Genomic DNA, 56,789 nt, shown 5'->3' on the forward strand with positions numbered 1-56,789 from the left:
GCGGGGCATCGGCGCTGGTCTGCGCCAGTACGGCCGAGAGGATCAGGGCAAAGGGTTCCATCGGCGCATCTCCGGTCGGTGGGGACGATCCCCGTCTGAAGCCTGATCCTTATGCCTGGCCCCTGTCGCCGGCCTGTGTCGGCGGGCGGCGAAACTGTCGCAAAGCGTAACAATCCGCCGCCGGCCGACAGGGCTCAGCGCGCGGTCTGCCCGAATAGCGTCTTGCGCGCTTCCTCGTCGGTGGCGAGGTTGCGGGTCTTCAGCCCCTCGCCCTTGGCATAGGCCGCCACCGTCGCCGGCCGCGCCGCGATCCGGTCGAACCAGCGGTGCAGATGGGGGAAGTCCTCCAACTTCTGGCCCTGCGCCGCGTGCGGCACGATCCAGGGATAGCAGGCCATGTCGGCGATCGAATAGTCGCCCGCGACATAATCGCGGGTCGCGAGCTGGCCGTTCAGCACGCCGTACAGCCGCGCCGTCTCGCGCAGGTAGCGATCCTGCGCATAGGGAATTTTCTCGGGCGCATAGATGTTGAAGTGATGGTTCTGGCCGAGCATCGGGCCTAGGCCGCCCATCTGCCACATCAGCCACTGCGACACCTCGGTCCGGCCGCGCGTGTCGGCGGGCAGGAAGCGGCCGGTCTTCTCGGCGAGATAGAGGAGGATCGCCCCGGATTCGAACAGGCTGACCGGCGCGCTACCGTCGGCCGGCGCATGGTCGACGATCGCCGGCATCCGGTTGTTGGGGGCGATCTTCAGGAAGTCGGGCGCGAACTGGTCGCCCTTGCCGATATCGACCGGCACGATGCGGTAGTCGAGCCCGGCTTCCTCCAGGAACAGCGTGATCTTATGGCCATTGGGCGTGGGCCAGTAATAGAGGTCGATCATCGAACTTGGTCCTTGTCAGCGTCCGCCCGCATGTAGGCGCGGGGACGGCCGCCGCAATGCCGGCCGGCCCGCGTCCCACCCGCGCCGAGCCTCGCCTCACCCCGGCGGGGAGGACGCCATCCGGTCGTCGAACATGCCATAGAGCAAGGTGGAGGCGTACATGGCGATCGCGGTGGCGCGGGGCATGGTGGTGGCCCATTTGCGCATGTCGAACGCCGCATTCTGGAGCGAGGTGAGCGCCTGCGCCGCGACCAGCGCGTCGACCGGGCGGCACGACCCCTCCGCCACGCCGTCCATCATCATGCCGGCATAGCGGCGCGCGATCCGGTTGGAGCGATCGACCATCGCCTCGCGCTCGCCCAGCGGCAGTCCGCTGAGCGCCGTGGTGCGGAGCAGCGGCGCGGCCTCTGCGAACTGCACGTCGAGCAACGTGGCGACGCCGCTCGCCAGCCGCTGCCAATGGCTGCCGCCCAGCGCGTCGGCGCGCGCCTGGGCCTGGGTGATGGTGTCGAAGCTGCGGCGATAGCAGGCGAGCACCAGCTCGTCCTTGGCGTCCAGATGGTGGTAGAAGCTGCCCTTGGTCACGTTCAGCTCCGACGCGATCCGCTGGACCGAGGCGCCGCGATAGCCGAGCTCGTTGATCAGCCGCGTGGCGGCGAGCAGGAAGGCGGCCCGGCCCGGCTCCGCCTCGTCATGCGCCAGGTCGAGCATCACCGGGCTCCACGGCGCGCCGGGGGCGGCGATGCCGTGCGCGAACACGTCCATCAGCCGCGCCTCGACCCGGTCATATTGGTCGAGATCGTAGCGCTGGATCCAGATCGGCAGCCAGAAGGTATTCTCCAGCAGCACATGCGCGCGCGCGCCGGTCAGATCCTTGTGCGCCCGGCTGGCGGGTGGGCCCCATAGCGCGCGGGTGTCGCGGAACACGCGCTGCCAGCCGGTCATCAGCCGGGTGCGGATCGGATCCTCGGTCGCGCGCAGGTCGGACAGGACGGCGAACGCCTTCTCCTCGCCCGTGGCGATCCGGGCCAGCCGCACCATGTTGAGCCGCAGGTAGCGGGCGACACGCGCCTGCGGCGTCGGCTCGCGCATCGCCTCGGCCAGCATCTCGCCCAGCCGGTCGAGCGTATTCTCGAACGCGGCGGCGGCCAGATCCTCCTTTCGCTTGAAATAATAGGTGACGCTGGTCGTGTTCAGCCCGACGCGGCGCGCCACGTCGGCGAAGGTCATGCCCTTGGCCGACTGTTCGTTGATCGCCTCCGCCGCCGCCGCCAGGATCGCGTCGCGCTTGGCGCGGAAACGGCGGGTGCCGCTCTCCTCGGCGGCCGGGGTCCGGGGGGTGTCCTGCTCCATCCCGATCTGGGTAGCAGCTTGGTTTCGAAAAACCAGTCGCTTTGTTCAGTCAGGCGATCATGGCTTTACCGAAGATACGGTACGGTTTACCTCTTCCGGGAATCATGGGATGGGAGAGATGCCGTGGACTTCACGCTGACCGAACGGCAGGCCTATTATCGCGACCGCGTGCGCGCCTTCATCGATGCGGAGATCCGGCCGCGTCATGGCGACTATCTGGCGCAAAGCCACACGGGTGAGCGGTGGAAGGTGCTGCCGGTGATCGAGGAGGTCAAGGCGATCGCCAAGGCCCAGGGGCTGTGGAACTTCTTCATGCCGCCGCGCGCCGGCCGCGCCCATGTCGACGATAGCTTCCGGTTCGAGGGCGAGCAGCTTTCCAATCTGGAGTATGCTCTCTGCGCCGAGGAGATGGGGCGGATCGGCTGGGCGTCGGAATGCTTCAACTGCTCCGCGCCCGATACCGGCAACATGGAGGTGTTCGAGCGCTACGGCACGGCCGCGCAGAAGGAACGCTGGCTGCGGCCGCTGATGAACGGCGCGATCCGCTCCGCCTTCCTGATGACCGAGCCGCAGGTCGCCTCGTCCGACGCGACCAACATCCAGACCGCGATGGTCCGGGACGGCGACCATTATGTCGTCAATGGCCGGAAATGGTGGTCGTCGGGGGTCGGCGACCCGCGCTGCAAGGTCGCGATCCTGATGGGCAAGACCGATTTCGGCGCGGAACGGCACCGGCAGCAGTCGATGATGATCCTCGACATGGACACGCCGGGCGTGAAGATCGAGCGGATGCTGTCCGTCTATGGCTATGACCATGCGCCGCACGGGCATGGCGAGGTGACGCTGACCGACGTCCGCGTGCCGGTGGAGAATATGCTGCTGGGTGAGGGGCGCGGGTTCGAGATCGCGCAGGGACGGCTCGGACCGGGCCGCATCCACCATTGCATGCGCACGATCGGCGTCGCCGAGGCGGGGATCGAGGCGATGGCCAAGCGGCTGCTGTCGCGCGTCGCCTTCGGCAAACGGATCGCCGACCATAGCGTCTGGGAACAGCGCATCGCCAAGGCGCGGATCGATATCGAGATGACGCGCCTGCTCTGCCTGAAGGCGGCCGACATGATGGACAAGGCGGGCAACAAGGCGGCGCAGCTGGAGATCGCGATGATCAAGGTCGCGGCCCCCACCATGGCGCTCCAGGTGCTGGACGATGCGATCCAGGCGCATGGCGGCGGCGGCGTCAGCGAGGATTTCGCGCTGGCGCACGACTGGGCGGCGCTCCGCACGCTGCGCTTCGCCGACGGGCCGGACGAGGTGCACAACCGCGCCATCGCCCGCGCCGAGTTCGGCAAATATGGCGCGTGGAAGGCCGAACTGCCGACCCGCTGACCCGATCTTCGAAGGACATGATCATGAAGGCAGCCGTGCTGTTCGAGGCCGGGCAACCGCTCCGCATCGAGGACGTCACCATCGCCAAGCCCGCCGCGCACGAGGTGCTGATCCGCACTGCGGCGGTCGGCGTGTGTCGGTCCGACCTGCATTTCGTCGACGGAGCCTATCCGCACGCCATGCCGACCATCCCCGGCCATGAAGCGGCGGGCGTGGTCGAGGCGGTGGGCGAGGAGGTGCGCTGCGTGAAGGTGGGCGACCATGTCGTCACCTGCCTGTCCGCCTATTGCGGGCAGTGCGAGTATTGCGTCACCGGTCGGATGTCGCTGTGCATCGACGCCGCCGTGCGTCGGCCCAAGGGCGCGCCGCCGCGCCTGATGCTGGGCGACGTGCCGGTCGCGCAGATGCTCAACCTGTCGGCCTATGCCGAGATGATGCTGGTCCACGAACATGCCTGCGTCGCGATCGACCGGGACATGCCGCTCGACCGCGCGGCGCTGCTCGGGTGCGCGGTGACGACGGGGGCGGGGGCGGTATTCAACACCACCGACGTGACGCCCGGCGAGACGGTGTGCGTGGTCGGCTGCGGCGGCATCGGGCTGGCGGCGGTCAATGCCGCCAAGATCGCCGGCGCGGGCCGCATCATCGCGCTCGATCCGGTGGCGGAGAAGCGGGCGATGGCGGAGAAGCTGGGCGCGACCCACAGCTTCGACAGCGCGTCGGAGACGGCCGCCGACGAGGTGGTGGCGCTGACCCGGGGCGGGGTGCATCACGCGATCGAGGCGGTCGGCCGGCCGCAATCCGCCGCCACCGCGGTCAAGGTGCTGCGGCGGGGCGGCACCGCGACGATCCTAGGCATGATGCCCCTGGGCGAGAAGGTCGGCCTGTCGGCGATGGACCTGCTGGCCGGCAAGCGCTTGCAGGGCGGCCTGATGGGGTCGAACCGCTTTCCCGTCGACATCCCCCGCCTGGTCGACTTCTACCTGCGCGGGCTGCTCGACCTCGACACGATCATCGCCGGTCGCCTGCCGCTGGACCGGATCAACCAGGCGTTCGACGAACTCCGCCGGGGCGAGACGACGCGCAGCGTGGTGACCTTCGCATGACCGGCGCGTCGAAAGAGGCGACCGTCGCGGTGGCGGAGAAGGACCGGCTCGATCTCGACCGGCTGGCCGATTGGATGCGCGGGGCGGTGCCGGGCTTTGCCGGGCCGATCGCCTATGCCAAGTTCGCGGGCGGCCAGTCCAATCCGACCTATCGGCTCGACACGCCGGACCGCGCCTATGTGCTTCGGCGCAAGCCGTTCGGGCCGATCCTGCCCTCGGCCCATGCGGTGGAGCGCGAATATCGCGTGATCGCGGGGTTGCACCCGACCGGCTTTCCCGTGCCGCGCCCTTACGGCTTGTGCGAGGATGCGGGCGTCATCGGCGCCCCTTTCTACGTCATGGAGATGGTCGAGGGGCGGACGATCTGGGACGGCGCGATGCCGGACGCCACCCCGGACCAGCGGCGCGCCCATTACGATGCGATGATCGACACGCTGGCGGCGCTGCATCAGGTCGATTACGTCGCCGCCGGCCTGTCCGACTATGGCAAGCCCGGCAATTATTTCGAGCGGCAGGTCGCGCGCTGGACCAAACAATATCGCGCGTCGGAGACGGAGGTGATGCCGGCCGTCGACCGCCTGATCGCATGGCTGCCGCGCACCTTGCCCGAGCAGACGCGCACCGCGATCGTCCATGGCGATTACCGCATCGACAACATGATCTTCGCGTCGAACGAGGCGCGGGTGGTCGCGGTGCTCGACTGGGAATTGTCGACGCTGGGCGATCCGCTGGCCGACTTCTCCTATCTGCTGATGAACTGGGTGACGGAGCCGGAGGGGCGGTCGGGCGTCAAGGGGCTGACCGGCCCGGAGACCGGCATTCCGACGATCGAACAGGTGGTCGAACGTTACTGCGCCGCGACCGGGCGTGACGGGGTGCCACGGCTCGACTGGTATTTCGCCTATAATCTGTTCCGCCTGACCGGCATCGTCCAGGGCATCAAGAAACGGATCATCGACGGCAATGCGTCGAGCGCGCGCGCGGCGGAGACGGCGGCGCGCGTCCACGGCCTGGCGGACGCCGCCTGGGCCTTTGCGGAAAGGGCAGGAGCATGACCGACCTCTTCGACCTCACGGACATGGTGGCGATCGTCACCGGATCGTCGCGCGGCATCGGCCGCGCCTCGGCGATCGAACTGGCGCGCCACGGCGCGCGCGTCGTCATCTCCAGCCGCAAGCAGGAGGCGTGCGAGACGGTCGCGGCGGAGATCAACGCCCGGTTCGGCGAGGGGCGAGCCATCGCCATCGCCGCCTCCATCTCCGACAAGGCGCAGCTGGAGGCGCTGGTCGCCGGGACGCGGGACGCCTTCGGCCGGATCGACGTGCTGGTCTGCAACGCCGCGTCCAACCCCTATTACGGGCCGCTCGCCGGCATCGCCGACGATCAGTTCCGCAAGATCCTGGACAACAACGTCCTGTCCAATCACTGGCTGATCCAGCTGGTCGCGCCCGAGATGCGCGAGCGCAAGGGCGGCTCGATCATCATCGTCTCCTCGATCGGCGGCCTGCGCGGGTCGCCGACGATCGGCGCCTACAACGTGTCCAAGGCCGCCGACTTCCAGCTCGCGCGCAACTATGCGGTCGAATATGGCCCGGACGGGGTGCGGGTGAATTGCATCGCGCCCGGCCTCATCAAGACCGACTTCGCCCGCGCCCTGTGGGAGGACCCGGAGCAGATCCGCCGTTCGAACGAGATGGTGCCGCTGCGTCGCATCGGCGAGCCGGAGGAGATCGCCGGCGCGGTCGTCTATCTCGCCAGCCGCGCCTCCGCCTTCATGACCGGACAGGCGATGGTGATCGATGGCGGCGTGACGATCTGACGGGAGGGTGAGGATGGAGCAGCGGTTCCGGGGCAAGTCGGTGATCGTGACGGGCGCGGGCTCGGGCATCGGCCGCGCCGCCGCCATCGCCTTCGCGGGCGAAGGCGCGCGCGTGATCGTCGCCGATCTGAGCGGCGCGGAAGAGGAGACGGCGGCGGCGATCGGTGCGGCGGCGCGGCCGCTCCGGGTCGATGCGGGCCACGAACCCGATGTCGAGCGCATGGTCGCGCTGGCGGAGGCGGCGCATGGCGGCGTCGACGTGATGTTCGCCAATGCCGGCATTTCCGGCGGCATGGCCAATATCTTCGACACCGACCCGGCGCTGTTCGCGGAGGTGCTGCGCGTCAACCTGATCGGCCCGTTCCTGGCGATCCGCCATGCCGCGCCGCGCATCGCCGCGCGGGGTGGCGGCGCGATCGTGCTGACCGCCAGCGTCGCCGGATTGCGCTCGGGTGCGGGCTCGCCCGCCTATTCGGCGTCCAAGGCCGGCGTGATCAACCTGGCCCAGGTCGCCGCGCAGCAGCTGACCGGATCGGGCGTGCGCGTCAACGCGGTGCTGCCCGGCCTGACCGAAACCGGCATGACCCAGCCGGTGTTCGACCATGCCCGCGCGGTCGACAAGCTGGACCGGATCGGTCGCCTCAACCCGTTGCAGCGCGCCGCGCAGCCGGCGGAACTGGCGGCGGCGGTGCTGTTCCTGGCGTCGGACGCCGCCAGCTATGTCAACGGACAGGCGCTGGCGGTCGATGGCGGTCTGTCGTCCAGCCATCCGGTGACCCGGCAATCCTACGGGAACACTGCCGCATGAGGATGTGATTACTCTTGCGTTCACCGAATCTTAGCGGTCGAAGCTCACATATTCCTCATGTCCGTCAGCGTCCTGCCCAATTCGTCCAGCCATGCCGATCTCGCCGCCCTGTGGCGCGCGGTCGACATCTCGCAGGTGGTGATCCGCTTCGCGCGCGATGGCACCATCCTCTCCGCCAATGAACAGGCGTGCGCCTTGCTGCACTACCGGCCGGACGAACTGGTCGGCCGGCATTGCGGGCATTTGTCGCCCGATCTCCAGGTCGGCACGGCCAGCTTCCAACGGGTGTGGCAGTCGCTGCTCGGCGGCCGGCCGCTCGGCGGCGTGCATCGCGGCGTCGGGGGCGATGGCCGCAATGTCTGGGTCCGCGCGACCTTCCAGCCGATCCTGGGCGCGGACGGCACGGCCGAGGGGGTGCTGCTGGTCGGGTCGGACATCACCGCCGCGACCCTGGCCGCCGAGGAGGCCGACCGGCGCATGGCCGCGATCGAGCTGACGCATCTGGTGATCGAATTCGACCTGGACGGGCGGGTGCGCGATGCCAACGACCTGTTCCTCGAACGCATGGGCTATACGCGCGACGAGGCGATCGGCCTGCCGCATCATCAATTCTGCGATGCCCAGTTCGTCGCCTCCGATGCCTATACGAATCTGTGGGAGAAGCTGCGCAACGGACTGCACAGCGCCGGCCGGTTCCGCCGCATCGCGCGGGACGGCGCCCCGGTCTGGCTCCAGGCGACCTATACGCCGATCCTGGACGACCAGAAACGGCCATGGAAGGTGGTGAAGTTCGCCACCGACGTGACCGACGAGGTGCATCTGCAGGAGGAGGTGCGGCTACGCCTGGCGGAGAGCCGCGCCTTCAGCGAGGAGGCGGCGGCGCGGCGGGCGGAGGCGGACCAGCTCGTCCTGCGGCTGGGCGAGATCGTCGAGACGATCGCCGGCATCGCCTCGCAGACCAACATGCTGGCGCTGAACGCCACGATCGAGGCGGCGCGGGCGGGCGATGCCGGACGCGGCTTCGGCGTGGTCGCGGCGGAAGTGAAGAAGCTCGCCGACGGCACGCGCGCCGCGACCAACATGGCGCGCAAGATGATGGCGGCGCGGTAGGAGCCGGTGGTCCTGTAGTTCGCCGGGCGGTCGACCGGCCGTCATTCCCGCCGCCGGATCAGCCCCTCCTGCGCGGAGCTGGCGACCAGCCGCCCGTCCCGCGTGAACACCCGCCCCCGATTGAAGCCGCGCGCATGGCCGGCCCAGGGGCTGTCCATCGTGTAGAGCAGCCATTCGTCGGCACGGAACGGCTCGTGCAGCCACAGCGCATGGTCGAGGCTGGCGGTCTGCATCCCCGGCGTCATGAAGCCGACGCCGTGCGGCCGCATCGACGTGCCGAGCAGCGCCATGTCCGACGCATAGGCCAACACCGCGCGGTGCAGCGCCGGATCGTCGGCGATCGGCGCGCAGATGCGGAACCACAGATGCTGGACCGGCGCGTCCTCACCCGGCCTGATCCAGCTGCGCGGGCCGACCGGGCGGATATCGATCGGGCGCGGCCGGAGCAGCCAGGCATGGTGACGCTCGGGCACCTCCGCCGCCATCGCCTGGCGCAATTCCCGCTCGCTGGCCAGCGTGTCCGGCGCGGGTACGTCGGGCATCATGTCCTGGTGCGCCAGTCCGCCTTCCGGCGTCTGGAACGAGCAGGCCATGTTGAGGATCGGCTGACCCTGCTGCATCGCGATCACCCGGCGGGTGGCGAAGCTGCGTCCCTCGAAATCACGCACGACGCGGTAGATGATCGGATGCGCCTCGTCCCCCGGCCGCATGAAATAGGCGTGGAGCGAATGCGCGACCTTGGGCGCGTCGGTCGACCGCTGCGCCGCCTGGAGCGCCTGCGCGATCACCTGTCCGCCGAAGACGCGCCCCTCGCCGCCGGGCTGGCGCGCGCCGCGGAACAGATCGGTGTCGATCCGCTCGATATCGAGTAGGGTGACCAGGGTCTCGGCGAGCTGTTCGGGCGTCGCGTCATGGGGCGTGTTGAAATCCATGGCTGATCCTCTGCGGAAAAAGCCGTGCGCCCGCAATGCCCGCCGAGTCCGGTCAGCGCGCCGCAACCGCCGTGCCGCCCTCGCGCTCCAGTGCGGCAGCGGCGTTGGCGAGGGCGATGTACATCGCCCCCTCCGGCACGACATATTCATTCTCGCCCCAGAAGAACGGCCAGTCGTCGCGATTTTCCGGATAGTCGGGCTTCAGCAGCAGCACGCCCGGCACCACGCCGCCGGGGATGAAGGTGAAGTCCGCCCGGTTGCTGCCATAGGCGACCTCTTTCGACAGCGCGCCGACCCCCGACACGAACGACCGGTCCGAGGCCGGATGATGGCCGTGCAGATAGTCGAGCGCGCGACCCACGGTCGACCCGTCGACCAGCTCCGGAAAGGCGCGGTGCAGCGCATAGCCGGTCAGGCCGAAGTTCAGCACCGCGCCATTGCCGGCCCAGCCGCCGGTGGTGATCGGCACGCCGAACGGGTTCGCCGTCTCGGTCGCGGCCGCCTGCGCGACCCAGGCCTGCACCGCCGGGCGCAGCGCGGCGCGATATTCGGGCGGCATCGCCGGCAGCGCCTTGACCATCGTGGTGGCGCTGAACGCGAAGCCCTTCAGCATCGCCGGGGTCAGCGCCATGACGCGGTCGGCATATTGCCGGTCGCCGGTCGCGAGCAGCAGCTCGACCGCCGCGCCGAACTCCTCCGCCTCCAGCGGGCCGCCGGTGGTGTTGCCATGGTGGAACAGGTCGGGGGCGTGGCTATGCTCGTCCTTCCAGACCTTCACCGCCCGGTCGAGGCACAGGGTCGCGAATGCGTCGTCGCGCCCCTTCCACGCGCGATAGGTCGCGGCCAGCGCGGCGGCCGAGCCATATTCCAGCGCCGACGCCTTGCTGGTGAAGGCCCAGCGATCGTCGGGCGTGCCGCTGCGCCCACCATTGCGGTCATAGGCGCGCTCATAGGGCTTGAGCTTCGGGTCATAGACCAGCCCGTCGGTCTTGCTCGCCGCGTCGCCCAGATGCGTGTACTGGCCGACATCGGGCTCGACGATGCCGTGGATCGCATGGCCGACCGCGTGATATTGCGCCAGCAGTTGCACGCTGCCGTGGCGGATCTGCTGGAGGATGTCGGGCGTGCCGTCGGGCACATGGATCTCGACCCGCCGCGTCGTCCAGTCGACCGCCACCGTGTCGCGCTCCGGCTTGTACCGCTCCCAGATATCGACCAGCTCGCGGACCACCTGATATTGGGTCTGGGTGCGGATGTCGAAGTCGCCCGCATCCAGCCACCCGCCGACCGCCAGGCCGGGGATATGCTCGCCCGGCTGGAACGCCGTGTCGGTGGTCGGCCCCTGGCGATAGAGGTCGATATGCTCGTGGTTGATCGGGGCCTGGCGCGCATCGTCGCGGTGCGGGTCGCCATGCCAGGTGCGATAGCCCTCGTTGACCGCCATATGGTCCATCGCGATCGGCAGATAGACGTCGCTGCTCAGATGCCAGGACGTGGTCGTCAGCCCGGCGGCGATCGGGAAGGGGGCGGTGCGCGTATCGCCATATTGCAGCACATAGGTGCCCGGCGTCTTCACCCCGCTGAAGTCGAAGCGGACATAGCGGTAGCGCAGGTAGCGACCCCAGTCGCGCGCCGCCGGCGTGGCCACCGGCGTCATCCGGCCATCCTCCCCGACCCGGAGCAGGCGGGGCTGCCGGGCGCCGCGATCGTCGCGGTCCAGCTCGATCGTCGCGAGCTTGGGCGCATCCGGCGCATAGCCGAGCTGCGAGTGGCCGATCATCGGCGGGCGCAGCCAGCCGGGCACGCTCGCCGCCTCCAGCGTCCATTCCACCACCTTGCCCGTCCGCCCGCCGGGCAGGATCTGGCGGACGACATACCAGCCATTCTGCGCCTGGTTGCGACCGTCATAGAGCGACAGGCTGCCGCTTGCCGTGGCGATGCCGACGCGCCGCGCCGCATCCTCGGGCGACAGCACCAGCTTGCGCCCCGCGGCGAAGGGCAGCGGCTCCGCGCCCGGTCCGTCGCTGCGGCCGCTGGCGGCGTTGCGCTCGGGCGTCAGCGTCATCGCGTCCGCCGGGTGGCGCGGGAACAGGGCCGGACGGCCATCGGCGGTGAAGGAGCGATGGAAATAGGCCGAGGGCACGAACTCCAGGTTCAGCCCCGCCTTGCCGACCAGTTCCGCCGGCAGCGGCCGGTCGAGCAGCACCGACAGCACCACGGCGCTGCCCCGCCGCTCGGCACGGACGGTGTAGCGGAAGCCGGGATATTCCATCACCGCCTCGATCACCCCGGCCGCCTTGTCGACCCGGCGGCTGACGAACTGCGCGGCCGGGTCCCATTGGCCGGGCGTGGCGGACAGGCGCACATCGCCATTGGTGGCGGTGCGCACGCCCTGCTGGATCAGCTCGACCCCGCTGATCTTGGCATCGGCGAACAGCCCTTCATTGACGTTGGAGAAGATCAGCCAGTCGACGCCCGGCGCCTCGAAATAATCGGCGCGGTCGAAGCGGAGCGGGGTCTGCGCCACCGCGGCGAACGGCAGGCTGCCGAGTAGAGCGGCGAGCAGGATGCTGCGGCGAGGGGACATGAACATTCTCCTGGAGGCGCGGAATTGGGGGGTCGGTGTCAGAGCGCGGCGTTGCGCGTGATCGTCAGCCTCGTGTCGCGGCACCAGCCGCAACCGGGTCCGGCGAAGCGGGCGCGGGCCTTGCCGTCGCCCTTCAACTGCCAGTCGAGCCACTGGGTCACGACTTGCGCCGCCAGCCCGCCATGCGGCTGCATATAGGTGCCGCCATGACCCACGGGGATGTCGACCAGCGCCGCGGGCACGGCCTGCAACCGGCGAAAATCGTCGCTGCCATTGGCGTGGGCGATGTCGTCCGGCCCGCCAAGCACATAGAGGACGGGCGTGTGGAGCCGGCCGAGCAGCGCCTTGTCGGAAACGATGCCGGGGATCGGGCTCTTGCCGTCGTTGAAGAAGCCGGTGTTCATCGCCACCACCGTGCGGACACGGGGGTCGGAGCCGATGGTCAGCGCCTGCAACCCGCCGCAGCTCCAGCCGGAGACCGCGATCCGATCGGTCGCGATGCGGCCGCGCAAGGGGCTGCCGGGTCGGACATTCTCCCGCGCCACCCAGTCGATCGCGTCGGTCATCAGACGCGTCGCGGTCTGAGCCTGGAGCGGGCCACCGGTCGCGCCCGGCTTGGGCCCGGCCTTGGGGATGGTGCCCGAGGCGATCACCAGATAGCCGTGCGAGGCGATCTCCAGCAGGTGATTGCGCGAGCTGGTGCCGTCGGCGCTGCACCCGCCATTGCCGAAGATATAGACGGGCAGGGGATCGCGGCCGGGTTTGGCGGGGCGGTAGACGACATGGTCGGGAAGGCTGGCGCGTTCCTCGAACAGCGCGGGGAATGGGCCGCTGCCGCGTTCCGGCGGCGGACTGGCGGCCATCGTGATGGTAGCGCTCACCATAAGGCTTGCGTTCATCAGGATCATCATGCCGGACCGCGCCATTCGTTCCATCCCCTGGGTTATTGTCGGAGCATTTTCCTGCTTCCTGAAGCCCGATCCTGCCCGAGAAGCTGTTTGTGATCAACGGTGTACCGCGTAACGGCCATCAATCCCGCACGATTGGCGGGGCCGTCGCCGACCGCTGATCACTAATGTTGTTGGACAAGTTGACGGCCGGCCGCGACCGTGCGTAGGTTGCGCTACCACGGATCGGGACCGGCGCGGGACAGCGTCGGCGCGAGGCAGGGAGAATGAGAGGATGGCGGTGGCCAGGGTCCTGATCGGAGGTGCGATGCTGGCGGCGATCGCCGTGCCGGCGGCGGCGCAGGATGCGCGGATGACGCCCATGCCCGCGCCCGCCGCGCCCGATGCCATCCCGCTCGGCACGGGTCCCGGCAACAGTGCCTCCGCGCCGGCGGAAAGCTGGTTCCGCCAATATGGCGTGGCGATGACGCGCAACGTGTCGGTCGCGACGCTGACGCCGGTCCTGCCCGACCCCGCCAGGGCCACGGGCGCGGCGGCGATCGTCGCGCCGGGCGGCGGCTTCCTGATGCTGTCGATGGAGAATGAGGGCTGGCGCGTCGCCCGCGCGCTCGCCGATCGCGGCATCGCCGCCTTCGTCCTCAAATATCGATTGAAACCGACGCCTGCCGACCTGCCCGGCTTCGAACGCGCGGTGAATGCGATGTTCGCCAGCGTCGGACAGCCGCGCGCCCGGCTTGGCCCGGATGCGGCGGCGGCGGGTCTCGCCGACCAGATCGCCGATGCGCGCGCCGCCGTCCGACTGGTGCGTACGCGGGCGGGGGAATGGCATGTCGACCCGAATCGCATCGGCATGATCGGCTTTTCGGCGGGCGCGATGACGACGATGGTCACCGCCCTGTCGGCCCCGGATACGAAGCTGGCCTTCATCGCACCGATCTACGGATCGATGGAGGCGGTAACGGTGCCCAGGGATGCGCCGCCCCTGTTCGCGGTGCTGGCCGCCGACGATCCGCTCTTCGCGCGCAAGGGCCTTGGCCTGATCGATGCCTGGCAGCGGGCGGGACGGCCGGTCGAATTCCACCTCTACCAGGGGGGCGGCCATGGCTTCGGCCTCGGCAAGCCCGGCACCACCAGCCCCGGCTGGTTCGACGCCTTCACCCGCTGGCTGTCGGTCGGCGGCATCACCACGCCCATGTCCATCACCGGACCCTCTTCGGGAGCAGCAGGATGACTCGACACGCCTTCTTCGGGGGCCTGATCATGGCCCTGACCCCGGTCGCGGCGACCGCGCAGACGCCGGCCGCCAGCCCCCCCGCGGTGCCGCCGCTCGCCGATTATTTCCAGCCGGCCGCGGGCGGCCCGATCGCGCCGGACGCGGACGGCTTCCTCCGGCGTTGGCTGCTGCTGGAGCCGATCGCCAAGCCCAACCCGACCAATGCCGTCTTCACCGGCACCTATGTCCGGGAGACGCTGTCGCCCCAGACCTATCCCGGCCGCTTCGCCGCCCTGCCGCGCGACGGGCAGATGGTGCGGGTCGACCGGCCGCTGCGCTGGCACGCGCTCGACTCGAAACTCTGGGACGTGAAGCTGTTCAACTTCGCGCAGGCGCTGGGCCAGCCCAAATATGGCGTGATCTTCTGGGCGGTGACGGTGGTGAACAGCCCGCGCGAGATGCGCGACGTGCGTCTCGCGGTCGGGTCCAACTCGGCATCGCGCTGGTGGCTGAACGGCGATCTGGCGGTCGAGGCGTTCGACGATCGGCGGATGGTGATGGACGATCTGCTGTCCGATCGCATCACCCTGAAAAAGGGGCGCAACGTGCTGCGCGGCGCGGTCATCAACGGGCCCGGCCTGAGCGATTTCGCGATCCGTTTCGTCGACGCGGCCGGACAGCCGATCCGCGACATCACCACCGACGTGAAGTGAGGATGCCCGTCATGATCAGGACCCTTTGCCGCCTTCCGGCCGGTGTCGCCGCACTCCTTGCCGTCTCGCCCGCCCCGGCGCAGCTTGCCGGCACCGTCTTCATCCACGACCCCTCGACCGTCACCGAGTCGGACGGGAAATGGTTCACCTTCGGCACGCGCGGCGGCGGGCTGATCTCCGACGATGGCTGGACCTGGCGCGGCGGCGCGGAGCGGCCGGGCGGCGGCGTCGCGCCCGACATCATCCATATCGGCGATCGCTATTATGTCGCCTATGCGGTCGGCGGCGGCGGCATGTCGGGCGGCCATGCCAGCCAGGTCAAGATCATGTGGACCAAGTCGCTCGACCCGCAATCCCGCGACTTCGGCTATCACGATGTCGGCGTGGTCGCATCGAGCGACGGGGTGGAGAATCACGACGCGATCGATCCCGCCTTCCTCTATGTCGATGGGCGGTTGTGGCTGAGCTACGGCACCTATTTCGGCTCGATCCGCATCATCGAGCTCGATCCCAGGACAGGCCTGCGCGTCGCGGGTAACCAGCCGGTCGATATCGCCATCGACATGGAGGCGACCGCGCTGATGCACCGCGATGGCTGGTATTATCTGCTCGGTACGCACGGCACCTGCTGCGACGGGCCGAACTCGACCTACAACATCCGCGTCGGCCGGTCGCGGAACGTGCTGGGCCCCTATGTCGACAATATGGGCCAGCCGCTGCTGAAGGGCGGCGGCAAGTTGGTCGCCGCTGCGCATGACCGGGTGCAGGGACCCGGGCATTTCGGGCTGATCGACTTAGGGGGCGGGACCCAGAAATTCTCGATGCACTATGAGTCCGATCTCGACCGGGGCGGGCGCAGCGTGCTGGCGATCGAGCCCCTGTTGTGGCGCGACGGCTGGCCGGTGGCGGGCAGCAACGTGCGACCGGGCGACTATGAGATCCAGTCGGAGCGGAGCGGCAATGCCTTGCAGCTCAAGGTCGATTTCGTCCGCATCCCCTTCGACGTGCGCGCCAGCTTCATGGCCAAGCCGACCGATGCGACCAGAGCCTTGCCCGATCAGGGTCTGGCGGACGTGCAGGGCGGCTGGCCGGCGGGGCGGGTGCGGGTCGAGCTGGCCGCGCATATGAACCGGCCGAACCAGCGCTGGACGGTCACGCCGATGCCCGACAAGGGCGGCTGGTTCGGCGCACCCTATTACCGCATCGGCATCACCGGCACCGAGCGCGTGCTGGCGACGACGCCGGCGGGTGAGGTGGAGGCCGTGCCGGGCTATACGGGGGCGGATGCGCAATTGTGGCGGATCGATCAGCTGACCGACGGCAGCTACCGCATCACGCCCAAGCTGCGCGCCAAGGGGCAGGACAGCGCGCTGATGGCGATCGGCACCAGCACGGTGACGCTGGCACCGTTCGATGCGCGCAGCGATGCGGGGCGGTGGCGGTTCCGGATGCCTTGAGCGGGGTGGTGCGCAGGCCCGGAGGAGAGGCTGCGCCGTTCCTTCTTCGGTTCCCCGGCGAAGGCCGGGGCCCAGTTGGGAAGGCTTTGGTAACGGAGCGTGGCCGTCCATCACCGATGTCCCCTAACCGGGCCCCGGCCTTCGCCGGGGAACAGGCAGGTCGTTAAATGAACAGGACCGGAGCGCGTGCACCCTACACACCCGCTTCGCGTCTTCGCGCGAGTCCATCGCCCTCACACGAAAAGGCCGCGACCCCTCGCAGGATCGCGGCCTTTCGCTTGAACCCTAAGGCGTCCGGATCGGCCGGACGCCCGGGCATCGTCCTTATGCCGCCAGCTTGCGCAGCACGTAGTGAAGGATGCCGCCGTTCAGGAAATATTCCAGCTCGTTGACGGTATCGATCCGGCAGCGGGTCTGGAACGTCTCGCTGCTGCCATCGGCGCGGGTCAGCGTGACCTCGACATCCTGACGCGGACGCAGGCCGCTCACATCATGGATGGTGAAGGTCTCCGATCCGTCCAGGTTCAGCGACTTGCGATCAACGCCCGCCGCGAACTGGAGCGGCAGCACGCCCATGCCGACCAGGTTCGAGCGGTGGATGCGCTCGAAGCTCTCGGCGATCACGGCGCGGACGCCGAGCAGGTTGGTGCCCTTCGCCGCCCAGTCGCGCGACGAACCGGTGCCATATTCCTTGCCCGCGACCACGACCAGCGGCGTGCCGTCGGCCTTGTAGCGCATTGCCGCGTCGTAGATCGGCATCACCTCGCCGTCATATTTGGACATGCCGCCCTCGACGCCCGGCACCATCTCGTTCTTGATGCGGATGTTGGCGAAGGTGCCGCGCATCATCACCTCGTGGTGACCGCGACGCGCGCCATAGCTGTTGAAGTCGGCGCGGCTGACCTGATGCTCCTGGAGGTACTTGCCCGCCGGGCTGTCCGCCTTGATCGAGCCGGCCGGCGAGATGTGATCGGTGGTGATCGAGTCGCCCAGGATCGCCAGCGGCTTCGCCTCGATGATGTCCGAGACGGGAGCCGGGGTCATCTCCAGACCCTCGAAATAGGGCGGGTTGGCGACATAGGTCGAACCGGCGCGCCACTGATAGGTGTCCGACCCGGTCACGTCGATGCCCGACCACTTGGCGTCGCCCTGATAGACGTTGCCATAGCGGTTGCGGAACATCGCATCGTCGATGTTCGCGTTCATCAGCGTGGTGACTTCGTCGTTGGTCGGCCAGATGTCCTTCAGGAACACGTCCTGGCCGTCCGACCCCTGGCCGATCGGCGTGGTGTTCATGTCGGTCGTGACCGTGCCCTTCAGCGCATAGGCGACGACCAGCGGCGGGGAGGCGAGGAAGTTGGCGCGCACGTCCGGCGACACCCGGCCCTCGAAGTTGCGGTTGCCCGACAGGACCGAGGCGGCGACCAGGTCGTTCTCGTTGATCGCGGCGCTGATCGGCGCGGGCAGCGGCCCTGAATTGCCGATGCAGGTGGTGCAGCCATAGCCGACCAGGTTGAAGCCCATGGCGTTCAGGTCTTCGGTCAGGCCCGCCTTGTCGAGATAGTCGGTGACCACCTGCGATCCGGGCGCGAGCGAGGTCTTGACCCAGGGCTTGGGGCTGAGGCCCAGCGCCCGCGCCTTGCGCGCGACCAGGCCGGCGGCGACCAGCACCGACGGGTTGGACGTGTTGGTGCACGAGGTGATCGCCGCGATCACCACGTCGCCGTCGCCGATGTCATGGTCGCGGTCGGCGACCGGCGCACGGACCGGGCGCTCCTTGTGATAGACCTTGAACAGGTCGCCGTTGAACACCTCGTCCACCTTGCCCAGCGACACGCGGTCCTGCGGACGCTTCGGCCCGGCGAGCGACGCGGTGACGGTGCCCATGTCGAGCTCCAGCGTGTCGGTGAAGATAGGGTCCGGGCTGTCGGCGTGACGCCAGAAGCCGTTCTCCTTGGCATAGGCCTCGACCAGCGCGATATTCTCCTCGGACCGCGCGGTCAGGCGCATATAGTCCATGGTGCGCTCGTCGATCGGGAAGAAGCCGCAGGTCGCGCCATATTCCGGCGCCATGTTGGCGATCGTCGCACGGTCCGCCAGGGTCATGCTGGCGAGGCCGGGGCCGAAGAACTCGACGAAGCGGCCCACCACGCCCTTGGCGCGCAGCATCTGGGTGACGGTCAGCACCAGGTCGGTGGCGGTGATGCCCTCGTTCAGGGCGCCGGTCAGCTTGAAGCCGACGACCTCGGGGATCAGCATCGACACCGGCTGGCCCAGCATCGCCGCTTCCGCCTCGATGCCGCCGACGCCCCAGCCGAGCACGCCCAGGCCGTTGATCATCGTGGTGTGGCTGTCGGTGCCGACCAGCGTGTCGGGATAGGCGATCATCGCCTCGCCGCGCGCATGGTCGCCGATCTCCTTGGACGACCAGACCGCCTGGCCGATATATTCCAGGTTGACCTGGTGGCAGATGCCGGTGCCCGGCGGCACGACCTGGAAATTGTCCAGCGCCTTGCTGCCCCACTTCAGGAACTCGTAGCGCTCGCCGTTGCGCTGATATTCCAGGTCGACATTGTCCTGGAACGCCTGGGGCGTGCCGAACTCGTCGACCATGACCGAGTGGTCGATGACGAGGTGGACGGGGACCTGCGGATTGATCTTCTCGGCATCGCCGCCCAGCTTGGTCATCGCATCGCGCATCGCGGCGAGGTCGACGACGCACGGCACGCCGGTGAAATCCTGCATGAGCACGCGCGCGGGGCGATACTGGATCTCGCGGTTGGAGCGCGCATCCTTCTGCCAGTCGACGATCGCCTGGATGTCCTCGCGGGTGACGGTGACGCCGTCCTCGAAGCGCAGCAGGTTCTCCAGCAGCACCTTCATCGAGAAGGGCAGGCGCGACACGTCGCCCAATTGCTCCGCCGCCTTGGCGAGCGAATAATAATCATAGCTCTTGCCACCGACCGACAGGGTCGTGCGGGTGTTGAGCGTGTCCTGGCCGATGGCGGTCATAGGGGTCCTTCTGCCTGTCTATGCCCCAGCGCGCCGGGGACGCGGGCGCAAGGACCGCAGGGGGCGCGAAGGGCAGGGGTATGGCGCGCGATAGCAGCGCTCCGGCTGGGGGGAAAGGGGGCGGCGCGGGGTTTCTCCCGCAGCGCGCCGGCGGACGATGTCCCTCATCATAGCGCATTTTCGCCTTTGCCGGACAGGGGACGGCCGGGTCCGGCCCATCCTCAGCCACGCTGCCGGCCGTCAAAATCGGATTCGAGCATAATCAAAAGGATGCAGTGATCCGATATAATATTATCCGATTCGGTCCGTCGCCGTCCCGGCCGCCCTCTATGATGCGTTCTATTAACCTCGCATCGTGGCGGACCAGAATAGATGACGATCCGGACCAGGCTGATAATATGTCTGTCGTTGCTGGCGCTGGCCTTCGCCGGATTGACGTTGACGCTGCACCTGTCGCTCCATGCCAATCGACAGGCGCTCAGCCAGTTGCTGACCGGCCGGATCGCCCCCTTGCGCGACCTGAAGGTGGTGGCCGACAAATATGCGGTCGATATCGTCGATGCCGCGCACAAGGCGCGCAACGGCAACTTCACCATGGCCCAGTCGCTGGCCCATGTGCATGACGGGCGGACGCAGCTGGCCGAGCATTGGCGCGCCTATGCCGCGACGCGGCCGGGCGGGAAGGAGGCCCTGCTGGCGGCGATCGCCGAGCAGCGGATGGCGGCGGCGGACCGGCATGTCGCGGCATTGGAGTCGATCCTGCGCCGGGGCGACCGGGCGGCGCTCGACCGGTTCGTCGTCGGCACCCTGTACGGCACGATCGATCCCGTCTCGGCGGCAATGAGCGACCTGATCGACGAGCAGATCCGTCAGGCCGACGCACAGGTCGGCTGGATCAGCACGATCGACCAGGGCGCGGCGATCACCGCCTGGGTACTGGCGGCGGTGGCGGCGGCCGTGTGGCTGGCGTCGCAGCGGGTGACGCAACGCGGCGTCGTCAATCGGATCGGGTGTCTGGCGGGGACGATGGAGGATCTGGCCGCCGAACGGACCGTCGACATCCCCTATGTCGACGATGCGGACGAATTGGGCCGGATGGCCCGCGCCTGCGAGGTGTTCCGCGCGCGCGGCGCGGCGCGGATCGAGGCGGAGCGGGTCCAGGCGGCGACCCAGCGCCAGGTGACGCAAGGCTTGCAGCGGACGATCGCGGCGGTGTCCGAAGGCGACCTGACCTATGAGATCCCGGCCGACTTCCCGGCCGATTATGCGGCGGTCGGCCGCGACTTCAACGCGGGGTTGGCGCATCTGCGCGGGCTGATCGGATCGGTTCGGACCAGCGCCGTCTCGATCCGCACCGGATCGAGCGAGATCGCGCTCGCCTCCGAGGATTTGGCCCGTCGCACCGAACAGAGCGCCGCCAATCTGGAGTCCACGGCGGCCGAGATCGGCCGGATCGAGGCACGGGTCGCCGCCTCTGAACAGGCGGCGGGGGAGATGGTGGTGAAGGCCGGCGATGCGATCGCGACCGTGGGCGATGGTCGCGCCGTCGCCGACGAGGCGGTGGCGGCGATGCAGCGGGTCTCGGCCAGCGCCCGCGGGATCGACTCGGTGATCGAGGGCCTGGACAAGATCGCCTTCCAGACCCGCGTGCTCGCGATGAACGCCGCTGTCGAGGCGGGCCGGGCGGGCGAGGCGGGGCGTGGCTTCGCGGTGGTCGCCGATCTGGTTTCCGCACTGGCGATGCGCGCCGAGGAGGAGGCCAAGCGCGCCCGGTCGCAACTGACCGTGACCCAGGGCGAGATCGTCTCCGCGGTCGATCTGGTCCAGCGGGTCGACGAGGCGCTGGTCGCGATCGCCGGCGATGTCGGCCTGGTCCACGGGCTGGTCGGCCGGATGGCGACGGACAATCAGGTGCAGGCGACGGCGATCAGCCAGATCGCGCGCAACGTGAGCGTGATGGACGGCGCGACGCAACAGAATGCCGCGATGGTCGAGGAGACTTCGGCCGCCGCGCGTACCCTGTCGCACGAGGTGGAGGCGATGGCGCGGCAGGCGGAAAGCTTCACGGTCGACATGCGGGGGTCGCCGATACCGACGCGCGCGCCGCAGGCCGGCGTCCTGCTGGAAATGGCCTGACGGGCATGAAAAGACGGCGTCGGTCGACTGGATCGACCGACGCCGTGTCAGGGCAGGGGAATGCCACCCCGGAGGGGTCCGGGGCAACCTGGGGGGATCAGAAGCGGGCGCGCACACCGACGCGGTAGAAGCGGCCCAGCGTGTCGTAGAGCGCCGGATTGACGTCGAGCCCGGTATTGGTCTGCGGCGACGGGGTCGGATCGCGGTCGAACAGATTGTCGACCTTGAAGAACATCGCCACTTCCTTGGTGACGTTCACCGACCCGCCGATATCGATGTAGAAGGCACCCTTCATCCGGTTGTAATCGATCGTCGGATTGTTCGCGGTCGAGACCGGGCAGTTGCCAGTCGAGCAGACGACATATTGGTTGCCGAACACGCCGTCGCTGAACCACCGCTCCTGGACTAGCAGGCTGAACTTGTCATTGTCATAGGTCTGGATGGCCAGCCACTTCCAGTCCGGCGTCGCGCCGGAATTGGCCCCGGCCGAATCGACCGGGATGGTGCCGGACAGGCCGGGATCGGTGATGAAGTCGATCACGTGGGTGCCGAGGCCGCGCAGCGTGAAGTTGCCGTCCAGGCCCAGCGGATTGCGCCACTGATAGCTCGCCTCGATATCGAAGCCGCGCGTCTTGATCGAGGCGAGGTTGAACGACTGGACGTTGACGAACTTGAAGTTGCTGTCGAGGTCGAACGCGCCGCAGGTGGCGGGGATGTTCTGGACGACGCACAGGTTGACGATCTGCTGCGCCGACAGGCTGGAGACGACGTCCTTCACCTTGATGTTGTAATAGTCGAACGACAGGCTGAGGCCGGGCAGCCAGGACGGCCGCGAGTAGACTGCGCCCAGCTCGGTGCTGCGTGCAGTCTCCGGGCGGAGCTGCGGGTTGCCGATCGTGTTCTGGATGATCAGCACCTGCCGGCCCCTGGGAAAATCTATCGAGGTGCGCGGATCGGTGAAGTTGGGCACGGTGGTCGTGGTCGGCGCGGCGAACAGCTCCGACAGGTTGGGCGCCCGTACGTCGCGCGAGGTCACGGCACGGAAGCGGAGGCCGTCGAGCGGGGTTTCCCAGGTGCCGCCGGCCTTCCAAGCATAGATCAGGCCTGAAGTCGAATAGCGCGTGGCGCGACCCGCCAGGTTGACGTTGGCCTTGCCCAGCACCGCCGAGTCGAGCACCGGCAGGTTGAGTTCCAGGAAACTTTCCAGGACGTGGTATTTGCCGGACCCGTTCTTGTAGTTGCCGGCGTACCAGTTGCTGCCGGTCGCCGAATTGAGGAGCGGATCAACCGGGTAGAGATCGGAATTGGGGCTGATCGGCGAGACGCCCGCGCCATAGGGGTCGGCGTTCACCCGGTAGAATTCGCGGCGATATTCCGCGCCGAATGCGATGGCGAGTGGCCCGGCCCACAGCTCCAGCGGCGTGCCCGACACGCTGATCGCCGCAGCGTCCTGGGTCTGCTTGGTATGCTGGAACGGGCCGGTCTCCGGCACGATATAGGACAGCGCGCCGGCCGACGGGGTGAAGCCGCCGAAGATGTTGATCGGTTGGCAGCCATTGGCGCGAGCGACCGGGTCGGCGCAGACGATCTGGCCGTTGATCCGCGTCGCGTTGATCGCCGCGTCGTAGCGGGGGGTCAGCAGGATGTTGTCGACATTGATGTCGGTGATGTTGATGCCATGCTCGTAATAGGCATCATAGGTCCAGTTGGTCCCGCCCAAATCGGCTTTGCCCTTCAGCCCGCCGACGAAGCGATATTGGCGCCGGTCGGTATGCACCTTGATGTTGGGCAGGATCGCGCTGCTCAAACCGTATTGGAACGAGGATATGCCGTTCGCCGCGCAGGCGGTGGTGATCGACTCGGGCAGATAGGGATTGGCGCAACTGATCGTCAGGCCGCTGCGCGCCGCGCCCGGATTGGGCTGGTTGCTGGACTTGACCTGCGCGACGTTGACGGTGGCGTAGATTTCCGTGTCGGGCGCGATGTCATAGCCGATGCGCGTATAGCCGTTCAGGCGCTGGAGCGCGGATTGCAGCGAGGTGCCCGAGCCGACATGGCCCGACTGGTCGCCGCCGACGCAGAAGCCGACATAGCAGCCGATCACGCTGCCGCCCTGGTTCTTGGCCGGTACGCCGTTCGAGCCATAGTTGAACTGGAAGGGGACGCCGTTCACGTCGAAGGCGGTGCCCTGGAGCGGCCCGTTGCTGATCAGGCCGTAGCGGGTATATTGATAGGCCTGCGCATGGTCGCGATAGTTGAATTGCGGCGATCCGTTGTCGCGGATGCCGGTATCGACCAGCGTGCTGGCGCGATACCAGTCGCGGCTGCCGGCCAGATCCTCGCCGAAAAAGCCGGGGCCGACGCCCTGGTCCTTGGAATATTCGCCGCTCAGGATGACGTGCAGCTTGTCGTCGGCAAAGGCCTTGCCGACCGCCGCCTGGGCCAGCACCTGCCCGCCATCCCCATAATTGGTGACGCCGGTCTGGAGGTTGCCCTTGAACCCGGTGAAGCGCGTGTCGGTGATGAAGTTGATGACGCCGCCGACCGCGTCCGAGCCGTAGGATGCGGAGGCGCCGCCGGTGACGATGTCGACGCGCTTGATGAGGAGCTGCGGGAACTGGCTGATGTCCGGCACGCCCGTCACGTTCGCGCCGACCACGCGCTGCCCGTCGAGCAGCGTCAGCGTGCGGATCGTGCCCAGGCCGCGCAGCGAGAAGGAGCTGAGCCCCTGCGAGCCGCTCGACGTGCTGAACGTACCTGTCTGCGCGCCGGTCGAGCCTTGCAGCGACGGCAGCTGCGCCACCGTGTTGAAGATGTTGGGCTGCGCGTTCTTGAGGATCTGGTCCTCGCCGATCACCGTCGTCGGCGTCGGCGCGTTGAAGCCGGTGGCGGTGATGCGCGTGCCGGTGACGACGATGTCCGCGCCCGTGGTCGGGGCCTGTTGCGGCTCGGCGGTGCCGTCGGTGGTGGTTTCGGGTGCGACCAGCTGGTCGGGCGCGGCGGGATCGGCGGAACGCGTCGAGTCCGGCACGCCGGCCTGGTTCTGCGGCGCGGCCGGGGCCGCTTCCTGCGCCAGGGCCGGGCTGGCGATCAGCGCGGCGGCCAGCACGATCAGGCTGGTAGCGTTATCATAAACCAGCGAACCCCGTGTCCGCCCGCGACTGCCCTTCGTCATCATCCATCCCCTTGGTCGTCGGGGCCGTGCCGTTCGATCGGACTGGTCCCCTGGTCGGTGGCGGCCCTTCTACGCCAATGGGGCGCAGCGGGCATCTACGACCAAAGTCGCAGCGACCATCGTGGGGGAGGGGGCTGGGCGGTCGCCGATCCCGTCGAACGATTGGTGGGAGCGCGACATTCGCAAAACGCCTTGCCGCGTTCCTGCGACGGCAGGAGCTCAAGCAACGGTCGGTGATGTGCGGTACACCGGGCCTCTGCGTTCGCAGAGGCCCGGCAGGGGTTTACAAAGTCGGCGGCCGCCTTCGGGTTCGAACGCTAGTTCGGCTTAAACCGTTTCCGATACGGCTACGTCACAGGATATGGGTCGGGCGCCAATCCTCGATCGCGCCCTAACCCCTCTTACCGGGCTGCGGACACCCGCCAGATCGCATTGCCGACATCGTCCGCGACCAGCAGCGCGCCGGTGCGATCGGTGATGACGCCGACCGGACGGCCCATCGCGTCGCCCTTGGCGTTCAGGAAGCCGGTCAGCACGTCGACGGGCTTGGCCCCCTTCACCGGATAGCCGGTCGGACCGAAGGGGATATAGACGACCTTGTAGCCGGACACCGGCTTGCGGTTCCACGAGCCATGCTCGCCGACGAACGCGCCGTTCGCCCAGGCCGCGCCCAGCTTGGCGCTGTCGGCGAAGCTCAGGCCCAGTGCGGCGACATGCGGACCCAGCGCATAATCGGGGCGCTTGGAATATTCCTGCAATTGCGGGTTCTTCGGCTCGACCCGATTGTCGGGATAGCCGCCCCAATAATACCAGGGCCAGCCGAACTGATCGCCGAACTCAACTTGGGTCAGATAATCGGGGGCGAGGTCGGAGCCGAGCATGTCGCGCTCGTTGACCACGGTCCACAATTGTTTGTTGATCGGATTGATCGCCATGCCGTTCGGGTTGCGCAGGCCGGCGGCATAGATGCGCCAGTCGCCGTTGGGCCAGACCTGGAGGATGTTGGCGCGGTACGTCTCGCGCTCGATCCCCTCATCGGCGATGTTGGTACGCGAGCCGACCGAGACGAACAGCGTCTTGCCGTCGCCCGACACGATCACGTTGCGCGCCCAGTGATTGCCGCCACCCGACAGCGCAACGACCTTTTCCGGCTTGGCGGTGATCTGCGTCTCGCCATCGCGATAGGGCACGCGGACCAGCGCATCGGTATTGGCAATGTAGAGCTGCCCATCCAGCAGGGCCATGCCGAACGGCGAGTTGAGGCCCTGCATGAAGACGTGGCGCTGTTCGGCCACGCCGTCGCCATTGGCGTCGCGCAGCAGCGTGATTCGGTTGGCGGAGGGGACGGCCGCGCCGACCTTGCCGAACAGGTGGCGCATCACCCAGCCCTGGATGCCGCCGCCCGAGCGCGGCGGGGAGTTGGTCTCGGCGACCAGCACGTCGCCATTGGGCAGGCGGTAGAGCCAGCGCGGATGATCGAGCCCGGTGGCGAAGGCCGCCACCGCCAGCCCCGGCGCGGCCTTGGGCTTGGCGCCGGCGGGCCAGCCGACCGCATCGGCCACCTTGACGGTCGGCAGGGTCTGGACGCGTGGCGCGGTGATGTCGGGCCGCGCGCCCGCCACCTGGTCGACCGACAGCTTCGCCTCGTCGGGCCAGGCGATATAGACGACGATCCCGATCGCCACGACGATGACAAGCGCGAGGACGCGCAGGACGTGCTTCAGCATGACGGCAAGTTAGGCGCTCCGTGCGCCGAACGGAAGGGCCGATGGCATCACCCTCGGCCCTTCCGGATCGTCAGGCCTCTTCCAGCGCCGCCTGCTCGGCCGGCGGGTGGAGCCGCAGCCGGTGGATGCGGCGTTCGTCGGCGTCGATGACCTCGAACGTCCAGCCCGAGGGATGGACGATGCACTCGCCGATCGCCGGCACATGGCCGGCCAGCACCGCCGCCAGCCCGCCCAGCGTGTCGACATCGCTGTCCGCTTCGCCCAGCCGCTCGTCGATCGCCTCGGCCGCGTCCTCCAGCTCGGCGCGCGCGTCGGCATCCCAGCCGCCATTGTCGAGCGGGATCAGCAGCGCCTGGGGCGCCTCGTCATGCTCGTCCTCGATCTCGCCGACGATCTCCTCGACCAGGTCCTCGATCGTCACCAGGCCCTCGGTGCCCGAATATTCGTCGAGCACGATCGCCAGGTGGACGCGCTTGGAGCGCATGTCGGCGAGCACGTCGAGCGCGCCCCGGCTCATCGGCACATAAAGCGGCTCGCGGATCAGCGCCGCGATCGTCGCCGGCTGCGGCCCGCCGCGCGCCAGGATCGCGAACACGTCCTTGATATGGACCATGCCGATGATCGTATCGAGCTTCTCGCGATAGACGGGCAGGCGGCTGTGGCCGGCCTCCGCGAAGATCTGGACCAGATGCGCGAAGCTGGTCCGCTCCTCGACCGCGACGATATCGGCGCGGGGCACGCCGACGTCGCCGGCATCGCGCTCGCCGAAATGCAGCAGGTTGCGGACCATCTGCCGCTCCAGCGGCGACAGGTCCCCCTTGGCGTCCGGCGCCGGGTCGTCCTCGTGCCGGTCGATCGCCTCTTCCAGCTGCTCGCGCAGCGATTCCTCGACCCCATTGCCGAAGATGAGGCTTTTCAGGCCGCGCCAGATGCTTTCATCGTGCGCGGCGCTACTTCGGTCGTCGGCCAAGATCAGTCCTCACGTATCAGATAGGGGTCGGCGATGCCGAGCGAGGCGAGCGCCTGGCGTTCCAGTTCCTCCATCGCCTCGGCCGCCTCGTCGTCATCGACATGGTCATAGCCTAGCAGATGGAGCACGCCGTGCACCATCAGATGGGTGGCATGGTCGGTCACCGGGATGCCGCGCTCCGCCGCCTCGCGCTCGCACACGCCATGGGCCAGCACGATGTCGCCGAGCAGCAGCTCGCCATCGTCGCTGTTCTGGCTGACCGTGTCGATCAGGTCGGGCTGCACCATCGGGAAGGACAGGACGTTGGTCGGCTTGTCCTTCTGCCGATACTGGTGGTTGAGCACCTGCACCTCGTCATCGTCGGTCAGCCGCACGCTGATCTCGACCAGGGCCGGCGTGGTGATGAGCGGGCCCTGCGGCGTCCGCTCGATCGCGGCGCGGGCGGCGCGCTCGGCGAGCGCCTGCCAGTCGCCATCGGGCCAGGGCTCTTCGCGGGAAAGTTCGATCTGGATCATGCCCGGTCCTTAGCCGAGATGGGAAGGGGGGAACAGCACGCCCGTGGAGGCCGGGCGTGCTGCGCGTCAGGCGTTCGGGCCTTCATAGGCTTCGACGATGCGGCCGACGATCGGATGGCGGACGACGTCGGCGGCGGTGAAGCGGCTCATCGCGATCCCCTCCAGCCCCTCCAGGCGGCGCACCGCGTCTGCCAGGCCGGAGGCGGCGACGCCGCCGGGCAGGTCGACCTGGTTGGGATCGCCGCAGATCACCATCCGGCTGTTCTGGCCGAAACGGGTCAGGAACATCTTCATCTGCGCGGGCGTGGTGTTCTGCGCCTCGTCGAGGATGACGAAGGCGTCGCCCAGCGTCCGGCCGCGCATGAAGGCGATCGGCGCGATCTCGATCTCCCCGCTGGCGATCCGCCGCTCGACCTGTTCGGCGGGCAGGCAGTCATAGAGCGCGTCGTAGAGCGGTCGGAGATAGGGATCGACCTTCTCCTTCATGTCGCCGGGCAGGAAGCCCAGGCGCTCGCCCGCCTCGACCGCCGGGCGCGACAGGATCAGCCGCTGCACCGATCCGGTGATCAGTTGCGCCACCGCCTGCGCCACCGCCAGATAGGTCTTGCCGGTGCCCGCCGGCCCCAGCGCGAAGATCATGTCGTTGCCGACCAGTTCGCGCATATAGTGCGCCTGGGCCGGCGTGCGCGGCACGATCGTCTTCTTGCGGGTGCGGATCATGATGCCGGGGCCGCGCTGCCCCTCGGCGGAGACGATGCCGTCGAGCGTCGGCTCGGCCGCCATGGCGATCGAGGCGTCGACCAGCCCGGTGTCGACCGGCTCACCCCGCTCGACCCGGCTGTAGAGATCCTGGAGCACGTCGCGGGCCAGCGCCACCTGTTCGGCGGTGCCTTCCAGCCCGATGCGATTGCCCCGCGCGGTGATGTACACTCCCAGCCGGTTCTCCAGCGCGACCAGATTCTGGTCGTACTGGCCGAACAGCAGCGCCAGCGCCTGTGGGCGATCGAACACCAGTTCGGTGCGGGAACGCTCACCCAGGCGGGCGGGGACGGGCTTGCGGCTCATGCGGTCCTTTCAGTGTCAGCGAGTCGAAGGTGAATGTGGGACGCCGATGACCGAAAGGAAAGATGTCATGCGGCCTCGGCCATTCGGACGACGCCCGAAAGCGAAACGGGTCCGGCGGCGGTCAGCGTCACCGTGACCAGGTCGCCGATCGCATGGTCGCCCATGAAGTGGACGGATTGCAGCCAGGGCGACTTGCCGAGCATCTGCCCGGGCAGCTTGCCGCGCCGCTCGACCAGCACCTGGCAGGTGCGGCCGACGGTGGCGGCGTTGAACGCCTGCTGGTCGCGGCCGAGCGCCGCCTGCAGCCGCTGGAGCCGTTCGTCCATCACCTCCGCCGGCACCTCGTCGGCCAGGCCGACGGCGGGGGTGCCGGGGCGCGGGCTGTATTTGAACGAGAAGGCCTGGGCATAGCCGACCTGTTCGACCAGGCTCAGCGTGTCGTGGAAATCCGCCTCTGTTTCCCCCGGGAAACCGACGATGAAGTCGCCCGACAGCGCGATGTCGGGCCGCACCGCCCGCACCCGGTCGAGCAGGCGGAGATAATCGTCGCGGCCATGGCTGCGGTTCATCGCCTTCAGGATGCGGGTCGAGCCGGACTGCACGGGCAGGTGCAGATAGGGCATCAGGCTCTCGACATCGCCATGCGCGTCGATCAGGCCCTGGCGCATGTCGTTGGGATGGCTGGTGGTGTAGCGGAGGCGCGCCAGGCCGGGGATCTGGTCGAGCGTGCGGATCAGGTCGTGCAGGCCACGGCCTTCATCGTCCCAGGCGTTGACGTTCTGCCCCAGCAGCGTGATCTCGCGCGCGCCGGCCTCGACCAACGCCCGCGCCTCGACCACCAGATCGTCGAAGCGGCGCGAGACCTCGGCCCCGCGCGTATAGGGCACGACGCAATAGGTGCAGAATTTGTCGCAGCCCTCCTGCACGGTCAGGAAGGCGGAGGGGCCGACCTTGCGCCGCGCGGGCAGCTTGCCGAACTTGGAGGCGAGCGGCATGTCGGTGTCGAGCGCGGGCGCGCCCGCCGCCGCCTTGGCGACCAGATCGGGCAGGTTGTGATAGGCCTGGGGGCCGACCACGACGTCGACCTTGGCGCGCGCGACGATCTCCTCGCCCTCGGCCTGGGCGACGCAGCCGGCGACCGCGATCATCGGCGTGCGGCCGTGCTTGCGGAGCCGGCCGATGTCCGAATAGACCTTCTCCGTCGCCTTTTCGCGGATATGGCAGGTGTTGAGCACGACGAGGTCGGCGCTGTCCGCATCGGCGGCGGTCAGCCCCTGCGCGGCCATGAGTTCGGCCATGCGTTCGCCGTCATAGACGTTCATCTGGCAGCCGAACGACTTGACGTGGAACGTCTTGGGCAGGTCTTTGCGGGGCGCGGTCATGCCGCGCCGTTACCAGAAGCCGGCGCGGAAGGGGAGGGGGCGACGCTGCCGAGCGCCGCGACCGCCGCATGGGCCTGGGCGGCGATGGTCTTGCGATGGCCGTGCGGCAAAAAGGGTTCGCCGAACCGAAGCGTCGGGCGGAAGCGGCCGGGCCGGCGCAGGACGCGCAGCGCATGGGTCAGGCCGGTCTCGTCCCCCCAGATCAGGTCGCGCGCCGTGCCATAGTCGATCCGGACCGGCTGCACGCACAGGCCCGGCGGCGGCGGGGCGAGGGCGCCGAGCAGCGCTGGCTTGAACGGGAGCAGCGTCTCGCCATCGCCCGTCGTCCCCTCGGGGAAAATCACGATCGGCCAGGGGCGGGCCAGCGCGCCGCGCAGCCGCTCGACCTGGTCCGCGATCCCCAGCCGGTCGGCCCGATCGACGAACAGCGTGTGGTTGAGCCCCGCCAGCCAGCCGACCATCGGCGACGCCTGCAACTCCGCCTTGGCGACGAAGGCGGCGCCCGTCTCGCCGGCGAGCAGCAGGATGTCGATCCAGCTCAGGTGATTGGCCAGCATCACCGTCTGCGCCCCGCCCGGCGTGCCGATCACGACCGGCCGCGCGCCGACGATCCGCCCGCATCGCCGCAGGAACCGGCGCGGCCAGGGCGATGGCCGGCCCGCCAGTCGCCACAGGCCGTGGAGCGGCAGCGCGATGAGCAATGCGGCGGCGAGCCTGGCGAGGCGCGCCGCCAGTCGGAGATTGGCGGTCACCGGCCGTGCTCCGCCTTCGGGATCACGGCTTGCGGTCGAGGCGGACGCCGTAGAGTTCCATGCGGTGATCGACAAGGCGGAAACCCATCCGCTCGGCGATCGCCTTTTGCAGCAGTTCCAGCTCGGGATCGACGAATTCCAGCACATTGCCGGTCTCGACATCGATCAGATGATCGTGATGCGCCTCGGGCGAGGGTTCGTAGCGGGCGCGACCGTCCCCGAAATCATGGCGGTCGAGGATGCCGGCCTCCTCGAACAGGCGCACCGTGCGATAGACGGTGGCGATCGAGATGCCCTTGTCGATCGCGGAGGCGCGCTCATACACCTTCTCGACGTCCGGATGATCCTCCGCCTCGGACAGGACGCGGGCGATGATCCGGCGCTGTTCGGTGATGCGCAGCCCCTTTTGCTGGCAAAGGGCTTCCAGGTCGATCTTCCGCGCCATCTCATGTCACTCCTTGATGACGACGCATTAGGCCCGTTCGCTTGTTGCGAAAAGAGGATACCGACTCGCAATAAGGGGAGGCGATCGAATTAGAGGGCGCGGGAATAGGTATGGGCGTCGAACGCCTCGCCGCCCCGGCCGCGATAATAGGCGCGACGCTCGCCCACCTTGGCGAAGCCGGCCCTGTCATAGAGCGCCAGCGCCGGATTGCCGGCCCGCACCTCCAGATGCAATTTGGTCACGCCGGCGCGCTCGCACTCGGCGATCACCTCGCGCAGCAGCGCGCCGCCGATGCCGTGGCGCTGATGGGCGGGGACCACCGCGAGCAGCAGCAGTTCCGCTTCGTCGGCGACGATCCGGGTCATGGCGAAGCCCGCCGGCACCTCGTCGATACAGGCGATCATCAGCGACACGCCCTGCATCGCCAGCACGCCCAGGCACTGGCTGCGCGTCCAGGCTTCGCCGAAGCGGGGATCGAAGGCGGCGGCCATCAGCTCGTCGACGATCCAGGCGTCGCGCGTATCGCCAGGGCGCAGGGTGAGCATCCGGGTCGCCATCATTGCGGCAGCTTGGCGTCTGGCGCCCGCCCGTACAAGGGGCGCGGCGGCAGATCGGCGAGCGCGGGCGGCAGCAGCAGGAGGTCGGCCGCATCGGGCAGCGCCTGTCGCCGGTCCGCGACCAGACCCTCCAGCCGGTGGACGCCATTGCCGACCGCGGGTGCGTCGCCGATCAGCGCCGCCGCCTCGGCCGGCGGCATGGAGCGCACATCGTCGAGCGGCGACAATGCGGCATCGAAGCGCTGGAGGAAGACCTCGCCATGCCCCGCCTCCAGCACGGCGGCGACGAACGCAACCTCCGTCGGCAAGGGCCGGTCGCGCAAGGCCGCCGCCGCGACCAGCGCCAGCGAGGAGAAGCCGCCGACGCTCGCGTCCCAGCCCAGCTTCAGCCCGCGCGCCGCCGCGATGCCGACGCGCACGCCGGTGAAGCTGCCCGGCCCGACATCGACCAGGATCCGCTCGGCCCGGCCGCCCTCCGGCAATTCCGCGATCATCGGCACCAGCCGTTCGGCATGGCCGCGCCCGACCACGTCATGGCGCGCCGCGACCACCCGCCCGTCCGCGATCAGCGCGACCGAGCAGCTCTGGGTCGCGGTCTCGATCACCAATGTCCGCATCGACTCAGGCCGTTCCGCTCATGCGATGCTATTGAACTTTTCGAACGCCGGACGCGGCGAGCGGCCATGCAGCGTCGCCGGATCACCATGGCCGAGCGTGGCGATGAAGTTGGTCTTGACCGAGGGCTGGTCGGCGAAAAACAGCTTGTCCACCGCACCCGCATCGAAGCCCGACATCGGCCCGGTATCGAGCCCCAGCGCACGGACGGCCATGATCAGATAGGCCCCCTGCAAGGTCGAGTTGCGGAAGGCGGATGCCTGGCGCAGTTCGGCATTGCCGTCGAACCAGCTCTTGGCGTCGGTATGGGGGAAAAGTTCGGGCAGATGCTCGTGGAACTCGGTGTCCATCGCCACGATCACCGTGACCGGAGCCTTCAGCACCTTGTCGCGATTGCCCTCCGAACAGCATTCGGCCAGCTTCGCCTTGGCGTCGTCCGACATGCACCAGACGAAGCGCGCCGGCAGCTGATTGGCGGAGGTGGGGCCCATCTTGAGCAGGTCCCACAATGCGTGCAGCTCGTCCTCCGACACCGGCTGGTCGCTATAGTGATTATAGCTGCGCGCGGTCAGGAACAACTGGTCGAGCGCGGACTGGTCGAGCTTTGCCATCAGACGGCCCTTACCTCGGTGACTTCGGGAACATAGTGGCGGAGCAGCTGCTCGATGCCGTTCTTCAGCGTCGCGGACGAGGAGGGGCAGCCCGCGCAGGCGCCCTGCATTCGCAGATAGACCTTGCCCTTGTCGAAGCCGCGATAGACGATATCGCCGCCGTCATTGGCCACGGCCGGGCGGACGCGCGTGTCGATCAGTTCGCGGATCTGCGCGACGATCTCCGCATCGGCGGGATCGTCGGTGAACGTCTCGGCTTCGGCCGGAACCGAGAAGTCGGCACTGGCGGTGCGGAACAGCGGCATGTGCGCGGAGAAATGGTCGAGCAGGATCGACAGCACGTCCGGCTTGGCGTCGCGCCAGTCGGCCCCCGGCGCGATCGTCACGGAGACGAAATCGCGGCCGAAGAACACGCCGGTCACGTCGCCGAGATCGAACAGCGCCTCGGCCAGCGGGCTCACCTCCGCTTCCTCGGGGGTGGCGAAATCGCGCGTGCCGGCGTCCATGACGACGCGGCCGGGCAGGAACTTGAGCGTCGCCGGGTTGGGCGTGGCTTCGGTTTCGATCAGCATGACCGGCATGTGGCGCGGGCCGGCCCCCGGATCAAGCGTCCAGTCCGGAAACACCATGTTGCCGGCGTTGCACCGGTCAGCCGCCGGTCAATGCGCGATAGGTGTCGAGCACCGCCTGGTTCGCGGTGTCCCAGCGATAGGCGGCGGCGCGGGCATGACCCGCATGGCCCATCGCCGCGCGCTTGGCCGGGTCGGCGACGATCGCGGCGATCGCATCCGCATAGCCGGCGATGTCGCGCGGCGCGACCAGATAGCCCGTCTCCCCCGGCACGACGAGGTCGACCGCGCCGGTGGCGCGCGCCGCGACGACGGGCACGCCCGCCGCCATCGCCTCGGTCGTCACATTGCCGAACGTCTCGGTGACGGAGGGGTTGAAGAACACGTCCATCGACGCGACCGCGCGGCCCAGATCGTCGCCGCTCTGGAAGCCGGCGAAGATCGCCTCGGGCGCCTGTTCAGCGAACCAGTCCTGCGCCGGGCCCTTGCCGATCACCAGCACCTTGTGCGGCACGCCGCGCTGGCGAAGCGCCGCGATCACGTAGGCAAAGACGTCCAGCCCCTTCTCCTTGACCAGCCGGCCCAGGAACCCGACCGCCACGTCGCCATCGGCGATACCCAGCGACCGCCGCCATTCCAGGCTGCGGCGGTCGGGGCGGAACCGGTCATGGTCGATGCCGCGCGACCAGATGCCGATCGGCGCGGCGACTCCCCATTGGTGGAGCAGGTCGATCATGCTGGGGCTGGGCACCAGCACCCGGTCGAATTTGTCGTAGAAGCGGGTCATCAGCCGCACGATCAACGGCTCGACCGCGGCCAGGCCGTAATAGCGCGGATAGGTCTCGAACCGGGTGTGGAAGGAGGCGACGGTGGCGATGCCGCGCCGCTTCGCCCAGCGTACCGCCGCATGGCCGAGCAGTTCGGGCGCGGAGACATGGACGATATTGGGGACGAACGCCTCCAGATCCTGCGCCACGCGCCGGGGCAGGCCGCGCGCGATGCGATATTCGGCGCGGCCGAACGGCATCGGGATGGCGGGTACGTCGACCAGGTCGCCGGTCGGGGCGAAGGCCGGCTTGGGCAGCGTCGGCGAATAGACGCGCACCGCCACCCCCGCCGCCAGCAAATGGCCGACGAGCAGGTTGAGCGACTGGTTGGCCCCGTCGCGGGTATAGTTATAGTTGCCGCTGAAAAGGGCGACGCGAAGATCGGTGGCCTGCATGGAAGCGGGGCCATAGCCGGATGGCCGGGGAATGACCATAAGCCGCAGAACGACCGGTTCGCCCTTGGCGTTCCTGTCCTGTTCCCCTATGTCGCTGCCATGGCCAAGATCCAGAAACGCTATGTCTGCCAGTCCTGCGGGTCGGTGTCGCACCGATGGCAGGGGCAATGCGCCGATTGCTCGGCCTGGAACACGTTGGTCGAGGAGGCGGCGGCGAGCGCGACCCCCTTCGCTGCCAAGCACAACCTGCAGGGCGGCGGTCGCATGATCCTGATGAGCGGGCTGGACGCCGAAGTCGCGCTGCCCGAGCGGATGACGACCGGGATCGCCGAGTTCGACCGGGCGCTGGGCGGCGGCTTCGTCGAGGCGTCGGCGACGCTGATCGGGGGCGATCCCGGCATCGGCAAGTCGACCCTGCTGCTCCAGGCGGCGGCGCGGATGGCGATGCAGGGCAAGACCGTCGCCTATGTCTCGGGCGAGGAAGCGGCGGACCAGGTGCGGCTCCGCGCGCGGCGCCTGGGGCTGGGGGGCGCGCCGGTGCAGCTCGCCTCCGCCACCTCGACTCGCGACATCCTGACCACGCTGTCGGCGGGGACTCCGCCCGACCTGCTGATCATCGATTCGATCCAGACCATGCACAGCGACCTGATCGAGGGCGCGCCGGGCACGGTCAGCCAGGTCCGCGCCTCGTCGCAGGAACTGATCCGATTCGCCAAGGAACGCGGCACCGCGCTGGTGCTGGTCGGCCATGTCACCAAGGACGGCAGCATCGCCGGTCCGCGCGTGCTGGAGCATATGGTCGACACGGTGCTGGCATTCGAGGGCGAGCGCAGCCACCAGTATCGCATCCTGCGCGCGATCAAGAACCGGTTCGGCGGCACCGATGAGATCGGTGTCTTCTCGATGCAGACGGAGGGGCTGGCCGAGGTCGGCAATCCGTCCGCGCTGTTCCTGACCCAGCGCGACGAGGGGGTGACGGGGGCGACCGTGTTCCCGGCGCTGGAGGGGACGCGGCCGGTGCTGGTCGAGATCCAGGCGCTGGTCGTGCGGCTGGCGAGCGGGGCGACGCCGCGGCGCGCGGTGGTCGGCTGGGACAGCGGTCGGCTGGCGATGATCCTGGCGGTTCTGGAGGCGCGGTGCGGCCTCAGTTTCTCGACGGCGGAAGTCTATCTGAACATCGCCGGCGGCTACCGCGTGCAGGACCCGGCGGCCGATCTGGCGGTGGCGGCGGCGCTGATCTCCGCCCTGTCCGAACGGCCGGTGCCGGCGGATTCGGTGGCGTTCGGCGAAGTCGCGCTGTCCGGCGAGGTGCGGCCGGTCGCCCATGGTCCGCTGCGGCTGAAGGAGGCGGGCAAGCTCGGCTTCGAACGCGCGATGGTGCCGATCGCGATGGCGAAGGACGACGGTCCATTGCGCCTGTCGGGCTTTCGCACGCTGGGCCAGTTCGTTGACCATATGATGGGGCGGGGCTAGTCGAAGGACGAGGCGGCGCGGGCGTGGCGTCGTAGCGTTCAGCGGAGACAGCGTGACCCAGCCAGCCGTCCTGATCGATCAAGGCGAGGGGCTGCGCGCATGGCGCTGACCTCGCTCGACGTGATCGTGCTGCTCGCGGTCGGCGGCGCGGCGGTGCTGGGCGGCATCCGGGGCTTCGTGACCGAAGTGCTGTCACTGTTCGCCTGGGTCGCGATCGTCGCGGCGCTCAAGCTGTTCCACATCCCGCTCGCCCAGTCGCTGACCGGCGTGATCGGCACCGTATCGGGCGCGGCGGTGCTGGCCTTCGCGATCATTGCGGGCATCACCTATTTCGGCGGCAAGCTCGTCGCGCGCGCGATCGGGGCGCGGACCCGCACCTCGGTGCTGGGGCCGGTCGACCGGGCGCTGGGCTTCGGCTTCGGGGCGCTCAAGGGCCTGATCCTGGCCAGCCTGGTGTTCCTGCTTGCCGCGCTGGTGGTCGATACGGTCAGCGGCGGGCCGTCGCGCCGCCCGAGCTGGATGACGCAGAGCCGCACCTATCCGCTCCTCAACGCCACCAGCGCCGGCATCGCCGATTTCGTCGACCGCCGCCGTCGCGGCCTGCCGGTGTTCGGCGCGCGACCCACGCCCGCCGCCGAACGAACGAGTAACCAGCCATGACCGAGACGCTGTACAATACCGAGATCCTGCGGCTCGCCGCCTCCATCCCCCATCATGAGCGGCTCGCCGACCCGCAGGGATCGGCCGAGCGCCGCTCGCCGATCTGCGGCAGCCGGGTGACGGTGGACATCGACCTGGGCCCGGACGGCCGGGTCGCCGCGATCGGCGTGCTGGCGCGCGCCTGCGCGCTGGGACAGGCCTCGACCGCGCTGCTCGCGCGCGAGGTGATCGGCCGCACGCCGGCCGAACTGGCGACGGCGCGGGACGCACTCACTGAGTGGCTGGCGGCGGGGCAGGGCGACGCGCCCGCCTGGCCGGGCCTGGCGCTGTTCGCGCCGGCCCTGGCCTATAGCGCCCGACATCCCTCGATCCGCCTCGCCTTCGAGGCGGCGGCGGAGGCCGCGGCCCAGGCTCAGACACGGGAGGGAGCCGCCGCAGCCGATGCATAACGAGGTATCGCTGCTGCGCGATGGCGCGATCCTGTTCGGGGTCGGCCTCGCCTTCGTCCTGGTGTTCCGGCGGCTGGGGCTGGGGGCGACGCTCGGCTATCTGGTCGCCGGCGCGGTGGTCGGTCCGCATGTGCTGGGGCTGGTCGGCGGCGCGGAATCGAAGATGGGGATCGCCGAACTCGGCATCACCCTGTTGCTGTTCATCGTCGGGCTGGAGCTCAATCCGTCGCGCCTGTGGCGGATGAAGCACGAGATTTTCGGCCTCGGCCTGCTCCAGGTGCTGGCCTGCGGGCTGGCGGTGACGGGCGTGGTGTGGCTGGCCGGGTTCAGCGGCCCGGCCGCGCTGGCGCTCGGCCTGCCGCTGGCCCTGTCCTCGACGGCGCAGGTGCTGCCGATGCTGCAATCGGCCGGACGATTGCGCACGCCGTTCGGCGAGCGGACCTTCGCCATCCTGCTGTTCCAGGACCTGTCGATCGTCCCGCTGATTACCATCGTCGCCGCGCTCAGCCGCAATCCGGCCGACGCCAATGCGCCGCCGGGCTGGCTGCTCGGCATCTACACGCTGATCGCGGTGGCGGGGCTGATCCTGGTGGGGCGGTTCCTGCTCCGGCCACTGTTCCGGCTGATCGGCAATCTGGGCGAGCGCGAGATGTTCGTGTTCGCGGCGCTGTTCACGGTCATCGCCTCGGCGGCGGTGATGGAATATTTCGGCCTGTCGACCGCGCTCGGCGCCTTCGTCGCGGGCGTGATGCTCGCCGACAGCCCCTATCGCCACGAGCTGGAGGCGGATGTCGATCCTTTCCGTTCGATCCTGCTCGGCCTGTTCTTCCTGGCGGTCGGGATGATGCTGGACCTGGGCGCGATCGCCGAGCGGCCGGCCTTCGTCTTCGCGATGGCGGCGGCGCTGATCGCGACCAAGGCGGTGGTGATCGTCGGCATCGGCATGGCGTTCGGCATGACCTGGCGCAACGCGCTGGCGCTCGGCCTGCTGCTCAGCCAGGGCGGTGAGTTCGGCTTCGTGCTGTTCGCGCAGGCGCAACAGGGGCTGCTCGTCGCCCCGGAGGCGGCGAGCCTGTTCGGTGCGATCGTCACCCTGTCGATGGCGACTACGCCGTTTCTGATGGGCGCCACCCGGCGGTTCCGCGAGGCCCCGGTGCAGCCGCTGGAGGCCCCCGACGGACCCAAGACCGACGGGGCCAATGCGATCATCGTCGGGTACGGCCGCTTCGGGCAGACGGTGGCGCAGATGCTGATCCTGCAGGACATTCCGGTGACGCTGATCGATCGCGACATCGAGATGATCGAGATCGCCAGCAGCTTCGGCGCGACCGTCTATTATGGCGACGGCACGCGGCTCGACCTGCTGCGCCAGGCCGGCGCGGCGGAGGCGGAGCTGATCCTGTTCTGCATCGATGGCGACCAGCTGGAGCCGGACATGCTGGAGGGGGTCCATGCCGCCTTCCCGCAGGCGACGTTGTTCGTCCGCGCCTATGACCGGCGCTCGCTCATCAAGCTGCGCGACGCTCCGGTCGAATATGTGGTGCGCGAGGTGATGGGCTCGGCGATCGAGATGGCGCGCCGGGCGCTCAAGTCGCTGCGCGTCGATGCCGGGGCGATCGACCGCGCGGAGGAGGAATATCGCCACCGCGACCGCGAGCGGCTGCGCGAACAGCGCGCCACCGGCGACCTGCGCGCGGCGCTCGATCGGATCGTCACGCAGAAGGCGAGGGACTGATGCTGGGAATGATGGCGGCGCTGGCGGGTGCGTTGGCGGTGGCGGCGGGCGCGTTCGGCGCGCATGGCACCCAGGGGCAGGCGGCGGAGTGGCTGCGCACCGGCGGCCAGTATCAGCTGATCCACGCGGTGGCGGCCCTGGTCGCGCTTCGGCTGGAGGCGCGGGGGCCGGGCTGGCTGTTCGTGGCGGGCGGCGCGATCTTCGCGCTGACGCTCTATGCGATGGCGCTGGGCGCGCCGCGCTGGCTGGGCGCGGTCACGCCGATCGGCGGGGCGATGCTGATCGGCGGCTGGCTATGGCTGGCCTGGCGGATGCGAGGGTAGGGGTTTACGGGGAGCCGCAGAGACGATCGGGTCGCACGCAGGCCTAGGGCCCGATGACAGGACCTCGACCTGGGATCGTCATTGCTTCGCTGCGCTCGCAACCACGGCTTGGGTCAACCCGATGTCCTCCTGCTCCGAGGGTGCGAAGCTGTCGCCTACCCCGTTTTCGCAGCGCACCCTCTTCGCATTTGCATGCGTAGCCGACAGGAAACCGGATCGCTCAACCGCGCAAACTGGCCACCGCGGCGAGCACCCGCTCGGCCAGCTCCGGCCGGCAGATCAGCAGGTCGGGTAGCAGCGGATCGGCGCAGTTATAGACCAGCGCGCTTCCGTCGATGCGCGACGCGTGGAGCCCGGCCGCCAGGGCGACGGCGGCGGGGGCGCAATTGTCCCATTCATATTGTCCGCCCTCATGCAGATAGATGTCGGCGCGGCCGTCGATCACCGCCATCGCCTTGGCTCCGGCCGATCCCATCGGCACCAGTTCGGCGTTCAATGCCTTGCCGACCGCCAGCGCGATGTCGGGGCAGCGGCTGCGGCTGACCACCACGCGGGGGCGCGGCGGCGCGGGGTCGAGCGCGGCGCGGGCATGGTCGGTGCACCAGACCCGGTCCAGCGCGGGCACCGCCACCGCGCCGAACGCCGGCCGGCCATCGATGGCGAGGCCGATATGCACCGCCCATTCGTCCAGCCCGCCGGCATATTCGCGCGTGCCGTCGAGCGGATCGACGATCCACACCCGGCTGGCGGCGCAGCGGCGGCGATCGTCGAGCGACTCCTCGGACAGGATGAAGTCCGCCGGCCGCGCATCCGCCAGCCGGCTGAGGATCAGCGCATTGGCCTCGCGGTCGCCCCGGTCGCCCAGCGCCTTGCCCGTGTCCCGCCCCTCCGCGCGGATGGCGAGCAGCAGCGCGCCCGTCTCGCGCGCGATGTCGGCGGCCAGCTCGGTGTCGTTCACAGCTCGTGGCTCCACACGCCGATGATATGTTCGACGATCCGCTCGGCCGCCGCCTCGGGCGTCTCGCGCAGCGTGTCGACGCGGATCTCCGGCCGCTCGGGCGCTTCATAGGGGCTGGAGATGCCGGTGAAGTCGGCGATCTCGCCCGCGCGCGCCTTGGCGTACAGGCCCTTCACGTCGCGGCGTTCGGCCACCGCCAGCGGCGTGTCGATGAAGATCTCGACGAACTCGCCGGGCGGCAGCAGCCCGCGCACCATGTCGCGCTCGGCGCGGAACGGTGAGATGAAGGCGGTCAGAACGATCAGCCCGGCATCGGCCATCAGCCGGGCGACCTCGCCGATGCGGCGGATATTCTCGATCCGCCCCGCTTCGGAGAAGTCGAGGTCGCGGTTGAGGCCGTGGCGGATATTGTCGCCGTCGAGCAGGAAGCTGTGCCGGCCGAGCGCGTGCAGCTTCTTCTCGACCAGATTGGCGATGGTCGACTTGCCCGATCCGGACAGGCCAGTGAACCACAGCACGCGCGGCGACTGGCCCTTCTGCGCGGCATGGGCCTCGCGGGTCACGTCGATCGACTGCCAGTGGACGTTGCCGGCGCGGCGCAGCGGCTGGTCGATCATGCCGGCCGCCACGGTCGCGTTGGTGGCGCGGTCGATCAGGATGAAGCCGCCCAGCTCCGCCCCGTCCGCATAGGGTTCGAACACGATCGGCCGGTCGCAATAGACCTCCGCCACGCCGATATCGTTGAGCGCCAGCGTCGGGGCGGCGAGATGGCCTTGCGTGTTGACGTCCACCACATGGCGCGGTGGCTGGATCGTGGCATTGACCGTCTGCGATCCGAGCTTCAGCCAGTAGCCGCGCCCGGGGGCGAGCGGCTGGTCGGCCATCCAGACGATGGTGGCGACGAACTGGTCGGTGACCTGGGGCGGATCGCCCGCCGCCGCCAGCACGTCGCCGCGCGAGCAGTCCACCTCGTCCGCCAGTGTCAGCGTCACCGACTCGCCCGCCGTGGCGACCTGGCGCGTGCCGTCGGGCCCCAGGATCGTGGCGATGGTGGTGATGCGGCCGGAGGGGACGACGCGCACCCGGTCGCCGACCGAGACGGTGCCGGCGGCGATCTGTCCGGCAAAGCCGCGGAAGTCGAGATCGGGCCGGTTGACCCATTGCACCGGCATCCGGAACGGCCGCGCGGCCTCGCGCGCGTCGTCGACCGGCAGCGCCTCCAGATGCGCGAGCAGGCTCGGTCCCGTATACCAGGGCATCGCATCGGACGGACCGGTGACGTTCGCGCCGGTCAGGCCGGACAGCGGGATGGCGGTGAACGTCTCGATCCCGATCGTGCCGGCGAACCCGGCATAATCGGCGACGATCTGCGCGAACACGCCCTCGGCATGATCGACCAGGTCCATCTTGTTCACCGCCAGCACGATGTGGCGGATGCCGACCAGATGCGCGAGATAGGAATGGCGCCGCGTCTGGGTCAGGATGCCCTTGCGCGCGTCGATCAGGATCACGGCGGCATCCGCGGTCGACGCGCCGGTCACCATGTTGCGGGTATATTGCTCGTGACCCGGCGTATCGGCGACGATGAACTTGCGCTTCTCGGTCGAGAAGAAGCGATAGGCGACGTCGATGGTGATGCCCTGCTCGCGCTCGGCGGCGAGGCCGTCGACCAGCAGCGCGAAGTCGATGTTCGCTCCTTGCGTGCCGACCCGCGCCGAGTCCGCTTCCAGGGCGGCGAGCTGGTCGGCGAAGATCGCCCGGCTGTCATAGAGGAGGCGGCCGATCAGCGTCGACTTGCCGTCGTCGACCGAGCCGCAGGTGATGAAGCGCAGCATCGACTTGGCGGCATGGCCGGCGAGATAGGCGTCGATATCCTCGGCGACCAGGTCGTCGGGGCGATAGGCGAGATCGGTGATGGCTGCGGTCATCAGAAATACCCCTCGCGCTTCTTCTTCTCCATGCTGGCGGCCTGGTCGTGGTCGATGGCGCGGCCCTGGCGTTCGGAGGTGGTGGTGAGCAGCATCTCCTGGATCACCGCCGACAGCGTATCCGCCTCGCTCTCCACCGCGCCGGTCAGCGGATAGCAGCCCAGCGTGCGGAAGCGGATCGAGCGTTCGACCGGCACCTCGCCGGGGTGCAGGCGGAACCGGTCGTCATCGACCATCAGCAGCATCCCGTCGCGCTCCACGGTCGGGCGCGGCGCGGCGAAATAGAGCGGCACGATCTCGATCCCCTCGGCCACGATATATTGCCAGATGTCGAGTTCGGTCCAGTTGGACAGCGGAAAGACGCGCAGGCTTTCCCCCTTGTGCAGCCGGGCATTGTAGAGATGCCACAATTCCGGCCGCTGCGCCTTGGGGTCCCAGCCGTGCGAGGCGGAGCGGAAGGAGAAGATGCGCTCCTTGGCGCGGCTCTTCTCCTCGTCGCGGCGCGCGCCGCCGAACGCCGCGTCGAAGCCGTGGAGGGTCAGCGCCTGCTTCAGCCCTTCGGTCTTCCACATGTCGGTGTGGCGGCCGCCATGGTCGAAGGGGTTGATGCCCTGCGCCTCCGCCTCCGGATTGCGGTGGACGATCAGCTTCATCCCCGCTTCCTCGGCGGCGCGGTCGCGCAGTTCGTACATGGCGCGGAACTTCCACGTCGTGTCGACATGGAGCAGCGGGAAGGGCGGTCGCCCCGGCGCGAACGCCTTCTTGGCAAGGTGCAGCATGACCGCCGAATCCTTGCCGATCGAATAGAGCATCACCGGGTTGGCTGCCTCGGCGACGACCTCGCGCAGGATGTGGAGGCTTTCGGCTTCGAGCCGTTGAAGATGGGTTAGCCCGCTCATGACGGTGTCGATGTAATGATCGCACGCGCCGTGGCGACGAAGTTATCCTGTAGCGCGCTCAAGTCGCTCGCGCTCGATCGAGTCGAGGATGCGCGCGCCGGCCATGAACACCGCGACCGGGCAGCAGGCGAACAGCAGCCAGCCGGCATAGCCGGGATATTGGTGCAGATATTGGACGCCGCGTTGCGTCGCGCCGACCGCCAAGCCATAAATGACCAGAAAGGCTTCGAACTTGGTCTTGATGACGAACAGGCGGAGCAGCTTCTGAATCATGCCCGATGGTTACGCAAGACGCGCGCCAGTGGCGGAATACCGTCGATCCGGGTTTAACGAACAGGGTTAACTGTCAATTAAACCGACAAGATCGAGCGTTTCCAGCAGCGCGGCGCGGGCGCTTTCGATCTGCGCGATCAGCGCCGGGTCGCCGATCGCGTCGGCTTCGATCCGCTCGGGCCAATGCTGCTCGATGACGGTGGCGATCCGGTCGAGCCGGGCGTCGTCGACCAGGAAGCGGGGGTCCACGGTCGCGGGATCGGCGACGACGCGCAGGCGCAGACAGGCCGGGCCGCCGCCATTGGCCATGGATTCGCGGACATCGACCACTTCCAGCCGTCGGATCGGGCCGTTGCCGGCGACATGCTCCTGCAACCAGCGCCAGACCGACGGCGTGGCCCGCGCCTCCTCGGGCAGGATCAGCGTCGGGCCGTCCTGGGTGGTGACCAGTTGCGCGTTGAACAGATAGGAGGAGATCGCGTCGGCCAGGCTGACCGACGCGGCGGGCACCTCGACGATCTCGACCTCGGGCATCGCTGCGCGGATCCGCGCATAGGTGCCGGCGGGATCGACGAAGGCCTGTTCGTGGGTGAACAGCACGCGCGCGTCGGCGACCGCGACCACGTCATTGTGGAAGGCCCCGGCGGCGATCGCCTCCTCCGACTGTTCGACGAAGAGCGTGCGGGCGGGGTCCAGGCCGTGGGCGCGGGCGATGGCCTCGCTGGCGGTGCGGTGCTGGCGGGCGGGGAAACCGCCGCCGCTGCGGCCATAGACGAAGATCTCCAGCCCGGCCGCGCCGTGCCCGGCACAGAGCCGCATATGGTTCGCCGCGCCTTCGTCGCCGAAGGGGGCGGGGACGGGGCCGTGCACCAAGAAGGTCGGATCGGCGAAGGCGAGGCGAAGCTGCGCCAGCGTCGCCGGCCATTCGTGGCTGCGATGCGGCATCGTCACGAGGTTGGCGACGGTCAGGTGGCAGCGGCCGTCGCGCGTATCCGGCGCGGGCGAGACGGTGGCGGCATTGGCGGCCCACATGGCCGAGGCGGACAGCGCCTGAGCGCGCAGGTGCGGCGCGGCGGTGGCATAGTCGGTCGACAGCGATGCCAGCCAGCGATGATCCGGTCGGGGATGGGGCAGGAGGATGCCCTGGGTCAGGCCCAGCGCGAGGTTGGCGCGCATCTTGGCGATGCCCTGCAACGCGGCGGCGCGGGGATGGGCGGTCGCGCCGGCATTGCGGGCCGCGGCCAGGTTGCCGGGGCTGAGGCCGGCGTAATTATGGCTGGGACCGATGATCCCGTCGAAATTGATCTCGCGCAGCATCACCACCGCCCCACATGCAGGACCTGGTCGTCCTCGCCGACCCCCAGCGTCCGCGCGCAATCGGCGGACAGGACGATGCCGTCGCCCGCCTCGCGCACCAGCCCGAAGGCGCAGCGGAAGGTGCCGAGCCGGCCGACCGACACCAGGCTCTCGGCTCCGCCGTCGCGGTCGATTGCGACGATGCGGGCCGAACGCGCCTCGCGGATCGAGCGGACCTGGTCGGTGCGGGCGGTCATGGTCGGCCCGCCATCGAAGATGTCGAGATAATTCTCGAAGGCGAACCCCTCATGCTCCAGCATCCGCATCGCCGCGCGACCATTGGGGTGGGGCAGGCCGATCGCGGCGCGCGCGCCCTCGGACAGCATGGCGGTGTAGATCGGATGCTTGGGCATCAGGTCGGCGATGAACTGGTGGCCGTTGATCGCATTGAACTGGTCGGCATCCTGGAAGTTCATGCCGAAGAACCGCCCGGCCAGCCCGTCCCAGAAGGGCGACCCCCCGGCCTCGTCGATGATGCCGCGGAGTTCGGCCAGGATGCGGTCGGCGAAGCGCGCCCGGTGGCTGGCGATGAACAGGTAGCGCGACCGGGCGAGCAGCAGGCCGAGGCCGCCGGCCCGCTCGCCGGGGTGGAGGAACAGGCCGCCGACCTCGCTCGACCCCTCCAGATCGGTGGCGAGCGACAGCATCTCGGCGCGGAAGGTGCGGCCCAGCTCGCGGCTATGCTGGGTCAGGGTGCCCAGGCGATAGCTGTAGAAGGGGTGGTGCTGGCCGACCTGGGTGAAGAGCTGGCTGGTGCCGCGCACCTCGCCGGTCTCGACATTCTCCAGCATCAGCACAAAGGCTTCGTCGGACAGGCCGTCCTCGTCCCGGCCGAAGGCGGCGTGGCTGCGGTCGAGCTTGGCGCGCAGCGCCCGGCGGTCGGGCGGCAGGTTGGTGAAGCCGCCGCCGGTCAGCTTGGCCATTTCATAGAGATGCTGGAGATCGTCGTCAGTCGCCGCCCGGATTCGAAACGTCACGCCAGTCCTTCCTCTGCAAGCCGCAGGATGGTGAGCGCCGACAGGCCGGCGCGTTCGGCCAGGCTGTCGACCAGCAGATATTCGTCCGGCGAATGGATCGCGCCGCCGCGGACCCCCATCGTGTCGATCACCGGCACGCCGGCCGCCGCGATGTTGTTGCCGTCGCACACGCCGCCGGTGTCGCGCCGGGCGATGGTCAGGCCCAGATCGGTCCCGCATCGCTCGACCAGCGCGAAAAGCCGTGCGGCGCTCGCGTCGACCGGCTTGGGCGGGCGGTTGAAGCTGCCATGCACCGCGACCTGCACGTCATGCTCGGCGGCGATGGCGGCGGCGGCCTGGTCGAGCGCAGCCTGCGCGGCGGCGATGGCCTCGGCATGGCGCGGGCGGAAGTTGACGCGCAGGACGGTGAGGTCGGGCACAACATTGTTCGGGCCGCCGCCATCGATCCGCGCCGGATTGACCGTCAGTCCCGGCACCGCCGCCGCCGCCAGCCGTACCGCCAGCGCGGCGGCGGCGACCAGCGCATTGCGCCCCTCCTCCGGATTGCGGCCGGCATGGGCGCTGCGCCCGCGCACGACGATCGAGAAATTGCCGGTGCCCCCACGCGCGCCGGCCAGCGTACCGTCGGGCAAGGCGGGTTCGTAGGTGAGCGCGGCGAGCTTGCCACGCGCGCACCGCTCGATCAGCCGGCGCGAGGAGAGCGAGCCGGTCTCCTCGTCCGAATTGATCAGCACGTCATAGCCGATCGCGACCCCCGCCGCCTCGACCGCCGCCAGGGCGGCGAGCAGAACGGCCAGTCCGCCCTTCATGTCGGCGACACCGGGGCCGACCAATTCGTTCGCGCTCCGCCAGCCCAGCGACTGGAAGGGGTGATCGACCGGATAGACCGTATCCATATGGCCGGTGAACAGCAGCCGCCGCTCCGCCTCCGGCCGGACGGACAGCAGCAGGTGGCGACCATGGTAGATCGGGGTGGCGATGCCGTCCGCGCCGACCGTCTCCACCGGCTCCGGCTCGATCAGGCGGATGTCACCCGGCAGCACGGCGAAGGCGTCGGCGAGCAACCCCGCCATCGTCGCCAGCCCGGCCAGGTTGCGGGTGCCGCTGTTGACCGATGCCCAGCGTTCGACCTGCGCCAGCATCGGCGCTTCGCGCGCGCGTTCCACCGTCGACCGTTCCCGGTCCTCATGCCCTCTCATGCCAGCGGTGTAGCCGGAACCGGCGGGCGGGCGCAAATCCGCCGCCCGCGCCGGGATCAGAAGGAATAGACCAGCGAGGCGCGGGTAATCGTGTCGGTGGTCTGGCGGCCGGTCGGCGGCTGGCTTTCATACTGGAAGTTATAGGAAAGCGCGGCGGACAGCGGACCCATCAGCTTGGCGTTCACCGATGTCGTGCCGTTCACCGTGCTGTTGTACTTCTGCACATAGGCGGAGGCATTCTGGGTCAGCGACAGGCCGCCCATGATCCGCCAGCGGAAATCGATCGAACCGCGCCCGGCGATGCTCGATTCGATATTGGAGTCGGTGAATTCGGTGTGGCGGAAGCCGGGCCCGACCTCCAGGTCCAGTTGCAGGTTGCTGCGCTTGATCGCGCTATAGCCCAGACCGGAGGAAATGGAGAGACGGTTATAGTAGCCCAGGAACCGGTCGCTCTCATATTGCGACGCGCCATAGACATAGGCGCGCTCGCCGAACTTGTAGTTGGGCTCGTAGGACACGAGGTAATGTTCGCGCGTGGTGACGCCCAGGCTTTCCTGGAAATCGGCCTGCGCCCGGAATTTGTGCCGCCATTGCAGCCCCTCGCGCGAGGCGTCGAGGATGATGCTGCCGCCCTTGGTTTCCGAATTGCCGGTGGTGATGAAGCCGCCCAGCTCGGCCCGCCCCTTCCACAGATTGAGGAAGCCGGCCTGACGGATCACCTGGCGGCGCTGCGCCTCGCGATCGGCCCGCCATTTCTGCGCGATCGCCAGCACCGCGTCGCCGCTCATCGGATCGGCGGCGCGGGCATATTTGACGATGGTCGAGACCTCGCCGTCATTGCCCGACTCGATCGCGGCATCCAGCATCGCCCGGATATTCTCCGGGATCATCTGTCCGCCCGCCGACGTCCCGCCATCCGACTGGGGCGGGGCGGGCACGGCGGCGGCCGGAACGGTGACGGACGCTAGGGCGGAAAAAAGGGCAGCAAACACGACCCGTTCCCTAGCGCGGGCGATCCGCCTGGGGAACCGCTTCGATACCAATTTGCGGGCCGAGATGGGGCTGGAACGCGGCCAGCACCGCCTCGTACAGGTCGCGCTTGAACGGCACCACCAGTCGCGGCAGGTCCGCCGGGTCGATCCAGCGCCAGCTACGGAATTCGGGATGCGGCGTGGCGATGTCGACATCGCCGTCCTCGCCCAGGAAGCGGAACAGGAACCAGCGCTGCCGCTGCCCGCGCCACTTGCCCTTCCACACCTTGCCGATCAACTCGTCGGGCAGGTCGTAGACGAATTCCCGGTCCGGTGCGGCGATCAGTTCCACCTTGTCGCTGGCGACGCCGGTCTCTTCCCGGAGCTCACGGGTCGCGGCGGTCAGTGGCTCCTCGCCGGGGTCGATCCCGCCCTGCGGCATCTGCCAGGCCTCCAGGGTCGAATCCATCCGCTGGCCGACAAAGGCGCGGCCCTGCCGGTCGATCAGCATGATGCCGGCGCAGGGACGATAGGGCAGGTCGGTCATTCGGCCTCTCCCGCCTCGGCGATGGCGGCTTTCAGCGCCGTGGTGAAGCCGGCGACGTCGCCGACGCTCGACGGGATCGCCCGGCGCAGCTGGAGGAAGCCGTGGAGCGTGCCCGACGCCTCGCGATAGGTGACGGGCACGCCGGCCATCGCCAGCGCGGCGGCATAGGCGCGGCCCTGGTCGCGGATCGGGTCCAGCCCGGCGGCGACGATCACCGCCGGCGGCAGACCGGACAGGTCGTGGAGCAGCGGCGACGCGCGGCGGTCGGACGGGCTGGGGGCATAGGCCTTGCCGAACCAGCGCATCGTGTCCTGCGTCAGTAGATAGCCCTCGCTGAAGGCCTCGGCCGACGGATAGTCGGTGACCATGTCGGTTGCCGGATAGAGCGGCGCCTGGACCAGCACCGGCACCGCCGCCGGCTCGTCGCGCAAAGCCAGCGCGGTGACGATGGTCAGGTTGCCGCCCGCGCTGTCGCCGCACAGCACCAGCCCGGTGACCGAACGGCCGAGCTCGTCCGGGCTGTCGGCGATCCAGCGCGCCGCCGCCTCGCAATCCGCGGGCGCGGCCGGCCAGGCATGTTCGGGCGCGAGGCGATAGTCGATCGCCACCACCGGAATGTCGAGCACGCGCGCCAGCTCCGCACAGGGGCTGGCATAGCTGGCGATATCGCCGACCACCCAGCCGCCGCCGTGCAGGAAGAGCAGCACGGGGCCGGGCGCGCGCGTCTCGGCCGCGTCGTAGAGCCGCGCCGGGATCGCGCCGGCGGGACCGGGAATCGCAAAATCCCGCACCATGGCCAGCGCCGGGGCGGGCAGGTCGGCGACGCCCTGCATCGCCCGCACCAGCGCGCGCGCCTCCGCCGGGGCGAGCTGGTGGAGCCGGGGGCCGGGGACGGATTCCAGATACTCCAGGAACTTGGCGACATCGGGTCGGACGAAGGGTGTCTTGGTCATGATCCTCCGCAGGGGTTGGGCCTGGCTGCTGACGCCCTACCTAGGGGGCGTGATCCCCGTCGTCCATCATCCCGCCTATGTCACCGAAGCGCCGGCCCGCTCCACCTATCGTTGGGGCAAGAACGGCGCGATCCGCGATCTGCTGCTGGCGGAAGGCGCTCGGGTGGAATGGCACCGCCCGGACGCGATGCCTCTGCCGTGGCTGGAGGCGACGCACGATCCCGACTATGTCGCCGAGGTGCTGGAGGCGCGCGTACCGGCGGCCAAGTCGCGGCGCATCGGCTTTCCGGTGACCGAGACGGTGGCACGACGCGCGGCGATGGTGCCGGGCGGCACCTGGGCCGCGGCGATACTGGCGCTGGAGCGGGGATTCGCCGCCAATACCGCGGGGGGCAGCCATCATGCGCTGCACGATACCGGCGCGGGCTATTGCGTGTTCAACGACCTGGCGGTGGCGGCGATCCGCCTGGTCGAGGAACGCACCGTCCGGCGCGTCCTGATCGTCGATGTCGACGTCCATCAGGGCGATGGCACGGCGGCGCTGACCGCCGGACGGCCGGAGATCGCGACCTATTCGATCCATGCCGAGAAGAACTTCCCGGCGCGCAAGGCGCGGTCGACGCTGGACGTGGGACTGCCGGACGGTGTGGGCGACGACGAATATCTGTCGACGCTGGAGCGCACCCTGGTGCCGCTGCTCGACGATCACGCGCCCGACCTGATCCTCTACCAGGCGGGCGTCGACCCGTTCGCGGAGGACCGGCTCGGGCGGCTGTCGCTGTCGCTGAACGGGCTGGCGGAACGCGAGCGGCTGGTCGCCGGGCTGGCGAAACGGCGTGGCCTGCCGATCGCGACGACGGTCGGCGGCGGCTATGGCGACGATGTGATGGCGATCGCGCGCCGTCATGTCGACTCGATCCTGACCCTCGCCGACACGCTCGGCTGATCGATCAGGTCAGCGAGGATTTGCGCGGGATCGTCTCCTTGTCGGATTGACCCTTGTCGAGCGTGTCGGAGGGGCGGCGGGCGTCGCCGTCGCGCTGGTGCTCGGTCGACAGGTTGGGATCGTCGGTTTCCGTGGTCGGCTTGATCGGATCGTCCACCTTGCGTCTCCTTCGCGTTTCCAATCGCGCGGGCACCCCCGTCGTTCCCTAGCTCTTGCATCGGAGCCTGCACGAGGGGAGGTGACGAACCCGCTCGCCTCCGTCTAAAGCGGCGGCATGACCGAGCTTCCCAAGACCTTCGACCCCGCCGACATGGAATCCCGCTGGTATCGGCATTGGGAGGAGAATGGCCTGTTTCGCCCCGACCGGTCGGGCGCGGAGCCCTGGACGATCGTCAACCCGCCGCCCAACGTCACCGGCAGCCTGCATATCGGCCATGCGCTGGACAATACGTTGCAGGACATCCTGACCCGCCATGCCCGGATGAAGGGCAAGGATGCGATGTGGGTGGTCGGCACCGACCATGCCGGCATCGCGACGCAGATGGTCGTCGAGCGCAACCTGGCCAAGGAGGGGCAGAAGCGCACCGCCATGGGCCGCCAGCGCTTCGTCGAGAAGGTGTGGGAGTGGAAGGCGGAAAGCGGCGGCGCGATCACGCGCCAGCTCCGCCGGCTCGGCTGCTCGATGGACTGGGCGAACGAGCGGTTCACGATGGACGAGGGTTTCTCGGCCGCTGTGCTCAAGGTGTTCGTGGAACTGCACCGCCAGGGCCTGCTCTATCGCGACAAGCGGCTGGTCAACTGGGACCCGGGCCTGGGCACCGCGATCAGCGACCTGGAGGTCGAGACGCGCGAGGTGCAGGGCAAGTTCTGGCACCTGACCTATCCGCTGGCCGATGGCAGCGGCACCATCTCCGTCGCCACCACCCGGCCGGAGACGATGCTGGCCGACATGGCGGTGGCGGTGAACCCGGCGGACGAGCGCTACACCGCGCTGGTCGGGCGTCAGGTGCGCCTGCCGATCACCGGAAGGCTGATCCCGATCGTCGCCGACGACCATGCCGACCCGGCGCTGGGCTCCGGCGCGGTGAAGATCACGCCCGGCCACGACTTCAACGATTTCGAGGTCGGCCGTCGTGCGGGGATCGAGGCGCGCGACATGCTCAACATGCTGGGCGCGCGCGGCGAGATCGTGCAGACCGCCGATGGCCTGATCCCCGACGAACTGATCGGCCTGGACCGGGCGGACGCGCGCAAGCGGATCGTCGCACTGCTGGAGGAGGCCGGCGCGCTGGCGCGGATCGAGGATCGCGTGATCCAGACGCCCTATGGCGACCGGTCGGGCGTGGTGATCGAGCCCTGGCTGACCGACCAATGGTATGTCGATGCCAAGACGCTGGCGCAGCCGGCGATCGAGGCGGTGCGCAAGGGCGACATCGCGCTGGTGCCAAAAAGCTGGGAGAAGACCTTCTTCAACTGGATGGAGAATATCCAGCCCTGGTGCGTCAGCCGCCAGCTCTGGTGGGGCCACCAGATCCCGGCCTGGTTCGATGGCGAGGGCAAGGCCTATGTCGCCGAGACCGAGGAGGAGGCGCAGGCGCTGGCGGGCGCGGGCGTCGCGCTGGTCCGCGATCCGGATGTGCTCGACACCTGGTTCTCCTCGGCGCTGTGGCCGTTCGCGACGCTCGGCTGGCCGAACGACGGCGATCCGACGCTGGGCGGCCGCTATCCCAACGACGTGCTGATCTCCGGCTTCGACATCCTGTTCTTCTGGAACGCGCGGATGATGATGCAGGGGATGCACTTCCTGAAGGACGTGCCGTTCCGCAAGCTCTACCTCCACGGGCTGGTCCGTGCCGCCGATGGCGCGAAGATGTCGAAGTCCAAGGGCAATACGGTCGATCCGCTCGGCCTGATCGACACGTACGGCGCCGACGCGCTGCGCTTCTTCATGGCGGCAATGGAAAGCCAGGGCCGCGACATCAAGATGGATGAGAAGCGGGTCGAGGGCTATCGCAACTTCGCCACCAAGCTGTGGAACGCGGCCCGCTTCGCGCAGGGCAACGGCATCGGCGGATCGTCGACGCTGGAGCCGCCGGTCGCGACCCATGCGGTCAACCAGTGGATCATCGCCGAATGCGTCGCGACCGTGCAGGCGGTCGACCTGGCGTTGGCGGAGCTGCGGTTCGACGCGGCGGCGAACGCGATCTACCAATTCGTCTGGAGCCGGTTCTGCGACTGGTATCTCGAGCTGATCAAGGGCCAGATCGACGAGGAGACCCGGGCGGTGGCGGGCTGGACGCTCGACCAGATCCTGGCGCTGCTCCACCCGTTCATGCCCTTCATCACCGAGGAGTTGTGGCACGGCCTGGCCCCGCGCGACCATGACCTGATCGTCGGTCACTGGCCGCAGCCCGATGCGCGCAGCCTGAACCCGGAGGCGAGCCGCGAGATCGACTGGCTGATCCGGCTGGTGTCGGAGATCCGCGCGGCGCGCACCGAGCTGAACGTGCCGCCCGGCGCGCGTCTGCCGCTCCATGTCCGTGACGCGGGCGAGGGAACGAACGCACGTCTCGTCCGACAGGCGGCGGCGCTGGCGCGGCTGGCCCGCGTCGATCTGGTCGCGGCGGGTGCGGAGGAGCCGAGCGGCGGCGCGGCGCAGGTGGTGGTGGACGAGGCGACCTTCGTCCTGCCGCTGGCCGGGGTCATCGACCTGGAGGCCGAGCGCGCCCGCCTGACCAAGGCGATCGCGGCGGCGGAGAAGGAGCGCGACGCGCTGGCTGGCCGCCTGGGCAATGCCAGCTTTGTCGAGCGCGCCAAGCCGGAAGCGGTGGAGAAGGCGCGCGCCGATCACGCCGACAAGACGGCGGAGGCGAGCCGGTTGCAGGCGGCGCTGACGCGCCTGGGGTAGGTCGCTGTTCGCTTAACATCCTGTTCCCCGGCGAAGGCCGGGGACCAGTTGGGAAGGCGGTGGTAACGGAGCGTTGTCCGTCGTCACCCAACTGGGCCCCGACCTTCGCCGGGGAACAGGTTGGAAGGAATGGTGACCGTTCCGTTCAGCCCACGCCCATCCGTCACTCCGCCGCCAACAGCGCCCGTTCGTCGATCCGCCGCAGCATCGCCGCGAATTGCGCCAGTTCCTCCGGCCGGAAGGCGGAGAAGATGCGGCGTTCCAGCTCGATCGCCTTGGGCGCGACCGCCGCGTAGAGCGACTCGCCCGAGGGCGTCAGCCGCAACAGATGCGAGCGCCGGTCGTCCGGATTGGGCGTCCGCGCCATCAGTCCGCGCTCGACCAGCGCGATGGCGGCGCGGCTGACCGTCACCTTGTCCATCCGCGTCCGCACGCCGATCGCCGCCTGGGTGATGCCGCCCGTCTCCGCCACCACCGTCACCAGCCGCCATTCCGGGATCGACAGCCCGAACAGCGACTCATAGGCCCGCGCGATCGTGTCGCTGACCAGGTTCGAGGTGAAGGACAGACGATAGGGAAGGAAGTCGTCCAGGGCGAGCAGCGGCGTGGTCATGGACCGAGCGTACCCGTTGACACCGACGTCGCAAAGATGGATGTTGGTATCAACGGATACCAGTTTTGGTGCCACAGGAGAGTGACGATGGACCATATGGACGTCAACCCGATGGGTCTGGACGGATTCGAGTTCTGCGAATTCACCTCCCCCGATCCCGAGCGCATGGCCGCGCAGTTCGAGCAGCTCGGCTTCGTCGTCGCCTCGCGCCATCCGAGCCGCGACGTGGTCCGCTACAAGCAGGGGCGCATCAACCTGCTGCTCAACCGCATGAGCGAGGGCCAGGCGGCCGACTTCCGCCGCGACCATGGCCCCTCCGCGAACGGCATGGCGTTCCGCGTCGCCGACGCCAAGGCGGCGTTCGACGCGGCACTGGCGCGCGGGGCGAAGGCGGCCGATGCGTCGACCAGCGCGCTGGGCGAGGGCGCCTATGTGCTGGAGGGGATCGGCGGCTCGCTGCTCTATCTGGTCGATCGCCACGGCGCAGCCGGCTCGCTCTATGACGATTGGCAGGCGGAGCCGGGCGCGGCCGAGGCGGAGGCCGCCAACACGGTCGGACTCGACCTGCTCGACCATCTGACCCACAATGTCCGGCGCGGGCAGATGCGGACCTGGTCGACCTTCTACAACCAGATCTTCGGCTTCGAAGAGCAGAAATATTTCGACATCAAGGGCAAGGCCACCGGCCTGTTCAGCCAGGCGATGATCGCGCCGGACAAGGCGATCCGCATCCCGCTGAACGAGAGCCAGGACGACAAGAGCCAGATCGAGGAGTTCATCCGCGACTATAATGGCGAGGGCATCCAGCATCTGGCGCTGACCACCGACGACATCTTCTCCACCGTCGAGAAGCTGCGGGATCGCGGCGTGCGGTTGCAGGACACGATCGAGACCTATTACGAATTGGTCGACAAGCGCGTCCCCGGCCATGGCGAGGATCTGGAGCGGCTGCGCCGCAACCGCATCCTGATCGACGGTGACGTGAAGGAGGAGGGCATCCTGCTCCAGATCTTCACCGAGAACATGTTCGGTCCGATCTTCTTCGAGATCATCCAGCGCAAGGGCAATGAGGGCTTCGGCAACGGCAACTTCCAGGCGCTGTACGAAAGCATCGAGCTGGACCAGATCCGTCGCGGCGTGGTGACGGTGGACGCCTGATTGATCCCGAGCGGAACGGAGGACGCGATGACCGAGCAGCGCACCGACGACGGCTATATCCCCGGCTTCGGCAACCATGTCGCGACCGAGGCGGTGGCGGGGGCGCTGCCGATCGGGCGCAACTCGCCGCAGCGTCCGCCCTTCGGCCTCTATGCCGAGCAATTGTCCGGGACCGCCTTCACCGCGCCCAGGCATGAGAACCGGCGCTCCTGGCTCTACCGGATGCGGCCGACCGCCGAGCATCCCGCCTATCAGCCCTATGCCGGCGCCAGGCGGTTCGTGCGGGGGAGCGGCGACGCGGCGCTCGCCCCCAACCGGCTTCGCTGGGACCCGATCGTCGCGACCGGGACGGCGGTCGACCTGATCGACGGCATGACCACGATGCTGGTCAACCGCCCGCCCGAGGATCTGGAGGGCGTCGCGCTGCACGTCTATGCGGCGGGCCGGGACATGGTCGACCGAGTCTTCGTCGATGCGGATGGCGAGTTGCTGTTCATTCCGCAGGACGGGCGGCTGGAACTGCTGACCGAACTCGGCCGGATGGTCGTCGCGCCGGGGCAGATCGCGCTGGTTCCGCGCGGCGTCCGCTTCCGCGCGCTGCTGCCCGACGGCGCGGCGCGCGGCTATGTCGCCGAGAATCACGGCGCGCTGTTCCGTCTGCCCGATCTGGGACCGATCGGGGCGAACGGGCTCGCCAATCCGCGCGATTTCGAGACGCCGGTCGCCTGGTACGAGGACCGCGACGGGCCGACCGAGGTCGTGCAGAAGTTCATGGGTTCGCTCTGGACGATGACGCTCGACCATAGTCCGCTCGACGTGGTCGCATGGCACGGCAATCTCGCCCCCTGGCGCTACGACCTGTCGCGGTTCAACACGATCAACACGGTCAGTTTCGACCATCCCGATCCGTCGATCTTCACCGTGCTGACCTCGCCCAGCGACGTGCCCGGTCGCGCCAATGCCGATTTCGTCATCTTCCCGCCGCGCTGGATGGTGGCGGAGGACAGTTTCCGCCCGCCCTGGTTCCACCGCAACGTCATGTCGGAGGCGATGGGCCTGATCACCGGCGCCTATGATGCCAAGGCGGAGGGGTTCCAGCCCGGCGGCCTGTCGCTGCACAATCTGATGGCGGGGCACGGCCCCGATTTGGCAAGCTGGCAGGGCGCGTCGAACGCGGAGCTGAAGCCGCACAAGATCACGGGCACCATGGCCTTCATGCTGGAAAGCTGCTGGCCCTATCGCCCGACCGACTTCGCCCTGACGCATAGCCAGCTCGATTATGACGCGGTCTGGGCGGACTTCCTCAAGGCGGTGCTGCCGCGATGATCCGGCTGCACGGCTACTGGCGGTCGAGCGCGGCCTATCGCGTGCGGATCGGGCTGGCGCTGAAGGGCGTCGCCCATGAACAGGTCCATCACGACCTGCGCACCGGCG

At 68.8% G+C, this 56,789-nt stretch carries 51 protein-coding genes (1 of these 51 running past the window's edge); 20 read left to right on the plus strand and 31 right to left on the minus strand.

What is annotated here, in order from left to right:
- Positions 1-194 precede the first annotated feature (194 nt).
- Positions 195-884, minus strand: coding sequence for a glutathione binding-like protein (locus tag BRX43_RS09045; protein ID WP_125994535.1), 690 nt, complete (start codon positions 882-884; stop codon positions 195-197).
- A 96-nt stretch (positions 885-980) separates the two neighbouring features.
- Positions 981-2,237, minus strand: coding sequence for a TetR/AcrR family transcriptional regulator (locus BRX43_RS09050; protein ID WP_125994536.1), 1,257 nt, complete (start codon positions 2,235-2,237; stop codon positions 981-983).
- A gap of 123 nt (positions 2,238-2,360) precedes the next feature.
- On the opposite strand from BRX43_RS09050, the gene BRX43_RS09055 reads away from it, so the two are divergent.
- Genes BRX43_RS09055 through BRX43_RS20525 form a run of 6 tightly spaced genes read left to right on the plus strand, consistent with a single transcriptional unit; the run spans position 2,361 to position 8,466 of the window.
- Positions 2,361-3,623, plus strand: coding sequence for an acyl-CoA dehydrogenase family protein (locus BRX43_RS09055; RefSeq protein WP_125994537.1), 1,263 nt, complete (start codon positions 2,361-2,363; stop codon positions 3,621-3,623).
- Positions 3,624-3,646: 23 nt separating this feature from the next.
- Positions 3,647-4,729, plus strand: coding sequence for a Zn-dependent alcohol dehydrogenase (locus tag BRX43_RS09060; protein ID WP_125994538.1), 1,083 nt, complete (start codon positions 3,647-3,649; stop codon positions 4,727-4,729).
- Positions 4,726-5,784 carry a phosphotransferase family protein gene (locus BRX43_RS09065; RefSeq protein ID WP_125994539.1) on the plus strand — a complete coding sequence of 353 codons (1,059 nt, stop codon included), beginning with the start codon at positions 4,726-4,728 and terminating at the stop codon, positions 5,782-5,784. Before BRX43_RS09060 ends, BRX43_RS09065 begins: the two co-directional genes overlap by 4 nt.
- Positions 5,781-6,548 carry an SDR family oxidoreductase gene (locus BRX43_RS09070; protein WP_125994540.1) on the plus strand — a complete coding sequence of 256 codons (768 nt, stop codon included), beginning with the start codon at positions 5,781-5,783 and terminating at the stop codon, positions 6,546-6,548. The genes BRX43_RS09065 and BRX43_RS09070 overlap by 4 nt, the downstream gene beginning before the upstream one ends.
- A 13-nt stretch (positions 6,549-6,561) precedes the next feature.
- Positions 6,562-7,356 (plus strand): SDR family oxidoreductase, encoded by a 795-nt coding sequence (locus tag BRX43_RS09075; protein WP_125994541.1) that lies wholly within the window; start codon positions 6,562-6,564, stop codon positions 7,354-7,356.
- A 57-nt stretch (positions 7,357-7,413) separates the two neighbouring features.
- Positions 7,414-8,466, plus strand: a complete 1,053-nt coding sequence (locus BRX43_RS20525) for a PAS domain-containing methyl-accepting chemotaxis protein (protein ID WP_125994542.1) — start codon at positions 7,414-7,416, stop codon at positions 8,464-8,466.
- Between the two features lie 41 nt (positions 8,467-8,507).
- On the opposite strand, the gene BRX43_RS09085 is transcribed toward BRX43_RS20525, so the two are convergent.
- From BRX43_RS09085 to BRX43_RS09095, 3 genes are read right to left on the minus strand one after another with little or no spacing between them, the layout of a single operon-like run.
- A complete protein-coding gene (locus BRX43_RS09085; RefSeq protein ID WP_125994543.1) occupies positions 8,508-9,398 on the minus strand; it encodes an acyl-CoA thioesterase II in 891 nt (296 codons plus the stop codon).
- 52 nt (positions 9,399-9,450) lie between these two features.
- Positions 9,451-11,985 carry a glycoside hydrolase family 9 protein gene (locus BRX43_RS09090; protein ID WP_125994544.1) on the minus strand — a complete coding sequence of 845 codons (2,535 nt, stop codon included), beginning with the start codon at positions 11,983-11,985 and terminating at the stop codon, positions 9,451-9,453.
- Positions 11,986-12,023: 38 nt separating this feature from the next.
- Positions 12,024-12,866 carry a hypothetical protein gene (locus BRX43_RS09095; protein WP_206433168.1) on the minus strand — a complete coding sequence of 281 codons (843 nt, stop codon included), beginning with the start codon at positions 12,864-12,866 and terminating at the stop codon, positions 12,024-12,026.
- Between the two features lie 301 nt (positions 12,867-13,167).
- Between BRX43_RS09095 and BRX43_RS09100 the strand changes: the two genes are divergently transcribed.
- From BRX43_RS09100 to BRX43_RS09110, 3 genes are read left to right on the plus strand one after another with little or no spacing between them, the layout of a single operon-like run.
- The gene (locus BRX43_RS09100; protein ID WP_125994545.1) at positions 13,168-14,124 is read left to right on the plus strand and encodes an alpha/beta hydrolase; all 957 of its coding nucleotides are present in this window, start codon (positions 13,168-13,170) and stop codon (positions 14,122-14,124) included.
- Positions 14,121-14,819: an acetylxylan esterase gene (locus BRX43_RS09105; protein ID WP_206433169.1), complete on the plus strand. Its 699-nt coding sequence runs from the start codon at positions 14,121-14,123 to the stop codon at positions 14,817-14,819. The genes BRX43_RS09100 and BRX43_RS09105 overlap by 4 nt, the downstream gene beginning before the upstream one ends.
- 11 nt (positions 14,820-14,830) lie before the next feature.
- A complete protein-coding gene (locus tag BRX43_RS09110) occupies positions 14,831-16,276 on the plus strand; it encodes a family 43 glycosylhydrolase (protein WP_125994546.1) in 1,446 nt (481 codons plus the stop codon).
- Between the two features lie 324 nt (positions 16,277-16,600).
- On the opposite strand, the gene acnA is transcribed toward BRX43_RS09110, so the two are convergent.
- The gene (acnA, locus tag BRX43_RS09115; protein ID WP_125994547.1) at positions 16,601-19,288 is read right to left on the minus strand and encodes an aconitate hydratase AcnA; all 2,688 of its coding nucleotides are present in this window, start codon (positions 19,286-19,288) and stop codon (positions 16,601-16,603) included.
- Between the two features lie 372 nt (positions 19,289-19,660).
- On the opposite strand from acnA, the gene BRX43_RS09120 reads away from it, so the two are divergent.
- On the plus strand, positions 19,661-21,424 hold the full coding sequence (locus BRX43_RS09120; RefSeq protein WP_125994548.1) for a methyl-accepting chemotaxis protein: 1,764 nt from the start codon (positions 19,661-19,663) through the stop codon (positions 21,422-21,424).
- A gap of 97 nt (positions 21,425-21,521) precedes the next feature.
- Here BRX43_RS09120 and BRX43_RS09125 read toward each other — a convergent pair whose 3' ends face one another.
- From BRX43_RS09125 to BRX43_RS09185, 13 genes are all read right to left on the minus strand, one after another.
- Entirely contained in the window at positions 21,522-24,602 is a 3,081-nt protein-coding gene (locus BRX43_RS09125) for a TonB-dependent receptor (protein ID WP_125994549.1), read from the minus strand.
- Positions 24,603-25,000: 398 nt separating this feature from the next.
- Complete coding sequence (locus tag BRX43_RS09130; protein ID WP_125994550.1) at positions 25,001-26,326, minus strand: sorbosone dehydrogenase family protein; 1,326 nt, start codon at positions 26,324-26,326, stop codon at positions 25,001-25,003.
- Positions 26,327-26,396: 70 nt separating this feature from the next.
- Complete coding sequence (locus BRX43_RS09135; protein ID WP_125994551.1) at positions 26,397-27,296, minus strand: hemolysin family protein; 900 nt, start codon at positions 27,294-27,296, stop codon at positions 26,397-26,399.
- A 2-nt stretch (positions 27,297-27,298) separates the two neighbouring features.
- On the minus strand, positions 27,299-27,811 hold the full coding sequence (gene ybeY / locus BRX43_RS09140) for an rRNA maturation RNase YbeY (RefSeq protein WP_125994552.1): 513 nt from the start codon (positions 27,809-27,811) through the stop codon (positions 27,299-27,301).
- Positions 27,812-27,877: 66 nt separating this feature from the next.
- Entirely contained in the window at positions 27,878-28,876 is a 999-nt protein-coding gene (locus BRX43_RS09145; RefSeq protein WP_125994553.1) for a PhoH family protein, read from the minus strand.
- A gap of 65 nt (positions 28,877-28,941) precedes the next feature.
- The gene (gene miaB / locus BRX43_RS09150; protein WP_125994554.1) at positions 28,942-30,258 is read right to left on the minus strand and encodes a tRNA (N6-isopentenyl adenosine(37)-C2)-methylthiotransferase MiaB; all 1,317 of its coding nucleotides are present in this window, start codon (positions 30,256-30,258) and stop codon (positions 28,942-28,944) included.
- On the minus strand, positions 30,255-31,010 hold the full coding sequence (locus tag BRX43_RS09155; protein WP_125994555.1) for a lysophospholipid acyltransferase family protein: 756 nt from the start codon (positions 31,008-31,010) through the stop codon (positions 30,255-30,257). The genes miaB and BRX43_RS09155 overlap by 4 nt, the downstream gene beginning before the upstream one ends.
- A 22-nt stretch (positions 31,011-31,032) precedes the next feature.
- Positions 31,033-31,455 carry a Fur family transcriptional regulator gene (locus tag BRX43_RS09160; RefSeq protein WP_125994556.1) on the minus strand — a complete coding sequence of 141 codons (423 nt, stop codon included), beginning with the start codon at positions 31,453-31,455 and terminating at the stop codon, positions 31,033-31,035.
- An 89-nt stretch (positions 31,456-31,544) separates the two neighbouring features.
- A complete protein-coding gene (gene rimI, locus BRX43_RS09165) occupies positions 31,545-32,012 on the minus strand; it encodes a ribosomal protein S18-alanine N-acetyltransferase (protein WP_125994634.1) in 468 nt (155 codons plus the stop codon).
- On the minus strand, positions 32,012-32,629 hold the full coding sequence (gene tsaB / locus BRX43_RS09170) for a tRNA (adenosine(37)-N6)-threonylcarbamoyltransferase complex dimerization subunit type 1 TsaB (RefSeq protein WP_125994557.1): 618 nt from the start codon (positions 32,627-32,629) through the stop codon (positions 32,012-32,014). Before tsaB ends, rimI begins: the two co-directional genes overlap by 1 nt.
- Positions 32,630-32,647: 18 nt before the next feature.
- Complete coding sequence (locus BRX43_RS09175; protein ID WP_125994558.1) at positions 32,648-33,238, minus strand: malonic semialdehyde reductase; 591 nt, start codon at positions 33,236-33,238, stop codon at positions 32,648-32,650.
- Entirely contained in the window at positions 33,238-33,810 is a 573-nt protein-coding gene (locus tag BRX43_RS09180; protein WP_125994635.1) for a NifU family protein, read from the minus strand. The genes BRX43_RS09175 and BRX43_RS09180 overlap by 1 nt, the downstream gene beginning before the upstream one ends.
- Positions 33,811-33,886: 76 nt before the next feature.
- Positions 33,887-35,029 (minus strand): glycosyltransferase family 1 protein, encoded by a 1,143-nt coding sequence (locus BRX43_RS09185; RefSeq protein ID WP_125994559.1) that lies wholly within the window; start codon positions 35,027-35,029, stop codon positions 33,887-33,889.
- Between the two features lie 99 nt (positions 35,030-35,128).
- Between BRX43_RS09185 and radA the strand changes: the two genes are divergently transcribed.
- The 5 genes from radA (at position 35,129) to BRX43_RS09210 (ending at position 39,669) form a co-directional block, all read left to right on the plus strand.
- Complete coding sequence (gene radA / locus BRX43_RS09190; protein WP_125994560.1) at positions 35,129-36,502, plus strand: DNA repair protein RadA; 1,374 nt, start codon at positions 35,129-35,131, stop codon at positions 36,500-36,502.
- A gap of 99 nt (positions 36,503-36,601) precedes the next feature.
- The gene (locus tag BRX43_RS09195; protein ID WP_125994561.1) at positions 36,602-37,162 is read left to right on the plus strand and encodes a CvpA family protein; all 561 of its coding nucleotides are present in this window, start codon (positions 36,602-36,604) and stop codon (positions 37,160-37,162) included.
- Positions 37,159-37,611, plus strand: coding sequence for an iron-sulfur cluster assembly scaffold protein (locus tag BRX43_RS09200; RefSeq protein WP_125994562.1), 453 nt, complete (start codon positions 37,159-37,161; stop codon positions 37,609-37,611). Before BRX43_RS09195 ends, BRX43_RS09200 begins: the two co-directional genes overlap by 4 nt.
- The gene (locus BRX43_RS09205) at positions 37,604-39,346 is read left to right on the plus strand and encodes a cation:proton antiporter (protein ID WP_125994563.1); all 1,743 of its coding nucleotides are present in this window, start codon (positions 37,604-37,606) and stop codon (positions 39,344-39,346) included. The genes BRX43_RS09200 and BRX43_RS09205 overlap by 8 nt, the downstream gene beginning before the upstream one ends.
- A complete protein-coding gene (locus BRX43_RS09210) occupies positions 39,346-39,669 on the plus strand; it encodes a DUF423 domain-containing protein (RefSeq protein WP_164523570.1) in 324 nt (107 codons plus the stop codon). Before BRX43_RS09205 ends, BRX43_RS09210 begins: the two co-directional genes overlap by 1 nt.
- A 220-nt stretch (positions 39,670-39,889) precedes the next feature.
- Here the strand turns inward: BRX43_RS09210 and BRX43_RS09215 are convergent, their stop codons facing one another.
- From BRX43_RS09215 to BRX43_RS09260, 10 genes are all read right to left on the minus strand, one after another.
- Entirely contained in the window at positions 39,890-40,627 is a 738-nt protein-coding gene (locus BRX43_RS09215) for a 3'(2'),5'-bisphosphate nucleotidase CysQ (protein ID WP_241214872.1), read from the minus strand.
- A complete protein-coding gene (gene cysN, locus BRX43_RS09220) occupies positions 40,624-42,555 on the minus strand; it encodes a sulfate adenylyltransferase subunit CysN (RefSeq protein ID WP_125994566.1) in 1,932 nt (643 codons plus the stop codon). The genes BRX43_RS09215 and cysN overlap by 4 nt, the downstream gene beginning before the upstream one ends.
- Positions 42,555-43,454 (minus strand): sulfate adenylyltransferase subunit CysD, encoded by a 900-nt coding sequence (gene cysD, locus BRX43_RS09225; RefSeq protein ID WP_125994567.1) that lies wholly within the window; start codon positions 43,452-43,454, stop codon positions 42,555-42,557. The genes cysN and cysD overlap by 1 nt, the downstream gene beginning before the upstream one ends.
- A gap of 42 nt (positions 43,455-43,496) precedes the next feature.
- On the minus strand, positions 43,497-43,727 hold the full coding sequence (locus BRX43_RS09230) for a hypothetical protein (protein WP_125994568.1): 231 nt from the start codon (positions 43,725-43,727) through the stop codon (positions 43,497-43,499).
- A gap of 66 nt (positions 43,728-43,793) precedes the next feature.
- Positions 43,794-45,044 carry an N-succinylarginine dihydrolase gene (locus BRX43_RS09235; protein WP_206433170.1) on the minus strand — a complete coding sequence of 417 codons (1,251 nt, stop codon included), beginning with the start codon at positions 45,042-45,044 and terminating at the stop codon, positions 43,794-43,796.
- Positions 45,044-46,060: an arginine N-succinyltransferase gene (locus BRX43_RS09240; protein WP_125994569.1), complete on the minus strand. Its 1,017-nt coding sequence runs from the start codon at positions 46,058-46,060 to the stop codon at positions 45,044-45,046. The genes BRX43_RS09235 and BRX43_RS09240 overlap by 1 nt, the downstream gene beginning before the upstream one ends.
- Complete coding sequence (locus BRX43_RS09245; protein WP_125994570.1) at positions 46,057-47,259, minus strand: hydrolase; 1,203 nt, start codon at positions 47,257-47,259, stop codon at positions 46,057-46,059. The genes BRX43_RS09240 and BRX43_RS09245 overlap by 4 nt, the downstream gene beginning before the upstream one ends.
- A 56-nt stretch (positions 47,260-47,315) precedes the next feature.
- On the minus strand, positions 47,316-48,251 hold the full coding sequence (locus BRX43_RS09250) for a DUF481 domain-containing protein (RefSeq protein ID WP_241214873.1): 936 nt from the start codon (positions 48,249-48,251) through the stop codon (positions 47,316-47,318).
- Positions 48,252-48,261: 10 nt separating this feature from the next.
- Positions 48,262-48,777, minus strand: coding sequence for an RNA pyrophosphohydrolase (locus BRX43_RS09255; protein WP_125994571.1), 516 nt, complete (start codon positions 48,775-48,777; stop codon positions 48,262-48,264).
- Entirely contained in the window at positions 48,774-49,730 is a 957-nt protein-coding gene (locus BRX43_RS09260; RefSeq protein WP_125994572.1) for an alpha/beta hydrolase, read from the minus strand. The genes BRX43_RS09255 and BRX43_RS09260 overlap by 4 nt, the downstream gene beginning before the upstream one ends.
- 49 nt (positions 49,731-49,779) lie before the next feature.
- Here BRX43_RS09260 and BRX43_RS09265 point away from each other — a divergent pair, with 49 nt between their 5' ends.
- The gene (locus tag BRX43_RS09265; protein ID WP_125994638.1) at positions 49,780-50,676 is read left to right on the plus strand and encodes a histone deacetylase; all 897 of its coding nucleotides are present in this window, start codon (positions 49,780-49,782) and stop codon (positions 50,674-50,676) included.
- Between the two features lie 4 nt (positions 50,677-50,680).
- Here the strand turns inward: BRX43_RS09265 and BRX43_RS20285 are convergent, their stop codons facing one another.
- Positions 50,681-50,833 carry a hypothetical protein gene (locus BRX43_RS20285; protein ID WP_164523571.1) on the minus strand — a complete coding sequence of 51 codons (153 nt, stop codon included), beginning with the start codon at positions 50,831-50,833 and terminating at the stop codon, positions 50,681-50,683.
- Positions 50,834-50,950: 117 nt separating this feature from the next.
- Here BRX43_RS20285 and BRX43_RS09270 point away from each other — a divergent pair, with 117 nt between their 5' ends.
- Positions 50,951-53,584 carry a valine--tRNA ligase gene (locus BRX43_RS09270; protein WP_125994573.1) on the plus strand — a complete coding sequence of 878 codons (2,634 nt, stop codon included), beginning with the start codon at positions 50,951-50,953 and terminating at the stop codon, positions 53,582-53,584.
- Positions 53,585-53,747: 163 nt separating this feature from the next.
- On the opposite strand, the gene BRX43_RS09275 is transcribed toward BRX43_RS09270, so the two are convergent.
- Positions 53,748-54,197 carry a MarR family transcriptional regulator gene (locus BRX43_RS09275; protein WP_125994574.1) on the minus strand — a complete coding sequence of 150 codons (450 nt, stop codon included), beginning with the start codon at positions 54,195-54,197 and terminating at the stop codon, positions 53,748-53,750.
- A gap of 87 nt (positions 54,198-54,284) precedes the next feature.
- Here BRX43_RS09275 and hppD point away from each other — a divergent pair, with 87 nt between their 5' ends.
- The 3 genes in view from hppD to maiA are tightly spaced (at most 27 nt apart) and all read left to right on the plus strand, a layout consistent with a single transcriptional unit that may run on beyond the window.
- A complete protein-coding gene (gene hppD, locus BRX43_RS09280) occupies positions 54,285-55,355 on the plus strand; it encodes a 4-hydroxyphenylpyruvate dioxygenase (protein ID WP_206433171.1) in 1,071 nt (356 codons plus the stop codon).
- Between the two features lie 27 nt (positions 55,356-55,382).
- Positions 55,383-56,681 (plus strand): homogentisate 1,2-dioxygenase, encoded by a 1,299-nt coding sequence (hmgA, locus tag BRX43_RS09285; RefSeq protein WP_125994576.1) that lies wholly within the window; start codon positions 55,383-55,385, stop codon positions 56,679-56,681.
- Positions 56,678-56,789, plus strand: partial view of a maleylacetoacetate isomerase gene (gene maiA, locus BRX43_RS09290; RefSeq protein ID WP_206433172.1) — the beginning only. It continues 527 nt past the right edge of the window; only the first 112 of its 639 coding nucleotides appear in the window; its start codon is at positions 56,678-56,680; its stop codon lies beyond the right edge, outside the window. The genes hmgA and maiA overlap by 4 nt, the downstream gene beginning before the upstream one ends.

The sequence above is a fragment of the Sphingomonas sp. S-NIH.Pt15_0812 genome, assembly GCF_003951315.1.
In the GTDB taxonomy this organism is placed as follows: Bacteria; Pseudomonadota; Alphaproteobacteria; order Sphingomonadales; family Sphingomonadaceae; genus Sphingomonas.

What these genes read in the sequence shown, in the direction of transcription:
- BRX43_RS09045 (WP_125994535.1), bottom strand. Translation starts at nt 884, where the DNA reads ATGATCGACCTCTATTACTGGCCCACGCCCAATGGCCATAAGATCACG.
- BRX43_RS09050 (WP_125994536.1), bottom strand. Translation starts at nt 2,237, where the DNA reads ATGGAGCAGGACACCCCCCGGACCCCGGCCGCCGAGGAGAGCGGCACC.
- BRX43_RS09060 (WP_125994538.1), top strand. Translation starts at nt 3,647, where the DNA reads ATGAAGGCAGCCGTGCTGTTCGAGGCCGGGCAACCGCTCCGCATCGAG.
- BRX43_RS09065 (WP_125994539.1), top strand. Translation starts at nt 4,726, where the DNA reads ATGACCGGCGCGTCGAAAGAGGCGACCGTCGCGGTGGCGGAGAAGGAC.
- BRX43_RS09070 (WP_125994540.1), top strand. Translation starts at nt 5,781, where the DNA reads ATGACCGACCTCTTCGACCTCACGGACATGGTGGCGATCGTCACCGGA.
- BRX43_RS09075 (WP_125994541.1), top strand. Translation starts at nt 6,562, where the DNA reads ATGGAGCAGCGGTTCCGGGGCAAGTCGGTGATCGTGACGGGCGCGGGC.
- BRX43_RS20525 (WP_125994542.1), top strand. Translation starts at nt 7,414, where the DNA reads ATGTCCGTCAGCGTCCTGCCCAATTCGTCCAGCCATGCCGATCTCGCC.
- BRX43_RS09085 (WP_125994543.1), bottom strand. Translation starts at nt 9,398, where the DNA reads ATGGATTTCAACACGCCCCATGACGCGACGCCCGAACAGCTCGCCGAG.
- BRX43_RS09090 (WP_125994544.1), bottom strand. Translation starts at nt 11,985, where the DNA reads ATGTCCCCTCGCCGCAGCATCCTGCTCGCCGCTCTACTCGGCAGCCTG.
- BRX43_RS09100 (WP_125994545.1), top strand. Translation starts at nt 13,168, where the DNA reads ATGGCGGTGGCCAGGGTCCTGATCGGAGGTGCGATGCTGGCGGCGATC.
- BRX43_RS09105 (WP_206433169.1), top strand. Translation starts at nt 14,121, where the DNA reads ATGACTCGACACGCCTTCTTCGGGGGCCTGATCATGGCCCTGACCCCG.
- BRX43_RS09110 (WP_125994546.1), top strand. Translation starts at nt 14,831, where the DNA reads ATGATCAGGACCCTTTGCCGCCTTCCGGCCGGTGTCGCCGCACTCCTT.
- acnA (WP_125994547.1), bottom strand. Translation starts at nt 19,288, where the DNA reads ATGACCGCCATCGGCCAGGACACGCTCAACACCCGCACGACCCTGTCG.
- BRX43_RS09120 (WP_125994548.1), top strand. Translation starts at nt 19,661, where the DNA reads ATGACGATCCGGACCAGGCTGATAATATGTCTGTCGTTGCTGGCGCTG.
- BRX43_RS09125 (WP_125994549.1), bottom strand. Translation starts at nt 24,602, where the DNA reads ATGATGACGAAGGGCAGTCGCGGGCGGACACGGGGTTCGCTGGTTTAT.
- BRX43_RS09130 (WP_125994550.1), bottom strand. Translation starts at nt 26,326, where the DNA reads ATGCTGAAGCACGTCCTGCGCGTCCTCGCGCTTGTCATCGTCGTGGCG.
- ybeY (WP_125994552.1), bottom strand. Translation starts at nt 27,811, where the DNA reads ATGATCCAGATCGAACTTTCCCGCGAAGAGCCCTGGCCCGATGGCGAC.
- BRX43_RS09145 (WP_125994553.1), bottom strand. Translation starts at nt 28,876, where the DNA reads ATGAGCCGCAAGCCCGTCCCCGCCCGCCTGGGTGAGCGTTCCCGCACC.
- miaB (WP_125994554.1), bottom strand. Translation starts at nt 30,258, where the DNA reads ATGACCGCGCCCCGCAAAGACCTGCCCAAGACGTTCCACGTCAAGTCG.
- BRX43_RS09160 (WP_125994556.1), bottom strand. Translation starts at nt 31,455, where the DNA reads ATGGCGCGGAAGATCGACCTGGAAGCCCTTTGCCAGCAAAAGGGGCTG.
- rimI (WP_125994634.1), bottom strand. Translation starts at nt 32,012, where the DNA reads ATGGCGACCCGGATGCTCACCCTGCGCCCTGGCGATACGCGCGACGCC.
- tsaB (WP_125994557.1), bottom strand. Translation starts at nt 32,629, where the DNA reads ATGCGGACATTGGTGATCGAGACCGCGACCCAGAGCTGCTCGGTCGCG.
- BRX43_RS09175 (WP_125994558.1), bottom strand. Translation starts at nt 33,238, where the DNA reads ATGGCAAAGCTCGACCAGTCCGCGCTCGACCAGTTGTTCCTGACCGCG.
- BRX43_RS09180 (WP_125994635.1), bottom strand. Translation starts at nt 33,810, where the DNA reads ATGCTGATCGAAACCGAAGCCACGCCCAACCCGGCGACGCTCAAGTTC.
- BRX43_RS09185 (WP_125994559.1), bottom strand. Translation starts at nt 35,029, where the DNA reads ATGCAGGCCACCGATCTTCGCGTCGCCCTTTTCAGCGGCAACTATAAC.
- radA (WP_125994560.1), top strand. Translation starts at nt 35,129, where the DNA reads ATGGCCAAGATCCAGAAACGCTATGTCTGCCAGTCCTGCGGGTCGGTG.
- BRX43_RS09195 (WP_125994561.1), top strand. Translation starts at nt 36,602, where the DNA reads ATGGCGCTGACCTCGCTCGACGTGATCGTGCTGCTCGCGGTCGGCGGC.
- BRX43_RS09200 (WP_125994562.1), top strand. Translation starts at nt 37,159, where the DNA reads ATGACCGAGACGCTGTACAATACCGAGATCCTGCGGCTCGCCGCCTCC.
- BRX43_RS09205 (WP_125994563.1), top strand. Translation starts at nt 37,604, where the DNA reads ATGCATAACGAGGTATCGCTGCTGCGCGATGGCGCGATCCTGTTCGGG.
- BRX43_RS09210 (WP_164523570.1), top strand. Translation starts at nt 39,346, where the DNA reads ATGCTGGGAATGATGGCGGCGCTGGCGGGTGCGTTGGCGGTGGCGGCG.
- cysN (WP_125994566.1), bottom strand. Translation starts at nt 42,555, where the DNA reads ATGACCGCAGCCATCACCGATCTCGCCTATCGCCCCGACGACCTGGTC.
- cysD (WP_125994567.1), bottom strand. Translation starts at nt 43,454, where the DNA reads ATGAGCGGGCTAACCCATCTTCAACGGCTCGAAGCCGAAAGCCTCCAC.
- BRX43_RS09230 (WP_125994568.1), bottom strand. Translation starts at nt 43,727, where the DNA reads ATGATTCAGAAGCTGCTCCGCCTGTTCGTCATCAAGACCAAGTTCGAA.
- BRX43_RS09235 (WP_206433170.1), bottom strand. Translation starts at nt 45,044, where the DNA reads ATGCTGCGCGAGATCAATTTCGACGGGATCATCGGTCCCAGCCATAAT.
- BRX43_RS09245 (WP_125994570.1), bottom strand. Translation starts at nt 47,259, where the DNA reads ATGAGAGGGCATGAGGACCGGGAACGGTCGACGGTGGAACGCGCGCGC.
- BRX43_RS09255 (WP_125994571.1), bottom strand. Translation starts at nt 48,777, where the DNA reads ATGACCGACCTGCCCTATCGTCCCTGCGCCGGCATCATGCTGATCGAC.
- BRX43_RS09260 (WP_125994572.1), bottom strand. Translation starts at nt 49,730, where the DNA reads ATGACCAAGACACCCTTCGTCCGACCCGATGTCGCCAAGTTCCTGGAG.
- BRX43_RS09270 (WP_125994573.1), top strand. Translation starts at nt 50,951, where the DNA reads ATGACCGAGCTTCCCAAGACCTTCGACCCCGCCGACATGGAATCCCGC.
- BRX43_RS09275 (WP_125994574.1), bottom strand. Translation starts at nt 54,197, where the DNA reads ATGACCACGCCGCTGCTCGCCCTGGACGACTTCCTTCCCTATCGTCTG.
- hppD (WP_206433171.1), top strand. Translation starts at nt 54,285, where the DNA reads ATGGACCATATGGACGTCAACCCGATGGGTCTGGACGGATTCGAGTTC.
- hmgA (WP_125994576.1), top strand. Translation starts at nt 55,383, where the DNA reads ATGACCGAGCAGCGCACCGACGACGGCTATATCCCCGGCTTCGGCAAC.